Origin of the sequence: Micromonospora sp. NPDC093277 (assembly GCF_044765245.1) — a bacterium.
In the GTDB taxonomy this organism is placed as follows: Bacteria; Actinomycetota; Actinomycetes; order Mycobacteriales; family Micromonosporaceae; genus Micromonospora.
The window spans coordinates 55,022-112,692 of record NZ_JBIWJO010000008.1 but is presented as its reverse complement, the minus strand read 5'-3'; the positions used below and the strand labels follow the sequence as shown (position 1 = coordinate 112,692).

Annotated in this window: 45 protein-coding genes and 1 pseudogene (2 of these 46 running past the window's edge); 24 read left to right on the top strand and 22 right to left on the bottom strand. The window is 72.4% G+C overall.

The window, feature by feature from the left end; all coding sequences use genetic code 11:
* The 4 genes and pseudogenes from ACIRG9_RS19280 to ACIRG9_RS19265 form a co-directional block, all read right to left on the bottom strand.
* Positions 1-284 carry the start of an ABC transporter substrate-binding protein gene (locus ACIRG9_RS19280; RefSeq protein ID WP_402857329.1) on the bottom strand. 661 nt of this gene lie to the left of the window's left edge, so the window shows 284 of its 945 coding nt (coding positions 1-284); the start codon lies at positions 282-284; its stop codon lies beyond the left edge, outside the window.
* Positions 285-554: 270 nt separating this feature from the next.
* A pseudogene (locus ACIRG9_RS19275) lies at positions 555-1,337 on the bottom strand (ABC transporter ATP-binding protein); the annotation flags it as partial.
* Positions 1,334-2,380 (bottom strand): FecCD family ABC transporter permease, encoded by a 1,047-nt coding sequence (locus ACIRG9_RS19270; protein ID WP_402857327.1) that lies wholly within the window; start codon positions 2,378-2,380, stop codon positions 1,334-1,336. The gene ACIRG9_RS19270 and the pseudogene ACIRG9_RS19275, both read right to left, overlap by 4 nt.
* Positions 2,381-2,543: 163 nt before the next feature.
* Positions 2,544-3,590: a FecCD family ABC transporter permease gene (locus tag ACIRG9_RS19265; protein ID WP_402857325.1), complete on the bottom strand. Its 1,047-nt coding sequence runs from the start codon at positions 3,588-3,590 to the stop codon at positions 2,544-2,546.
* 128 nt (positions 3,591-3,718) lie between these two features.
* Between ACIRG9_RS19265 and ACIRG9_RS19260 the strand changes: the two genes are divergently transcribed.
* Positions 3,719-4,651, top strand: a complete 933-nt coding sequence (locus ACIRG9_RS19260) for a MerR family transcriptional regulator (protein ID WP_402857912.1) — start codon at positions 3,719-3,721, stop codon at positions 4,649-4,651.
* A 36-nt stretch (positions 4,652-4,687) separates the two neighbouring features.
* Positions 4,688-5,047, top strand: coding sequence for a YciI family protein (locus ACIRG9_RS19255; protein WP_402857323.1), 360 nt, complete (start codon positions 4,688-4,690; stop codon positions 5,045-5,047).
* 56 nt (positions 5,048-5,103) lie between these two features.
* On the opposite strand, the gene ACIRG9_RS19250 is transcribed toward ACIRG9_RS19255, so the two are convergent.
* The gene (locus ACIRG9_RS19250) at positions 5,104-6,993 is read right to left on the bottom strand and encodes a CocE/NonD family hydrolase (RefSeq protein ID WP_402857321.1); all 1,890 of its coding nucleotides are present in this window, start codon (positions 6,991-6,993) and stop codon (positions 5,104-5,106) included.
* Between the two features lie 220 nt (positions 6,994-7,213).
* A complete protein-coding gene (locus ACIRG9_RS19245; RefSeq protein ID WP_402857319.1) occupies positions 7,214-7,684 on the bottom strand; it encodes a cytidine deaminase family protein in 471 nt (156 codons plus the stop codon).
* 152 nt (positions 7,685-7,836) lie between these two features.
* On the opposite strand from ACIRG9_RS19245, the gene hrpA reads away from it, so the two are divergent.
* Positions 7,837-11,883: an ATP-dependent RNA helicase HrpA gene (gene hrpA / locus ACIRG9_RS19240; protein WP_402857317.1), complete on the top strand. Its 4,047-nt coding sequence runs from the start codon at positions 7,837-7,839 to the stop codon at positions 11,881-11,883.
* On the opposite strand, the gene ACIRG9_RS19235 is transcribed toward hrpA, so the two are convergent.
* Positions 11,884-12,822, bottom strand: a complete 939-nt coding sequence (locus ACIRG9_RS19235) for a LysR family transcriptional regulator (protein WP_402857315.1) — start codon at positions 12,820-12,822, stop codon at positions 11,884-11,886.
* A gap of 29 nt (positions 12,823-12,851) precedes the next feature.
* On the opposite strand from ACIRG9_RS19235, the gene ACIRG9_RS19230 reads away from it, so the two are divergent.
* The 4 genes from ACIRG9_RS19230 (at position 12,852) to ACIRG9_RS19215 (ending at position 17,708) form a co-directional block, all read left to right on the top strand.
* The gene (locus tag ACIRG9_RS19230; protein WP_402857313.1) at positions 12,852-13,583 is read left to right on the top strand and encodes a succinate dehydrogenase cytochrome b subunit; all 732 of its coding nucleotides are present in this window, start codon (positions 12,852-12,854) and stop codon (positions 13,581-13,583) included.
* Between the two features lies 1 nt (position 13,584).
* Complete coding sequence (locus tag ACIRG9_RS19225; protein WP_402857311.1) at positions 13,585-15,522, top strand: fumarate reductase/succinate dehydrogenase flavoprotein subunit; 1,938 nt, start codon at positions 13,585-13,587, stop codon at positions 15,520-15,522.
* The gene (locus ACIRG9_RS19220) at positions 15,519-16,280 is read left to right on the top strand and encodes a succinate dehydrogenase/fumarate reductase iron-sulfur subunit (RefSeq protein WP_402857309.1); all 762 of its coding nucleotides are present in this window, start codon (positions 15,519-15,521) and stop codon (positions 16,278-16,280) included. Before ACIRG9_RS19225 ends, ACIRG9_RS19220 begins: the two co-directional genes overlap by 4 nt.
* 285 nt (positions 16,281-16,565) lie before the next feature.
* Positions 16,566-17,708 carry an MBL fold metallo-hydrolase gene (locus ACIRG9_RS19215; protein ID WP_402857307.1) on the top strand — a complete coding sequence of 381 codons (1,143 nt, stop codon included), beginning with the start codon at positions 16,566-16,568 and terminating at the stop codon, positions 17,706-17,708.
* 1 nt (position 17,709) lies between these two features.
* Here ACIRG9_RS19215 and ACIRG9_RS19210 read toward each other — a convergent pair whose 3' ends face one another.
* Entirely contained in the window at positions 17,710-19,221 is a 1,512-nt protein-coding gene (locus ACIRG9_RS19210; protein WP_402857305.1) for a deoxyguanosinetriphosphate triphosphohydrolase family protein, read from the bottom strand.
* A 151-nt stretch (positions 19,222-19,372) separates the two neighbouring features.
* Here ACIRG9_RS19210 and ACIRG9_RS19205 point away from each other — a divergent pair, with 151 nt between their 5' ends.
* Positions 19,373-21,901: a Tex family protein gene (locus ACIRG9_RS19205; RefSeq protein ID WP_402857304.1), complete on the top strand. Its 2,529-nt coding sequence runs from the start codon at positions 19,373-19,375 to the stop codon at positions 21,899-21,901.
* Between the two features lie 128 nt (positions 21,902-22,029).
* Positions 22,030-22,461, top strand: a complete 432-nt coding sequence (locus tag ACIRG9_RS19200) for a hypothetical protein (protein WP_402857302.1) — start codon at positions 22,030-22,032, stop codon at positions 22,459-22,461.
* Positions 22,462-22,561: 100 nt separating this feature from the next.
* Here ACIRG9_RS19200 and ACIRG9_RS19195 read toward each other — a convergent pair whose 3' ends face one another.
* Both ACIRG9_RS19195 and ACIRG9_RS19190 read right to left on the bottom strand, forming a co-directional pair.
* Positions 22,562-23,263, bottom strand: coding sequence for a hypothetical protein (locus ACIRG9_RS19195; RefSeq protein WP_402857300.1), 702 nt, complete (start codon positions 23,261-23,263; stop codon positions 22,562-22,564).
* Positions 23,191-23,913 carry a hypothetical protein gene (locus tag ACIRG9_RS19190; RefSeq protein WP_402857298.1) on the bottom strand — a complete coding sequence of 241 codons (723 nt, stop codon included), beginning with the start codon at positions 23,911-23,913 and terminating at the stop codon, positions 23,191-23,193. Before ACIRG9_RS19190 ends, ACIRG9_RS19195 begins: the two co-directional genes overlap by 73 nt.
* Positions 23,914-24,039: 126 nt before the next feature.
* On the opposite strand from ACIRG9_RS19190, the gene ACIRG9_RS19185 reads away from it, so the two are divergent.
* Positions 24,040-24,966 (top strand): NAD(+)/NADH kinase, encoded by a 927-nt coding sequence (locus ACIRG9_RS19185; RefSeq protein WP_402857296.1) that lies wholly within the window; start codon positions 24,040-24,042, stop codon positions 24,964-24,966.
* Between the two features lie 5 nt (positions 24,967-24,971).
* Here the strand turns inward: ACIRG9_RS19185 and pgm are convergent, their stop codons facing one another.
* Entirely contained in the window at positions 24,972-26,615 is a 1,644-nt protein-coding gene (pgm, locus tag ACIRG9_RS19180) for a phosphoglucomutase (alpha-D-glucose-1,6-bisphosphate-dependent) (RefSeq protein ID WP_402857294.1), read from the bottom strand.
* 28 nt (positions 26,616-26,643) lie between these two features.
* Positions 26,644-27,876 carry a glucose-1-phosphate adenylyltransferase gene (glgC, locus tag ACIRG9_RS19175; RefSeq protein WP_402857292.1) on the bottom strand — a complete coding sequence of 411 codons (1,233 nt, stop codon included), beginning with the start codon at positions 27,874-27,876 and terminating at the stop codon, positions 26,644-26,646.
* 95 nt (positions 27,877-27,971) lie between these two features.
* On the opposite strand from glgC, the gene glgA reads away from it, so the two are divergent.
* From glgA to ACIRG9_RS19155, 4 genes are all read left to right on the top strand, one after another.
* The gene (gene glgA / locus ACIRG9_RS19170; RefSeq protein WP_402857290.1) at positions 27,972-29,168 is read left to right on the top strand and encodes a glycogen synthase; all 1,197 of its coding nucleotides are present in this window, start codon (positions 27,972-27,974) and stop codon (positions 29,166-29,168) included.
* A gap of 90 nt (positions 29,169-29,258) precedes the next feature.
* Positions 29,259-31,355, top strand: coding sequence for a maltotransferase domain-containing protein (locus ACIRG9_RS19165; RefSeq protein WP_402857288.1), 2,097 nt, complete (start codon positions 29,259-29,261; stop codon positions 31,353-31,355).
* On the top strand, positions 31,343-33,445 hold the full coding sequence (gene glgB, locus ACIRG9_RS19160) for a 1,4-alpha-glucan branching protein GlgB (RefSeq protein ID WP_402857286.1): 2,103 nt from the start codon (positions 31,343-31,345) through the stop codon (positions 33,443-33,445). Before ACIRG9_RS19165 ends, glgB begins: the two co-directional genes overlap by 13 nt.
* A gap of 153 nt (positions 33,446-33,598) precedes the next feature.
* The gene (locus ACIRG9_RS19155; RefSeq protein ID WP_402857284.1) at positions 33,599-34,150 is read left to right on the top strand and encodes a hypothetical protein; all 552 of its coding nucleotides are present in this window, start codon (positions 33,599-33,601) and stop codon (positions 34,148-34,150) included.
* A gap of 21 nt (positions 34,151-34,171) precedes the next feature.
* On the opposite strand, the gene ACIRG9_RS19150 is transcribed toward ACIRG9_RS19155, so the two are convergent.
* On the bottom strand, positions 34,172-35,212 hold the full coding sequence (locus tag ACIRG9_RS19150) for an App1 family protein (RefSeq protein WP_402857282.1): 1,041 nt from the start codon (positions 35,210-35,212) through the stop codon (positions 34,172-34,174).
* A gap of 112 nt (positions 35,213-35,324) precedes the next feature.
* Here ACIRG9_RS19150 and ACIRG9_RS19145 point away from each other — a divergent pair, with 112 nt between their 5' ends.
* The 4 genes from ACIRG9_RS19145 (at position 35,325) to ACIRG9_RS19130 (ending at position 39,591) form a co-directional block, all read left to right on the top strand.
* A complete protein-coding gene (locus ACIRG9_RS19145; RefSeq protein ID WP_402857280.1) occupies positions 35,325-36,941 on the top strand; it encodes an ArnT family glycosyltransferase in 1,617 nt (538 codons plus the stop codon).
* A gap of 22 nt (positions 36,942-36,963) precedes the next feature.
* Entirely contained in the window at positions 36,964-37,761 is a 798-nt protein-coding gene (gene yaaA, locus ACIRG9_RS19140) for a peroxide stress protein YaaA (protein ID WP_402857278.1), read from the top strand.
* 95 nt (positions 37,762-37,856) lie between these two features.
* A complete protein-coding gene (locus ACIRG9_RS19135) occupies positions 37,857-38,528 on the top strand; it encodes a hypothetical protein (protein ID WP_402857276.1) in 672 nt (223 codons plus the stop codon).
* Positions 38,529-38,685: 157 nt separating this feature from the next.
* Positions 38,686-39,591 (top strand): TAXI family TRAP transporter solute-binding subunit, encoded by a 906-nt coding sequence (locus tag ACIRG9_RS19130; RefSeq protein WP_402857909.1) that lies wholly within the window; start codon positions 38,686-38,688, stop codon positions 39,589-39,591.
* Positions 39,592-39,598: 7 nt separating this feature from the next.
* Here the strand turns inward: ACIRG9_RS19130 and ACIRG9_RS19125 are convergent, their stop codons facing one another.
* From ACIRG9_RS19125 to ACIRG9_RS19115, 3 genes are all read right to left on the bottom strand, one after another.
* On the bottom strand, positions 39,599-41,056 hold the full coding sequence (locus ACIRG9_RS19125) for an ATP-binding protein (RefSeq protein WP_402857274.1): 1,458 nt from the start codon (positions 41,054-41,056) through the stop codon (positions 39,599-39,601).
* 10 nt (positions 41,057-41,066) lie between these two features.
* A complete protein-coding gene (locus tag ACIRG9_RS19120) occupies positions 41,067-41,735 on the bottom strand; it encodes a response regulator transcription factor (protein WP_402857272.1) in 669 nt (222 codons plus the stop codon).
* Positions 41,736-41,802: 67 nt separating this feature from the next.
* Positions 41,803-42,114, bottom strand: a complete 312-nt coding sequence (locus ACIRG9_RS19115) for a hypothetical protein (RefSeq protein ID WP_402857270.1) — start codon at positions 42,112-42,114, stop codon at positions 41,803-41,805.
* 98 nt (positions 42,115-42,212) lie between these two features.
* On the opposite strand from ACIRG9_RS19115, the gene ACIRG9_RS19110 reads away from it, so the two are divergent.
* The gene (locus ACIRG9_RS19110; protein WP_402857268.1) at positions 42,213-42,551 is read left to right on the top strand and encodes a DUF952 domain-containing protein; all 339 of its coding nucleotides are present in this window, start codon (positions 42,213-42,215) and stop codon (positions 42,549-42,551) included.
* Positions 42,552-42,620: 69 nt separating this feature from the next.
* Positions 42,621-43,154 carry an acyltransferase gene (locus tag ACIRG9_RS19105; protein ID WP_402857266.1) on the top strand — a complete coding sequence of 178 codons (534 nt, stop codon included), beginning with the start codon at positions 42,621-42,623 and terminating at the stop codon, positions 43,152-43,154.
* Positions 43,155-43,223: 69 nt separating this feature from the next.
* Here the strand turns inward: ACIRG9_RS19105 and ACIRG9_RS19100 are convergent, their stop codons facing one another.
* The 3 genes from ACIRG9_RS19100 to ACIRG9_RS19090 form a co-directional block, all read right to left on the bottom strand.
* A complete protein-coding gene (locus ACIRG9_RS19100) occupies positions 43,224-44,507 on the bottom strand; it encodes a nucleotide sugar dehydrogenase (protein ID WP_402857264.1) in 1,284 nt (427 codons plus the stop codon).
* A 5-nt stretch (positions 44,508-44,512) separates the two neighbouring features.
* Positions 44,513-46,081: a glycosyltransferase family 2 protein gene (locus ACIRG9_RS19095; RefSeq protein ID WP_402857262.1), complete on the bottom strand. Its 1,569-nt coding sequence runs from the start codon at positions 46,079-46,081 to the stop codon at positions 44,513-44,515.
* Positions 46,082-46,458: 377 nt separating this feature from the next.
* Entirely contained in the window at positions 46,459-48,030 is a 1,572-nt protein-coding gene (locus ACIRG9_RS19090) for a glycosyltransferase family 4 protein (protein ID WP_402857260.1), read from the bottom strand.
* Between the two features lie 361 nt (positions 48,031-48,391).
* Between ACIRG9_RS19090 and wecB the strand changes: the two genes are divergently transcribed.
* Complete coding sequence (wecB, locus tag ACIRG9_RS19085; protein WP_402857259.1) at positions 48,392-49,477, top strand: non-hydrolyzing UDP-N-acetylglucosamine 2-epimerase; 1,086 nt, start codon at positions 48,392-48,394, stop codon at positions 49,475-49,477.
* A 41-nt stretch (positions 49,478-49,518) separates the two neighbouring features.
* Entirely contained in the window at positions 49,519-51,177 is a 1,659-nt protein-coding gene (locus ACIRG9_RS19080; protein WP_402857257.1) for a glycosyltransferase, read from the top strand.
* A gap of 94 nt (positions 51,178-51,271) precedes the next feature.
* On the opposite strand, the gene ACIRG9_RS19075 is transcribed toward ACIRG9_RS19080, so the two are convergent.
* Positions 51,272-53,482, bottom strand: a complete 2,211-nt coding sequence (locus ACIRG9_RS19075) for an arabinofuranosyltransferase (RefSeq protein WP_402857255.1) — start codon at positions 53,480-53,482, stop codon at positions 51,272-51,274.
* A gap of 245 nt (positions 53,483-53,727) precedes the next feature.
* On the opposite strand from ACIRG9_RS19075, the gene ACIRG9_RS19070 reads away from it, so the two are divergent.
* Together ACIRG9_RS19070 and ACIRG9_RS19065 are read left to right on the top strand one after the other, a co-directional pair.
* Positions 53,728-54,489 carry a class I SAM-dependent methyltransferase gene (locus ACIRG9_RS19070; RefSeq protein WP_402857253.1) on the top strand — a complete coding sequence of 254 codons (762 nt, stop codon included), beginning with the start codon at positions 53,728-53,730 and terminating at the stop codon, positions 54,487-54,489.
* Between the two features lie 16 nt (positions 54,490-54,505).
* Positions 54,506-55,723, top strand: coding sequence for a glycosyltransferase family 2 protein (locus tag ACIRG9_RS19065; protein WP_402857251.1), 1,218 nt, complete (start codon positions 54,506-54,508; stop codon positions 55,721-55,723).
* A gap of 88 nt (positions 55,724-55,811) precedes the next feature.
* Here ACIRG9_RS19065 and ACIRG9_RS19060 read toward each other — a convergent pair whose 3' ends face one another.
* Positions 55,812-56,399, bottom strand: a complete 588-nt coding sequence (locus ACIRG9_RS19060; protein ID WP_402857249.1) for a hypothetical protein — start codon at positions 56,397-56,399, stop codon at positions 55,812-55,814.
* Positions 56,400-56,467: 68 nt separating this feature from the next.
* A protein-coding gene (locus ACIRG9_RS19055) for a glycosyltransferase (RefSeq protein ID WP_402857247.1) crosses the window boundary here: on the bottom strand, positions 56,468-57,671 show its 3' portion. 206 nt of this gene lie beyond the right edge of the window; only the last 1,204 of its 1,410 coding nucleotides appear in the window; the start codon falls outside the window, past its right edge; it ends in the stop codon at positions 56,468-56,470.

The following is a 57,671-nucleotide window of genomic DNA, read 5'->3' as shown; positions in this document are numbered from 1 at the left end:
CCGGCGAGCTTCTCCGCGCCGAAGTAGGTGGGCCAGCTCTTCGCCTCACCGGCGGTCGCGGCGCCGACCGGCGTGACGCCGAGCGAGAGCGCGGTGTCGATCTTGTCGGTGTCGAGCACCACCACGCGCTTCGGGTCGGCAGGCACCTTGGTGGTGCCCATCGCGTGGGTGATCTCCCGGGTCTCCCCGGTGGCGGTGCCGGGGGCGGGGTCGCTCTCTCCACAGGCGGTGAGACCGACGCCGAGGGTGAGTGCGGTGGTAAGTGCGACGGCGAGACGACGCATCAAGGGTCCTTTCTTGTGGTACGGGTCGACGGGCGCTCAGGCGTCGCCGACGGAGGAGCCGGCCGGGGCCGGAGCAGATGGGACCGACGGAGCAGCCGGGCCCGGAGCAGATGGGACCGACGGAGCAGCCGGGCCCGGAGGAGCCGCCGGGGCGGAGGAACCGGCCGGGGCCGGCACAACAGACGGGGCCGGCACAACAGACGGGGCCGGCACAACAGACGGGGCCAGCGAATCGGCCGCGCCGGGAGAAGCGGCCAGGGTGGCCGAGGTATGGGTGAGGGCGGGCACGATGAGGGGGGCACCGGTGACCGGGCAGGGCACGACCACGCAGTCGAGCCCGAACACCGCCCGGACCAGGTCGGCGGTGAGGATCTCGCGCGGGGGCCCGGCCGCCACCACCGCGCCGTCCCGCATGGCGACCAGGTGATCGGCGTACCGGGCGGCCTGGTTGAGGTCGTGCAGCACGGCGACCACGGTCCGGCCGCGCTCGGCCCGCAGCCGGTGCAGCAGGTCCAGCACCTCGACCTGGTGGGCGAGGTCGAGGAAGGTGGTCGGCTCGTCGAGCAGCAGTGCCTCGGTGTCCTGGGCCAGGGTCATGGCGATCCAGACCCGCTGCCGCTGCCCGCCGGAGAGGGTGTCCACCGCCCGGTCGGCGAGCCCGGCGACGTCGGCGAGGGCCATGGCCTGCTCGACGGCCCGGCTGTCCTCCGTCGACCACTGCCGCCACCAGCGCTGGTACGGCTGCCGGCCCCGGCCGACCAGGTCCGCCACGGTGATCCCCTCGGGCACCAGCGGGCTCTGCGGGAGTACGCCGAGGCGCCCGGCCACCTCGCGGGTGGGCAGGTCGCGGATCGCCGTACCGTCGAGCAGCACGGTGCCGTGGCGCGGGGCGAGCAGCCGGGCCATGGTGCGCAGCAGGGTGGACTTGCCGCAGGCGTTCGGCCCGACGATGACGGTGAACGCGTCGGCGGGCAGGTCGAGGTCCAGCCCGTCCAGCACGGTCCGGCCGTCGTAGCCGACGACCAGGTCGCGGGTGGACAGCTTCGCGGTCACGACCGCCTCCCTCGAGTACGTAGCAGCAGGAACAGCAGGTACGGCCCGCCGATCGCGGCGGTGAGCACCCCGGCGGGGAGTTGGGTGGGGGCGAACAGGCGGCGGCCGGCGAGGTCGGCCAGCACCAGCAGCAGTGCCCCGAGCAGCGCGGCACAGAGCAGTGGTGGCCGTTCCGCCCGGACCAGCCGGCGAGCGACCTGCGGGGCGACCAGGGCGACGAAGTCCACCGCGCCGACCTGGGCGGTGACGGTGGCGGCGACCAGCACGCCGGTGGCGGCCAGCCCGATCCGGCGGGCGACCGGGCGCAGTCCGATGCCCCGGGCGGTGTCGTCGTCCAGCGCGGTGCTGCGCAGCGCCCAACCGGCCCAGGCGAGCACCGGCAGCAGCACGGCGAGGGTGGCGCCGATCCAGGCGGCTTCGGTCCAGCCCTTGCCCGCGAGGGTGCCGATCAGCCAGACCTGGGCGCGCAGCCCGTCGATCGGGTCGGCGGTGAGCATCACCACCTCGGTGAGCGCGCGGAACGCGAACGCCACCGCCACCCCGGCGAGGACGAAGCGTTGCGCCGCCAGCCCGTGCCGGGCACCGAGGGCGAACACCGCGACCGCCGCGACCAGGCCGCCGAGCAGCGCGGCCGGTGCGACCACGATCGCGGCGGCACCGCCGGTGAGGGCCACCGTCGCGGCCAGCCCGGCGCCCTGGGTGACTCCGATGACGTCGGGGCTGGCCAGCGGGTTGCGGGCGACGCTCTGGATCAGGGTGCCGGCCACGCCGAACGCGGCCCCGGCCAGCGCCGCGAGCGCCGCGCGAGGCAGTCGCAGGTGCAGCACCACGAGGTCGTACGGGGTGCCGGCGCCGGAGAGCGAACGCAGCACGTCGACGGGTGCGACGTACGGGGTGCCGAGCGAGAGGCTGAGCACGACGGCGCCGGCCAGCAGCAGGACCAGGGTGGCAGCCACGAGCATCGGGCGGCGGCGGACCTGCACGGTCACCGGCCCGACCCGCAGCAATGACCGCCCGGGCAGGACCAGGGTCGGTGTACTCATCGGGCCACCTCGCGGACGCGGCGGACGGAGCGGGGCGTCATGCGGCCACCGACCCGGGCGCGGCGGACGGAGCGGGGCGTCACGCGGTCACCGACCCGGGCGCGGCGGACGGAGCGGGGCGTCACGCGGTCACCTCCGGGCGCAGGGTGGACGGGGCGGGGCGTCACGCGGTCACCACCCGGGCGCGGCGGACCAGGAAGGCGAGCAGCGGCGCGCCGAGCAGCGCGGTGACGATGCCGGCCGGGATCTCGCCGGGCGGCGCAACCAGCCGGCCGACGATGTCGGCGGTGAGCAGCAGGGCCGGGCCGAGCAGTCCGGCGACCAGCAGGGTCCACCGGTGGTCGGCGCCGACCAGGGCCCGGGCCAGGTGCGGCACCGCCAGCCCGACGAAGGCGATCGGCCCGGCGGCGGCGACCGCGGCACCGGTGAGCAGCACGCCGGCGGCCCCGGCGCCGAGGCGGACCAGGGCGGTCCGGTGTCCCAGGCCGGTGGCGACGTCGTCGCCGAGGGCGAGCGCGTCCAGGCCCCGGGCGACCAGGGCGGCCAGCGCGGCGCCGGCGAGGACGATCGGGAGCACCTGCCCGGCGACGCCGACGTCCCGGCCGGTCAGGCCGCCGACAACCCAGAACCGGTACTCCTCGAAGGTGCGGGCGTCGATGCTGAGCAGCGCGTACACGATGGCACCGAGACTGGCGTCGAGGGCCGCGCCGACCAGCGCGAGGGTGACCGGGCTGGTGCCCTCGCGGGTGCGGTTGGCGATGGCGAAGACCAGCAGGCCGGCGAGGAGCGCGCCGCCGACGCCGAACCAGACGTACCCGGACAGGGTGCTGACGCCGAAGACGGCGATGGCTAGCACCACGCCGACGGACGCGCCGGCGCTGACGCCGAGGATCCGCGGCTCGGCGAGGGGATTGCGGGTGACGGCCTGGAAGAGCACCCCGGCGAGGGCCAGGGCGAGCCCGACGACCAACCCCAGGGCGGTACGCGGCAGCCTCAACTCCCGGACGATCGTGCTGGCGTCGCCGCCGTCCGGGGCGGTGAGCGCGGTCCACACCGCCTCGGCGGGCAGCGACCGGCTGCCGAGTGCCAGGCTGGCGACCAGTGCGACGGTGAGCAGGAGCGCCGCCGCCAGGGTGACCGCGAGGCGGCGGCCGACGCCTCGGCGGGTGGGGGTGCCGGCCCGGGCGGGCCGGACGGCGACGCTGGTCACGGGCAGTCCGTCCTGTTGGCTTAGGTTCGCCTTACCTTAACGGAAGAGGTTAGGTGAGCCTAACTCGGGATCGTCGATCTTCCGGCCGGGTTGCAGCTCCAGTGACGGGAGGCGCGAGGGTGGAGAACATGAACGGCGAGCGGCTCTACTCGATCGGCGACCTGGCCCGGCGGACCGGGATGACGGTCAAGACCATCCGGTTCTACTCCGACCGGGGGATCGTGCCGCCCACCGACCGCAGCCCGACCGGCCACCGCCGCTACGGCCTGGACGCCGTCGCCCGGCTGGACCTCGTACGGACCCTGCGCGACCTCGGGCTGGACCTGGCCACGATCCGCGGCATCGTGGACCGGGAGATCCCCCTGCCCGAGGTCGCCGCGGCGCACGCCGAGGCACTGGCGGCCCAGATCCGCGTACTGCGCCTGCGGCGCGCGGTGCTGGCAGCGGTGGCCCGGCGCGGGTCCACACCCGAGGAGATGAGGCTCGTGCACAGGCTGGCGAAACTCTCCGACGCCGAGCGCCGGCGACTGATCGACGAGTTCCTGGACGCCGCCTTCACCGGCCTGGCAGCCAACCCCGCGTTCGCGGGGATCAGGCGCTCCCTGACCCCGGAACTCCCCGATGACGCTGACGCCGAACAGGTCGAGGCCTGGGTGGAGTTGGCCGAGCTCGCCCAGGACCCGGACTTCCGGGCCAGCCTGCGGCGGCTGGCCGAGCAGCACGCGGCGGACCACGCCGACGCGCCGGCCGTACGCCGGGACGCGGTCGCGCTGGTCCGGGAGCAGGCCGCGCCGGCCCTGGCCACCGGCGTCGACCCGACCTCGCCCCGGGCCGATCCGGTCGTCGCCGCGATCACGGACCGGTACGCACGACTCTGCGGCCGCCCCGACGACACCGCCCTCCGGCGACGGCTGCTGGACCGGCTGGAAGCCGCGAACGACCCCCGTCGCGAGCGCTACCTGTACCTGCTCTCAGTGATCAACGGCTGGTCGGCGGCCGAGAGCCTGGCGCCGGTCCTCGACTGGTCGGTCCGCGCCCTCCGAGCAAGGACCACCGGGTAGCCCCTTTTCATCTGTTTTGCGCCCTACGCTGAGGGCATGCGATTCGACCAGCACACCGTGGTCCTCCTGGTGCGCCCCGACGACCCGCCCGAGCTGCCGCGGGACGCGGTCGACCGGTTGCAGGACGCGCACCTGGCCCACCAGGCGGGGCTGGTGGAGCAGGGGGCGCTCCTGGCCGCAGGCCCGTTCCTCGGCGGCGACGACGAGCGGATCCGCGGCTTCGCGGTGCTCTCGGTGGACCCGCAGATGGCCCGCGAGCTCTACGCCAACGATCCCGCCGTGAGCTCCGGACAGCTGGTCGCCCGGGTGATGAGCTGGCTGGTGCCGGAGGGCGTGCTCCGGTTCGAGTCGGTCCCGGTGCCCACGTCGATGCTGGAGATGGCGTCCGGGGACTGACCGGTGGTGCGCTGGCCAAGAACGTTCAAAGGGTGGACGTTCTTGGCCAGCGTTGACTAGCGAAGCGGGATCCCGGCTTGACGAGCGGCCTGCTGACCGCCGAACACCGGCAGGGAGATGTGGCTGACCTTGGTGTTGACGGTGATGGTCGGCCGCGAGGTGAGCCTGTCGGCCGAGTAGCTGCGGTAGCTACCGACGATGATGACGCCGATCCGGTTGCCGGCGGAGAAGACGTAGTCCTCCGGCAGCAGCGGAATGCTGAGCTCGTACGCCTGGCCCGGCGCCATGGGCTCGTCCACCGCGTTGGTGTTGCGGTTCTGCCCGTCGAAGATCCCCTTGCTCACCCGCCATTGGTTGACGTTGGTCGGCCGGTACGCAACGGGCCGGTAGCAACCGTCGTCAGCCGGGCTCGACTCGCCGTAGCACTCCTCGGGCAGGGTCGTCTGGATGACTCCGTCGCCGGTCCGGCTGTTCTGCGTGCTCGGCCCGTACTCCACGAGGATCGCGCCGAAGTAGGCCTCGTCGAGACTCGACGATGCGGTCAGGCTGATCACGGGGGTGCCGGAGATGCGGAGGTCCTCGTCGAGCGGCGGGGACAGGAAGGCCAGGCGGTTCCCTGACGGCTGGTTCGGGTTGTCGATCATCGCCGCTTCGAGTTGGTTGGGGTCGTCGATGAACGAACGGGTCGTCGGCGCGCCCGTGGCCGGGGTGAGTGCCAGTCCCCCGGCGCTGTCCGAGCCGGGACGCAGCCACATGTTGACGTTCCCGGTGCGGGGAATCGGCCAGTCGGCGTGCTGCTCCCAGACGCCGACGGACGGTTCCACATCCACCTTCGGCTCGTTCGTGATGCCGTTGTCGATCCCGTGGAGCCAGTAGTCGAACCAGCGGTGGAGCGTGTCGACCCACACGTCCCGACGGAAGTCGAAGGGATCGATGTGACCAACGCGGCCGAGCCACAGCTTGCGCGAGACGTCGTACGTCTTCAGCGCCTGCCAGAACTTGCTGAAGTGGTCGGGCCGGACGTTGTCGTCCTGGATGCCGTGGACGAGGAACACGCTGGCCTTGATGTTCGCGGCGTCGTCCAGGTAGTTCCGCTCGTGCCAGAACGGCGTGTAGTTGCCGTGTTCGTCGCCGTCGTCGGCCCCGATCTCATTCCAGACCGGCGCGCACCTGGACTGACGCCGCGGGTCGTCAGCCGTGACGGTCCGGGCGAGCGACTCCAGGTAGTTGTTGCCGCGCGTGACGATGCCGTTGGTACGCGTGTAGTCGTAGTAGTTGTACGGCCCCGAGATGGGGACGACGGTGGACAGGCCACTGACGCCGGATGCCGCTGCCGCCATCGCCAGTGATCCGTCGTACGACTTTCCGATCATCGCGGACTTGCCGTTGTGCCAGTCGACCACTACCGGATTGCCGTGCGAGTCGTGCCCGCCGCGGCGGCCGTTCAGCCAGTCGACGACTGCCGGGCCGGAGGCATTCTCGTTCGCGCCCTGGATCGTCGGGCAGCCGGTGGAACCGGCCGTGCCGGGCATGTCGACGAGTGCGACGGCGTAGCCACGGGGCACGAAGTAGTTGTCGTAGAACAGCGGCCAGCGGTCGAGAAGGCCGTCACCATCGACGTCGGCCTTGAGTTCGGACTCGTTGCCGCGCCCCAAGGTCGTGTAGTACGGGCTGTCGTCGATGATGACGGGCACCTTCAGGCCCTGCTTGGTGGCCGCCGGCCGGATCAGGTCGACGCGGATGACATCCTTGATGCCGTCCCGGTCGCTGTCGAAGTCGGTGTCGACCCAGATCCGTTCGCGGATCGCGTCGGCGTAGCCGAACACCGGCTGGGTGACGCTGTCCTGCACGACGATCGTCGGGGTCTCGGCCCGCTCGGCGGCGATCGCCGGCGCCGTCGCGGTCAGCATCGCCATTGCTGCGCCGACCGAAATGATCGACCTCATAGCTTGCCTCCTCATTCGGCTCACGGGCAGCGTTCACCTGGCGCGCCGACTCGATCACTATGGGCACGCTACGAAAAGGCGGATTGATCGTCATCAAGCAGATGCACGAAGTCCACGGCAGCTCGCATAGACATCTGCCGAGGTGCCGCGCGGGTCATCGCCGATATCGTCGGGCAGGCGGCCGTCGCCGCCTCCTGCCGACGAGTCAAGGATTCAGCGCCTACTGGTCCTCCGCGGCCTGCCGGCTGCCCGGCACCACCGGCAGCGGCCACACCCCGGTCCGCGGTGTGGTCAACACGTCCACCTGGTGGTCCGCCCGGACGTACGTCTCGGGCAGCAGGTCGGCCACCGGGACCGTGCGCAGCGCGTCCATCGGGCCGACGATCACCTTGATCGACGGGAAGTAGTCGAGAAGCACCTGCCGGCAGCGACCGCACGGCGGGATGACGCCCCGGCCCCGGTCGCCCACCGCGACGATGGTCTCCAGCTCGCCGGCGCCCTGGGTGGCGGCGGCACCGATGGCCACCACCTCGGCGCACGGGCCCCCGGTGAAGTGGTAGACGTTCACGCCGGTGAAGACCCGGCCGTCGGTGGTCCGCGCGGCGGCGGCGACGCTGTGGTTGTCGCTGCGGCAGCGCAGCTTGGCGACGGCCGTGGCGGCCTGCACCAGCGCCCGGTCGGTGTCCCGCATGATCATCACGTCCCCGTCGTCGGCCTCGGTCGGCGGCCACTCTAGTGCGGCGTCCGGCGACGTTCACGCGTGTCGGGTGAGTGTCGTGGCCCCGGTGGTCGGCGGTAACCCCGGAGCGCTCTGGCGCGCGGCTGCCTATCCTTGGCGACGACATGCAGAATCCAGCCGTACCCGCCGCCCCCGAGACCGCCCGCGACCTGCACCGCCGCCTCTCCCCCCTGATGTTCCGCGACCAGCGCCGGCTCCAGCGGCGGCTGGAGGGGGCCCGGAAGCTGCGCGACCCGCAGCGGCGCGACGCGGCGCTGGCCGAGATCGCGGCCGAGGTCGCGCGGGCCGAGGCGCGGCTGGCGAGCCGGCAGGCCGCCGTGCCGGTGATCACCTACCCGGCCCAGTTGCCGGTCAGCGAGCGCAAGGACGACATCGCCGCCGCCATCCGCGACCACCAGGTGGTGATCGTGGCCGGCGAGACCGGCTCCGGCAAGACCACCCAGCTGCCCAAGATCTGCCTGGAGCTGGGGCGCGGGATCAACGGGCTGGTCGGGCACACCCAGCCCCGCCGGCTCGCCGCGCGGACGGTAGCCGACCGGATCGCCGAGGAGCTCGGCACCGAGTTGGGCGACGTGGTCGGCTACAAGGTGCGCTTCGCCGACCAGGTCAGCGAGAACAGCCTGGTGAAGCTGATGACCGACGGCATCCTGCTGGCCGAGTTGCAGACCGACCGGATGCTGCGCCAGTACGACACGTTGATCATCGACGAGGCCCACGAGCGCAGCCTCAACATCGACTTCATCCTGGGCTACCTGAAGCAGCTCCTCCCCCGCCGCCCCGACCTCAAGGTGGTCATCACCTCGGCGACCATCGAGACCGACCGGTTCGCCAAGCACTTCGCCGACGCCGAGGGCAACCCCGCGCCCGTCGTCGAGGTGTCCGGCCGGACGTACCCGGTGGAGGTGCGGCACCGGCCGCTGGTCGAGGTCACCGAGGCCGAGGAGGCGGACGAGGCCGACGAGGAGAACGTCCGCGACCAGATCCAGGCCATCGGCGACGCGGTCGAGGAGCTGGCCGCCGAGGGCCCGGGCGACATCCTGGTCTTCCTCAGCGGCGAGCGGGAGATCCGGGACACCGCGGAGGCGCTCGGCAAGCTGGTGCAGAACAAGCGGTCCCTGCTCGGCACCGAGATCCTCCCGCTCTACGCCCGGCTCTCCACCGCCGAGCAGCACCGGGTGTTCGCCCCGCACGCCGGGCGCCGGGTGGTGCTCGCCACCAACGTCGCGGAGACCTCGCTGACCGTCCCCGGCATCAAGTACGTGGTGGACCCGGGCACGGCCCGCATCTCCCGCTACTCCAGCCGGCTCAAGGTGCAGCGGCTGCCGATCGAGCCGGTGTCGCAGGCGTCGGCCAACCAGCGCAAGGGGCGCTGCGGGCGCACCTCGGACGGCATCTGCATCCGCCTCTACGACGAGCCGGACTTCGAGTCCCGCCCCGAGTTCACCGACCCGGAGATCCTGCGCACCAACCTCGCCTCGGTCATTCTCCAGATGACCTCGATCGGGCTCGGCGACATCGCCGCGTTCCCGTTCATCGACCCGCCGGACCGGCGCAACATCACCGACGGCGTGAACCTGCTGCACGAGCTGGGCGCGCTCGACCCGGCCGAGACCGACCCTGCGAAGCGGCTCACCGCGCTGGGCCGGCGGCTGGCCCAGCTCCCGGTCGACCCCCGGCTGGCCCGGATGGTGCTGGAGGGCGAGCGGAACGGCTGCGCCACCGAGGTGGTCGTGATCGCCGCCGCGCTCTCCATCCAGGATCCGCGGGAGCGGCCGGCGGAGAAGCAGGCCCAGGCCGACCAGGCGCACGCCCGGTTCGCCGACAAGGAGTCGGACTTCGTCGCGTACCTCAACCTGTGGCGGTACCTGCGCGAGCAGCAGCGCGCCCTGTCGTCCAGCGCGTTCCGACGGATGTGCAAGGCGGAATACCTGAACTACCTGCGGGTCCGCGAGTGGCAGGACATCGTCAGCCAGCTGCGCCAGGTGCTGCGTACCGCGGAACAGGGCGACGGGCGGCGGGGCCGGCGCGACGCCCCGGCGGCCGACGCCGACGTGGCCGGCGGGCGGCGCGGCGCTGGCGCGGACCTGCCGGAGGAGATCGACACCCCGAAGGTTCACCAGTCCCTGCTGCCCGGCCTGCTCTCCCACATCGGGCTCAAGGACACCCAGAAGAACGAGTACCTGGGGGCGCGTGGGGCGAAGTTCGCCGTCTTCCCCGGGTCGGCGCTGTTCAAGAAGCCGCCGCGTTGGGTGATGGCCGCCGAACTGGTGGAGACCTCCCGGCTCTGGGGCCGGGTCGCCGGCCGGGTCGAGCCCGAGTGGGTCGAACCGCTCGCCCAGCACCTGGTCAAACGCAGCTACAGCGAGCCGCACTGGGAGAAGAAGCAGGCCGCGGTGATGGCGTACGAGAAGGTCACCCTGTACGGCATCCCGATCGTCACCTCCCGCAAGGTCAACTTTGGGCGGATCGATCCGCCGCTCTCCCGCGAGCTGTTCATCCGGCACGCCCTGGTCGAGGGCGACTGGCAGACCCACCACCAGTTCTGGCAGGACAACCAGCGGCTCCTCACCGACGTGGAGGAGTTGGAGAACCGGGCCCGGCGGCGGGACATCCTGGTCGACGACGAGACGATCTTCCACTTCTACGACCAGCGGATCCCCGCCGACGTCGTCTCCGGGCGGCACTTCGACACCTGGTGGAAGAAGGTCCGCCGGGAACAACCGGAGCTGCTCACCTTCACCCGCGACCTGCTGATCAACGCCGGTCGCGGTGGGGTGGACGAGGCCGACTACCCGGACGAGTGGCGGGCCGACGGGGTGACCCTCCCGCTGACCTACACCTTCGACCCGGGCACCTCGACCGACGGCGTCACCGTGGACATCCCGCTGCCGCTGCTCAACCAGGTGCCGGCGGAGAGCTTCGACTGGCAGGTGCCGGGGCTGCGCGAGGAGTTGGTCATCGCGCTGATCCGGTCGCTGCCCAAGGCGCTGCGGCGCAACTTCGTCCCGGTGCCCGACTATGCCCGGGCGGCGCTGGCGGCGATCACCCCCGGCGAGGAGCCGCTGCTCGACGCGCTCACCCGGCAGCTGCGGCGGATGACCGGGGTGACCGTGCCGCCGCAGTCCTGGGAGCTGGACAAGCTGCCGCCGCACCTGCGGGTCACCTTCCGGGTGCTCGGCGAGGACGACAAACCGGTCGCCGAGGGCAAGGACCTGCCGACCCTGCAACGCCAGCTCCGCCAGGAGGTACGCCAGGTCGTCGCCGCCGCCGCGCCGGACGTCGCCCGGACCGGCCTCCGTGAGTGGAGCATCGACGATATTCCTCGCACCATCGAGCAGGTCCGCGCCGGGTACGCGGTGACCGCGTACCCGGCCCTGGTCGACGAGGGCGCCACGGTCGGGGTGAAGGTGTTCGACTCCCCGGCCGAGCAGGAGGCCGCGCACTGGGCCGGCACCCGACGGCTGCTCCGGCTGACCCTGCCGTCCCCGGCGAAGTTCCTCCAGGGGCGGCTCAGCAACGAGGCCAAGCTTGCCCTCAGCCGTAACCCGCACGGCGGGGTGCAGGGGCTGATCGAGGACGCGACCGGCGCGGCGATCGACCGGCTGACGGCCGACGCCGGCGGCCCGGCCTGGGACGCCGAGGGCTTCGCCGCGCTGCGCGACAAGGTACGCGCCGACCTGGTCGACACCGTGGTCGAGGTGATGGGCCGGGTCCGCCAGGTGCTCGCCGCCGCGTACGCCGTGGAGCAGCGGCTCGGCGCGACCCGGAACCTGGCCGTGGTGGCCGCCCTGGCCGACATCCGCAACCAGCTCGGCGGCCTGGTGCACCGGGGCTTCATCACCGACGCCGGGTACGCCCGCCTGCCCGACCTGCTGCGCTACCTCACCGCGATCGAGCGCCGGCTGGACCGGCTGCCCGGCAACCCGCAGCGGGACAAGCAGCAGCAGGACCGGATCGCCGTGGTGCAGCGGGAATACCAGGACATGCTGAACGCCCTGCCGCCCGCGAAGCGGCAGTCGGTGGCGGTCCGGCAGATCCGCTGGATGATCGAGGAGCTGCGGGTGAACGTCTTCGCCCAGGCGCTCGGCACCCCGTACCCGGTCTCGGAGCAGCGCATCTACCGGGCGATGGACGAGGCCGAGGGGCGCTAGTCACGGCAGAGGTTCGACGCCGGGTGGGAGTTCGTTGCCGACGGTGGCGTCGTGGACGTACTCCAGGAGGATGCGGCGCAGCTCGCGGCCGGCGTGGGTGGGCACCACGTCCCGGCGGCGGGCCACCGCGATGGTCCGGCCCACGCCGGGCCGGGCGAGCCGGGTGACCCGGATGCCGGGTCGACGGGCCACCGCGATGCCGGGCACCACGGCGACGCCGAGCCCCGCCTCGACGAAGCTGAGCACGGCGTCCATCTCCCCGCCGTCCACCGAGAGGGTCGGTTCGAACCCGGCCTCCCGGCAGGCCTGGAGGGTGGCGTCGCGCAGGTCGTAGCCCTCGCGGAACATGACCAGGGGCTGCTCGCGCAGGTCGGTGATGCGCACCTCGCCGTCGACGGAGGCGGCCGGCAGCGGGTCCATGGAGGCCACCACCAGGCTCTCCCGCAGGATCGGGTCTGCGCGCAGCCCCGGGTCGGTTCCGGCCGACGGCATGATGATCAGCGCCAGGTCGAGGTCGCCGCGGAGCAGGTCGCGGACCAGGTCCTGGGAGCCGCCCTCCTCGACGCGCAGGTCGACGGTGGGGTGGGCGTCGCGGAACCGGCGCAGCACCTGCGGCGCGAGCGAGGTGGCCAGGCTGGGCGTGGCGCCGAGGCGGACCCGGCCGCGGCGCAGCCCGACCAGCTCCTGCACCTCCCGGGTGGCGGTGTCGACGTCGGCGAGGATTCGCTTGGCCAGCGGCAGCAGCACGTCGCCCGCCGCGGTGAGGGTGATGTTGCCCCTTACCCGCTCGAACAACGGGGCCCCGAGGTCGGCCTCCAGAGCGTGAATTTGCTTACTCAATGACGGCTGGGTAATGCCCACCAGGTCGGCCGCCTGGGTGAAATGTCGTACTTCTGCGACCGCGACGAAGTATCGGAGCTGATGTAGCTGCACCTCCATAGCCTACGGCTATCAAGGCTACGAGGTCGATGCATTGGACGACTGATCGAACGACTCCTAGCGTCGGTCGCGTGGTAATCACGAAAACTCGGTCGCCCATCCGCTCCAACGTCGGCCTCAAGGCTGTCATGGCGGTGACGGGCATCATCCTTGTGCTGTTCCTGATCGCACACATGCTCGGCAACCTGAAGATCTTCACGGGCGCCGAGGCGTTCAACCACTACGCGCACTGGCTGCGCGACCTGGGCACGCCGCTGCTCGCGCCGGGTTGGTACCTGTGGCTCCAGCGGACCGTCCTGGTGGTCGCGGTGCTCGCCCACATCGGGGCCGCCACCCTGCTGGCGGTGCGCTCCCGCGCCGCCCGCCCGGTCAGCTACGCGCACCGCCGGAAGGTCCACGTGAACTACGCGGCCCGGACCATGCGCTGGGGCGGGGTGATCATCCTGCTCTTCGTGATCTACCACATCCTGGACCTGACCACCGGCACGCTGAACCCGGTCGGGGACGCCACCCGGCCGCACAGCAACGTGGTCGCCGACTTCGCGCCCGAGCGCTGGCCCGTGACGCTCTTCTACACGCTGGCCGTCGTCATGCTCGGCTTCCACCTGCGCCACGGCGCGTTCAGCGCCTTCCGCAGCCTCGGTCAGCAGACCGCGAAGGGCGAGCGCCGGGCCCGGATCGCCGCGCTGGTGTTCGCGGTCGCGCTGACCGTCGGCTACCTGGTGGTCCCGTTCGCCGTACTGACCGGATTGGTGGCCTGACATGGATCTCTACACCGAAGGCGACCCGATCGCCGACACCAAGGCTCCGGACGGCCCCGTCGAGACCCGGTGGGAGCGGCGCCGCTTCGAGGCGAAGCTGGTCAACCCGGCCAACCGCCGGAAGCTGACCGTGATCGTGGTGGGCACCGGCCTGGCCGGCGGCTCCGCCGCGGCGACGCTGGCCGAGCAGGGCTACCACGTCAAGTCCTACTGCTACCAGGACAGCCCGCGCCGGGCCCACTCCATCGCCGCCCAGGGCGGAATCAACGCCGCGAAGAACTACCGCAACGACGGCGACTCGGTGCACCGGCTCTTCTACGACACCGTCAAGGGCGGTGACTTCCGGTCCCGGGAGTCGAACGTGCACCGGCTGGCCGAGGTATCGGTCAACATCATCGACCAGTGCGTCGCCCAGGGCGTCCCGTTCGCCCGCGAGTACGGCGGCCTGCTGGACACCCGCTCCTTCGGCGGCGCGCAGGTACAGCGCACCTTCTACGCCCGGGGGCAGACGGGCCAGCAGCTGCTGCTCGGCGCGTACCAGGCGCTGGAACGGCAGATCGGCCTGGGCAACGTGGAGATGAACTCCCGCCACGAGATGCTGGAGCTGGTCGTCGTCGACGGCCGGGCACGCGGCATCGTGGTGCGGGACCTGGTCACCGGTGAGATCACCACCGAGATGGCCGACGCGGTCGTACTCGCCTCCGGCGGCTACGGCAACGTCTTCTACCTCTCCACCAACGCCAAGGGCTGCAACGTCACCGCCTCCTGGCGGGCGCACCGCAAGGGCGCCTACTTCGCCAACCCCTGCTACACCCAGATCCACCCGACCTGCATCCCGGTCTCCGGCGACCACCAGTCGAAGCTGACCCTGATGAGTGAGTCGCTGCGCAACGACGGCCGGGTGTGGGTGCCGAAGGCCAAGGGCGACGACCGCAACCCGAAGGACATCCCCGAGGACGAGCGGGACTACTACCTGGAGCGGATCTACCCCTCCTTCGGCAACCTGGTCCCCCGCGACATCGCCTCCCGCGCCGCGAAGAACGTCTGTGACGAGGGGCGCGGCGTCGGACCGACCGGGCTCGGCGTCTACCTGGACTTCGCCGACGCCATCCAGCGGCTCGGCCGCAAGGCCATCGAGGCGAAGTACGGCAACCTCTTCGAGATGTACGAGCGGATCACCGGCGAGGACCCGTACGAGGTCCCGATGCGGATCTACCCCGCCGTGCACTACACGATGGGTGGCGTCTGGGTCGACTACGACCTCCAGTCGAGCATCCCGGGCCTGTTCGTGATCGGCGAGGCCAACTTCTCCGACCACGGCGCGAACCGCCTCGGCGCCTCCGCGCTGATGCAGGGCCTGGCCGACGGCTACTTCGTGCTGCCGAACACCCTGCCCAACTACCTGGCGAACGTCGGCTCGTTCGGGAAGGTCGACGCCAGCCACCCGGAGGCGGTGGCGGCCCGCGCGGCCGTCGAGGAGCGAATCCAGAAGCTGCTCTCCATCAACGGCGACCGGACGGTGGACTCGTTCCACCGGGAACTGGGCCAGATCATGTGGGAGCACTGCGGCATGGAGCGAAGCGAGGCCGGGCTGCGCAAGGCGATCGAGGAGATCCGCGACCTGCGCGACCAGTTCTGGCAGCGGGTCCGCGTCCCGGGCGACGGCGAGGGGCTCAACCAGTCGCTGGAGAAGGCCGGCCGGGTGGCCGACTTCTTCGAGCTGGCCGAGCTCATGTGCATCGACGCCCTGCACCGCGAGGAGTCCTGCGGCGGCCACTTCCGGGCCGAGCACCAGACCCCCGACGGTGAGGCGCAGCGCGACGACGACCGGTTCGCCTACGTGGCGGCCTGGGAGTACACCGGCACCGGTCAGCCCGTGCTGCACAAGGAAGACCTGCAGTTCGAATACGTCCACCCCACGCAGCGGAGCTACAAGTGAATCTGACCCTGCGCATCTGGCGCCAGCAGGGCCCTGAGGACAAGGGTCGGATGGTGGCCTACCAGGTCGACGACGTGTCCCCGGACATGTCCTTCCTGGAGATGCTCGACGTGCTCAACGAGCGGTTGATCCTCTCCGGCGAGGAGCCGATCGCGTTCGACCACGACTGCCGCGAGGGCATCTGCGGCATGTGCAGCCTCATGATCAACGGTGAGGCGCACGGCCCGCAGCGCGGCACCACCGCGTGCCAGCTGCACATGCGGCAGTTCTCCGACGGCGACACGATCGACATCGAGCCGTGGCGGGCCCGGGCCTTCCCGGTCGTGAAGGACCTGGTGGTCAACCGGAACGCCTTCGACCAGATCATCGCCGCCGGCGGGTACATCTCCGCGCCGACCGGCAGCGCCCCGGAGGCGCACTCCGCCCCGGTGGCCAAGGCCGACGCGGACGCCGCCTTCGAGTCGGCGGCCTGCATCGGCTGCGGCGCCTGCGTGGCGGCCTGCCCGAACGGCTCCGGCATGCTGTTCACCGCCGCCAAGATCACCCAGCTCTCGCTGCTGCCCCAGGGCCAGCCCGAGCGGTACACCCGGGTGATCGGCATGGTGGACGCGCACGACGAGGCGGGCTTCGGCGGCTGCACCAACGTCGGTGAGTGCGCGGCGGCCTGCCCGAAGGGCATCCCGCTGAACAACATCGGCCGGCTCAACCGGGACTACCTCAAGGCGACCGCCCTGCGCGCCGGCACCCCGGGCTCCTGAGCCCCCCGGCGGCTCCGCCCGCCTGCCGACTCACCGACCGCCGCACTCTCACCCGGGTGCGGCGGTCGGTGATCCACTCCAGATGCGGCATGTTGGCGTATCCGACCCACCGGGACACCGCGACTTGCCGCATCTCGTGTCACGCCGTGCCGCGCCGGCCGGGTTGAGCGTGGGGCGAACCGGCGCCGGGTGGCTAACGTGTACTCGGTGGCGGCCTGGGTCGCCTCGACACCACGCCTCGGGTACACACGAAGGTGGCCGGCGGGACACGGCGGAGGGACGGCGATGGGCGCAGCGGAGGAGCAGGCGGTCGAGCGGGCACTGAGCCGCCGGCTGTGGCGGACGGCCGGAGTGGCGGCGCTGGCCGGTCTGGCCTGGGTGGGCCGCGACGTGCCGGCACAGCTCGGCGGGCGGCTCAGCGGCGCACGGGCGGAACGGGCCGCCCGCTCCCCCCGGTTCCGGAACGGCACCTTCCACAACTCGGCGGACACCCGCACGATGGTCGGCGACCCGGGGCGCAACCTGTTCAAGGAGCTGCTCTTCGGCAAGCAGAAGCGGCGGCCCGGCAGCGCCGTCCCGCTGCTGCGCCCGGCCGATCCGCCCCCGGCGGACCCCGCCCGCGAGCTGAACATCGTCTGGTACGGCCACGCCTCGATCCTGATCGAGATCGAGGGGTGCCGGGTGCTGGTGGACCCGGTGTGGAGCGACCGCTGCTCCCCGTCGACCCTGATCGGCCCGCGCCGCATCCACCAACCGCCGGTACGCCTCGACGAGCTGCCCCGCGTCGACGCGATCGTCATCTCGCACGACCACTACGACCACCTCGACATGGCCACCGTACGCGGGCTGCTCGCCCACCAGGCCGCGCCGTTCGTCGTCCCGCTCGGTGTCGGCGCCCACCTCGACCGCTGGGGGGTGCCGGCGGAGCGGATCGTCGAGCTGGACTGGTCGGAGACCCACCGGGTGGGCGGGCTGACCCTCACCGCCACCGCCGCCCAGCACTTCTCCGGCCGCGGGCTGCGCCGCGACGGCACCCTGTGGAGCTCCTGGGTGGTGGCCGGGACGCACCGGAAGGTCTTCTACACCGGCGACTCCGGCTACTTCGACGGCTACGCGCGGATCGGTGCCGAACACGGCCCGTTCGACGTCACGCTGGTGCAGATCGGGGCGTACGACCGGGCCTGGCCGAGCATCCACATGTTCCCGGAGGAGGCGGTCGCCGCCCACCTCGACCTGCGCGGCGACCTGTTCGTCCCGGTGCACTGGGCCACCTTCAACCTGGCCCTGCACGGCTGGTCCGAGCCAATCGACCGGCTCTGGGCCGAGGCCAAGGCGCGCGACGTCCGGCTGGCGGTGCCCCGCCCGGGCGAGCGGGTCGTGGTGGACGACCCGCCGCCGGTCGACGGCTGGTGGCAGTCCATCGCCTGACTCAGAGCACGAAGGCGTCGGTCCACAGGGCGCCGGAACGGCCGGAGAGGGCGTCCAGCATCGCCACCGCCTGGCCGTCGGTGAGCTGGGCGACGAAGTCCACGATCGCCCGGCCCCGAGCCCGTCCGATCCGATCCGGCGTACGTGGGTGCAGCTCCGCCTCGGCCAGCTCGACCAGGTCGTGCAGCCGGCGCGGCAGGCGGGACTCCTCCTCCGGGTCGAGCAGCCACTCCCAGAGCGCCTCCACCAGGGCACCGAGCAGCCGCGCCTGGCCCCGCTGGTGCAGCGCCAGGTCGGGGCGGGCCAGCACGAACCGGTGGTGGACGAACTTGAGCACCTGCACCTCGTGCCACTGTGCCTTGGCCAGCAGCACGTGGCCCGAGCGGACGTCCGGATCCGGGGTGACGGTGATCGCCTCGACGAACCGGGTGGACCAGCGGGCGGAGAAGCGGGCCACGTACTGCTCCGCCTCGATCGAGCCGTCGAACGGCAGCGCCAGCAGGCCGTCCACCAGCTCCTCGCGGACGTGCTCCACGGCGGCGGCGAACGCCTCGTCGTCGGCGATCCAGGCGTCCTTGCGGTGCAGTTGACGGCGTAGCCGCTCGATGGCGGCGCCCGGTCGTCGGCCGGTGGCGGCCAGCGCCGCGCCGGTGATCGAGCGGAAGTGTCCGCTCTCCCGCTGCCAGGCCATCAGTTCCGCGGCCACCGCGCCCTGCTGGAGCACGCCGACCCGATAGAAGTCCTCCACGTCGTGGATCGCGTACGCGATGTCGTCGGCGGTGTCCATCACCGACGCCTCCGGGGTCTGCTGCCAGTCCGGAATCCGCCCGACGAACGGCTCGCGGGCCTGCCGCAGGTCGTCCACCTCCGTCCGGTACGCGCCGAACTTCACCGACCCGATCTCCGCGTCGTCGGGCGGGGCTGCGGCGCCGCGCGGCGCCGGGTCCAGGTGCCGAGGATGCGGGTCCGGGTGGTCCAGGCGGGTCCACGGGTACTTCAGCATCGCCGCCCGGACCGCCGCGGTCAGGTCCAGCCCGGTCGTCGCCGCGCCGCGGATCTCGGTGCTGGTGACGATCCGGTACGACTGGGCGTTGCCCTCGAAACCGTCGGGCAGCCCGAGCCGCTGGCGGGCCAGCCGGTCCAGCACCCGCTCCCCCAGGTGCCCGAAGGGCGGATGACCGAGGTCGTGGGCCAGCGCGGCGGCCTCCACCACGTCCGGGTCGCAGCCGCCCAGCTTGTCCAACAGGTCGCCGTGCGCCGGGTCGGCGGTGAGCCGCTCGGCGATCGCCCGGGCCACCTGGGCGACCTTGAGGCTGTGGGTGAGCCGGTTGTGCACCAGCAGCCCGGACCCGCCCGGGCTGATCACCTGGGTCACGCCGTTCAGCCGGGCGAAGAACGGCGACGCGACGATCCGGTCCCGGTCGGCCCGGAACGGGCTGGCCGCTAGGTCGCCGAGCGCCCGGGCGCTGCCCCCGAAGAGCCGCCGGGCCCGCGGATCCGCAGGTACGTCCATGATCGCCCACCGTAGCGCAGCGGACCGGCCAGCAGCGACGGGTCGCGCGCGCGGCCCCTGCGACGCCGCGCCGGGCCGGGGGTCGCGAGTGCCGTCGGTGGCGAGCGGCACAATGCAGGGCGGAACCCACCCGAGAAGGCGGATCAAGATCGTGACCCAGTCTGTTCATCAGCGGATCGCCGAGGAGCTCGGCGTCGCCGAACGTCAGGTGCGGGCGGCCGTGGAGCTGCTCGACGGCGGCGCCACCGTGCCGTTCATCGCCCGCTACCGCAAGGAGGCCACCGGCCTGCTCGACGACGCGCAGCTGCGCACCCTGGAGGAGCGGCTGCGCTACCTGCGCGAACTGGACGAGCGGCGCGCCGCGGTGCTGGAGTCGATCCGGTCCCAGGGCAAGCTCGACGAGGCTCTCGAAGCGCAGATCATGGCCGCCGACTCAAAGTCCCGGCTGGAGGACATCTACCTGCCGTACAAGCCGAAGCGGCGCACCCGGGCGCAGATCGCCCGCGAGGCCGGGCTGGAGCCGCTGGCGGACGCGCTGCTCGGCGACCCGACACAGGACCCGAAGACGGCCGCCGCCGGCTACGTCGACGCGGACAAGGGCGTCGCCGACCCGGCCGCCGCGCTGGAGGGCGCCCGGGCCATCCTCGTCGAGCGCTTCGCCGAGGACGCCGACCTGATCGGCACGCTCCGGGAGCAGATGTGGTCGCGGGGCCGCCTGGTCTCCCGGGTACGCGACGGCCAGGAGAGCGCCGGCGCCAAGTTCGCCGACTACTTCGACTTCGCCGAGCCGTACCCGAAGCTGCCCTCGCACCGGATCCTCGCCATGTTCCGGGGCGAGAAGGAGGGCATGCTCGACCTGACCATGGACCCGGAGCCGGAGGGCGACTCCGACGCGGCGGTCACCGGCCCGACCCGGTACGAGGCGGCCATCGCCGGCCGGTTCGGCGTCAGCGACCAGGGGCGCCCGGCCGACAGGTGGCTGACCGACACGGTGCGCTGGTCCTGGCGTACCCGGATCCTCATCCACCTCGGCGCGGACCTGCGGATGCGGCTCTGGCAGGCGGCCGAGGAGGAGGCCGTGCGGGTCTTCGCCACCAACCTGCGCGACCTGCTGCTCGCCGCGCCCGCCGGCACCCGGGCCACAATGGGACTGGACCCGGGCCTGCGCACCGGCGTGAAGGTGGCCGTGGTGGACGCCACCGGCAAGGTGGTCGCCACCCACACGATCTACCCGCACGAGCCGCGCCGGCAGTGGGACGCCTCCATCGACGTCCTGGCGAAGCTGGCCGCGGCACACCAGGTCGAGCTGATCGCCATCGGCAACGGCACCGCCAGCCGGGAGACCGACAAGCTCGCCGGCGACCTGATCAAGCGGCACCCGGAGCTGAACCTGACCAAGGTGGTGGTCTCCGAGGCCGGCGCGTCGGTCTACTCCGCCTCCGCGTACGCCTCGCAGGAGCTCCCCGGGCTGGACGTGTCGCTGCGCGGCGCGGTCTCCATCGCCCGCCGCCTCCAGGACCCGCTCGCCGAACTGGTGAAGATCGACCCGCGCTCGATCGGCGTCGGGCAGTACCAGCACGACCTGTCGGAGGTGAAGCTGTCCCGGTCGCTGGACGCGGTGGTCGAGGACTGCGTCAACGCGGTCGGCGTCGACGTCAACACCGCCTCCGCTCCCCTGCTCACCCGGGTCTCCGGGATCGGCGCCGGGCTGGCGGAGAACATCGTGCTGCACCGGGACGCCAACGGGCCGTTCCGGACCCGTGCCGAGCTGAAGAAGGTGGCCCGCCTCGGCCCGAAGGCGTTCGAGCAGTGTGCCGGCTTCCTGCGTATCCCCGGCGGGGCCGACCCGCTGGACTCCTCCAGCGTGCACCCCGAGGCGTACCCGGTGGTGCGGCGGATTCTCGCCCACAGCGGGCAGGACCTGCGGGCGCTGATCGGGCAGAGCAGGATCCTGCGCGGGCTCAGGGCGACCGAATTCGTCGACGAGACCTTCGGCCTGCCCACGGTGACCGACATCCTGGCCGAGCTGGAGAAGCCCGGCCGCGACCCGCGCCCGGAGTTCCGGACGGCGACCTTCGTCGAGGGGGTCGAGAAGATCGGCGACCTGACGCCCGGCATGCTGCTGGAGGGCGTGGTCACCAACGTGGCCGCGTTCGGCGCGTTCGTCGACGTCGGCGTGCACCAGGACGGCCTGGTGCACGTCTCCGCGATGTCCAACACCTTCGTCAAGGACCCGCGGGACGTGGTCAAGTCCGGCGACGTGGTCCGGGTCAAGGTGCTCGACGTCGACGTGCCGCGCAAGCGCATCTCGCTGACCCTGCGGCTGGACGACGAGACGGCCGCCGGCGGTGGCCGCCCGACGGGCGGCGACGGCCGCCGGGACCGGGGCGGGCAGGGCGGCGGCGCACGCGGTGGCGGGCAGGGCGGCGGCGCACGCGGCGGCGGGCAGGGCGGCGGCGCACGCGGCGGCGGGCAGGGCGGCGGCGCACGCGGCGGCGGGCAGGGCGGTGGCGCACGCGGCGGAGAGGGCGGCGGCGCACGCGGCGGCCAGGGCGGCACGCCGCGCGGGGACCGGGGCGGTTCCCGGGGCGGGCAGCAGCAGCGGACGGGCCGTGGCGGGGCTCCCGCGCCGGCCAACAGCGAAATGGCGGAGGCGCTGCGCCGGGCCGGCCTGGCCTGACGAGTACTCCCGCGACGCGGGCGGCCCACCCGGGGCCGCCCGCGTCGGGGGAGCGGGCGGCCGGCGACGCCCGCAGCCCCGCGATCCGGGCGGCAGGACGGCGGGAGGTCCCGCGTACCGTGGCAGAGGTGACGGACGACGGCCGGCAGTGGCAGGAGGAGCGGCACCGCGCGGTGCGGGCGCACGCGGAGGCCGACGCCCGGCAGCGGGCCGCCGAACAGGCCGAGGCGGCGGAGCTGGTGGCCCGGTTCGCCGCCGAGGCGAGCCGGCGCGGACTGCGCACCGACCGGCTCACCGCGGCGTCCTACGACGGGCGCGGCCGGTACCGCACCCGCGTCACCGGCTGGTACGTCGACCGGGCCCGCTCCCGGGCGGTCGACACCGAGGGACGGTTCTATCTGCTGACCGTGCCGGCCAGCCTGCGGTCCCGGCTGTTCGGGGCCGAGCCCGAGCCGTCCCCGCCGCCGCTCGTGGTCGGACGAGGCGGCCGGGACGGGGAGTCGGTGCCGCTGGCGACGCTGCTCGGTACGCGTCTCGAGGCGGGCGACGACTGGCGTTGACCCGCTCCGGCCCCGCTGCCATGGTGACCATCGACGCGGTCCGAGCCGGGTGGTGACGCGACGCGCCGCGGGCCGGACCGGGCGGGTGCCGGTGCGACCGTCATCGTGCCGGCCGGGTCGACACCCCACCCTGATCGAGGCTCCGGTCGCGCCGGTCCGCCTGGACCCGACCCGGCATCCGGGTCGCGAACAGGACGGCGAAGACCGGCAGCGCCGAGACCGTGTACTGGATGAAGGCGATCATCGTGTCCGGATAGCTGCTCGACCAGAGCAACGGGCCGCCCATCGCGAAACACAGCAGGGAGAGCCGGGCCGGGCCGGGCGCCTGCCGCCACCGGAGCAGGACCACCGCGACCAGGGCCCAGCAGACATAGAAGATGACCACGCCGAGCGGCCCGCCGAAGAAGTAGACGTTGCCGAGCGTGAGGAAGTTGTACGACGAGTTGGCGCTGCCGCCCAGGAACTGGTTGATGTCGGAGCCGGTGGTGATCGGTGGACGGTCCGGGTCGAGCTGCCGGGGCAGGAGACCGTAGCGGAGGTAGTCCGCCGGTCCGGGCTGGCGCAGGTCGACCGGCACGTCGATGGCGGCCACCTGGGCCAGTTGCACGTCGACCCGAAGCTGGTCCGCGGCCGAGACCTCCTGGGAGACCGCGACTCCCCGGTCTTCCCGGAGGTCGTCGCGGATTCCGTAGATGGTCGGCCAGGCGAGTAGGAGCACCGCGGCCACGATCACCAACCCGCGCACCCGGAACAGGCCGCAGAGCACGCCGACGCTCGCCACGAAGAAGAGGTAACCGAGCATGGGGCCAGGATCGTGTCGAGCGAGGCGACCACCACCTGTGCCCCGATGAGGGCGAGGATCCAGGCGTACACGCCTCGCCGCCCCGCTCGGCCGCCCAGGAAACTCGCCAACAGCAGGGCGAAGGCCAGGTACTTCCAGCCGGCGACGAGCGAGGTCAGGCTGACCAGCGACGACGAGGCGCCCTCGCCGGCCACCTGGCTCGCGATGGTCCCGCGGCCGGCGTACGCGCCCGCGACATCGGCGGCGATGCTCACCAGCGCCACCAGACGGGCGACCAGATAGATGCGGGGAAACCGGGAGTTGGCCTGCCGCAGCGCCTGGTGCCAGCCGGGCGAGGGACGCCGGGCGAGAAGCGCGAGCGTCTCCAGCCCCAGGGTGCCGGCCAGCGCCAGGCCGAGCAGGCGCACGACGAAACCGGTCGACGGGTTGTCGTTCACCACCGCCAACGGCACGATCAGCACGGCGTACGGCGCCAGCACCACCGCGGTCACCGGATAGCGCAGCAGCACGGCGGTGAAGTGGTGCCGAAGGCGCCGGCCGTCGGGACCGTGCCCGACCGCGACACCCACGGACGAGGCGGGCCGCCGCGGCTCCGAGACCCGCGCACCGGCGGGGCGCGTCACGGCGCCCACCCGGCGGTCCATGTGCATGTGCTCACCTGTACGCAACGAGGGCATCGCAGGCAGGTCACGGACCGTCTGACGAACCAGGCCGGCGCAGCCGCGCGCCTCCTGGTACACCCTCCGTGCGACGCCTCCGTGTGGTGAGCTGTACCGGTGGCGGGGTATGTGTTCGGGCTGGTGCTGCATCCCACCCGGGACGTCTCCGGGGTGGTCGGGATCATCGACGACTGGGCGGGCCGGCACGGCAAGGCGCTGGCCGTCCGTACGGAGGACCGGCACCGGGTCCCGTCATCGGTGGAACCGGTGCCGGAGCAGGAACTGATCAGCAGGACGGACGCGCTGATCAGCATCGGCGGGGACGGCACGATGCTGGGTGCCCTGCGTGCGGCGGTCCGGGACCCGAAGCCGGTGCTCGGCGTGCACCTGGGCCGGCTCGGCTTCCTCGTCGAGGTGGAGCCGCCGGACCTGCCCCGGGCGCTGGACCGGCTGGTCGCCGGGGACTTCACCATCGAATCCCACGCCTGCCTGGCCTGTGACGTGTGCGGGGACGACCTGGTGGCGTTCAACGACATCGCCCTGGTCCGCCAGCCCGGCTCCGGCTTCGTCACCGCCACGCTCGCCGTCGACGGCCAGCGGTACGGCTACTACCGCTGTGACGCGCTGGTGGTGAGCACCCCCACCGGCTCGACGGCGTACAGCTACGCCGCCGGCGGGCCGTTGATCTCTCCGGCGACGCAGGCCGTGGTGGTCACCCCGTCGGCCCCGATGTCCGGGATCTCGCGGTCCGTGGTGCTCTCCCCCGACGAGACCATCCACCTGGAACTGCGTCCCGGCTCCGCCGCGGTCGCCGTGGAGATGGACGGGCTGGTGATCCGGAGCGCGGCGACCGAGGGCACGGTTGACATCAGCTACCGCCGGGACGCCGGACAGGTCGTCCGCTTCGACCCCCGCCGCTACCAGGAACGCAACCAGATCAAACTGAGCCTGCTCGACCTGCCCCTGCTGCCGGATCAGCTCCGCGAACTGCTCCCCGACGAGCTGCGGGAGCAGCTCGACCGACGGGCCCTGCCCCGGTCCTGAGCCGGTCAGGCCTGCTTGAGCACCTCCGTGACCAGGTCCTTCGCCTCCTCCTGGATCCGGGCGAGGTGCTCCGGGCCCTGGAACGACTCGGCGTAGATCTTGTAGACGTCCTCGGTGCCGGACGGCCGGGCGGCGAACCAGCCGGACCCGGTGGTCACCTTGAGCCCGCCGATCGACGCGCCGTTGCCGGGGGCGGTGGTGAGGGTGGCGGTGATCGGCTCGCCGGCCAGCTCGGTCGCCGTCACCTGCTCGGGCGACAGTTTGGCGAGGACAGCCTTCTCCTCCCGGCTGGCCGGGGCGTCGAGCCGGGCGTACGCGGGCGCACCGAAGCGCTCGGCCAGTTCGGCCCAGTGCTGGCTCGGGGTCCGGCCCGTGGTGGCGATGATCTCGGCGGCGAGCAGGCAGAGCAGGATGCCGTCCTTGTCGGTGGTCCAGGTGCTCCCGTCGCGCCGCAGGAAGGACGCGCCGGCGCTCTCCTCGCCGCCGAAGCCGACGGCGCCGTCGAGCAGGCCGGGCACGAACCACTTGAAGCCGACCGGCACCTCCAGCAGCGGTCGGCCCAGGTCGGCGGCGACCCGATCGATCATGGAGGAGGAGACCAGGGTCTTGCCGACCGCCGCGTCCGGACCCCAGTCGGACCGGGTACGGAACAGGTGCCCGATCGCCACGGCGAGGTAGTGGTTGGGGTTCATCAGGCCGCCGTCGGGGGTGACGATGCCGTGCCGGTCGGCGTCGGCGTCGTTGCCGGTGGAGACCTGGTACCGGTCGCGGGCGGCGATCAGCGAGGCCATCGCGTTCGGCGAGGAGCAGTCCATCCGGATCTTGCCGTCGCCGTCCAGGGTCATGAACCGCCAGGTCGGGTCGACCGTCGGGTTGATCACCGTGAGGTCGAGCCGGTGCCGTTCGGCGATCTCGCCCCAGTACGCCACGCTGGCCCCGCCCATCGGGTCGGCACCGATGCGTACCCCGGCGTCCCGGATCGCGGCGATGTCCAGCACCGCCGGCAGGTCGTCGACGTACCGGGCGAGGAAGTCGTACTCCCCGGTGGTGTCGGCGGCGCGGGCCCGCGCGTACGGGATGCGCGTCACCTCCTTGAGGCCGGCGGCGAGGATCGCGTTCGCGCGGTCCTGGATCCACTTCGTGGCGTCGGTGTCGGCCGGCCCGCCGTGGATGGGGTTGTACTTGAAGCCGCCGTCCTCCGGCGGGTTGTGCGACGGGGTGATCACGATGCCGTCGGCGAGGCCGCCGGTCCGCCCGCGGTTGTGGGTGAGGATCGCGTGCGACAGCGCGGGGGTCGGGGTGTAGCCGTCGCGGCTGTCCAGCAGCACGGTCACGCCGTTGGCGGCGAGCACCTCCAGCGCGTCGACCGCCGCCGGGGCGGAGAGCGCGTGGGTGTCCCGGGCCAGGAAGAGCGGCCCGTCCAGGCCCTGCTCCCGCCGGTAGTCGCAGAGCGCCTGGGTGACGGCGAGGATGTGGTCGGAGTTGAAGGCGTTGCGCAGGCTGGACCCGCGATGGCCGGAGGTGCCGAAAGAGACCTGCTGCGCCGGGTCGCTCGGATCCGGGTGCTCGGCGTAGTAGGCGGTGACCAGCCGGGGCACGTCGACCAGGTCGGCGGGCTCGGCCGGCTGGCCGGCACGGGGATGGGCCACTGCGGGATCCTCCTCGAAGTAGTGGCGGTCAGGGCTCTACGCGCTGGCCCTTGCCGACGACCACGATGCCATTGTCGGAGACGGTGTAGCGCTGCCGGTCCTTCTCCAGGTCGACGCCGATCTCGGCGCCCTCCGGGACGTAGACGTTCTTGTCCAGGATGGCCCGGCGGACCACCGCGTGCCGGCCGATCTCGACACCCTCCATGAGCACCGCGCCGTCCACGTGCGCCCAGGAGTGGACCTTCACCTTCGGCGACACGATCGAGTTCTCCACCAGCGAGCCGGAGATCACCGACCCGGGCGAGATCATCGAACCGACCGCCCGGCCGACCCGTTCCCCCCAGGCGTGCACGAACTTGGCCGGCGGGTACGGCGGCTGGTTGCTGTAGATCGGCCAGTCGAAGTTGTAGAGGTTGAAGACCGGGTGGACGTTGATCAGATCCATGTGGGCGTCGAAGAACGAATCGAGCGTCCCCACGTCCCGCCAGTAGCCACGGTCCCGGTCGGTGCTGCCGGGCACCTCGTTGTCCCGGAAGTCGTAGACGTTGGCCTCGCCCCGCTCGACCAGCATCGGGATGATGCTGCCGCCCATGTCGTGCTTGCTGGTCTTGTCCTCGGCGTCGCGCTCGACGACGTCGACCAGGGCCTTCGTGGTGAAGACGTAGTTGCCCATCGAGGCGTAGATCTGGTCCGGCGCGTCGGGCAGCCCCACCGCGTCGGTGGGCTTCTCGCGGAACGCCCGGATCCGCCGGCCGTCCTCGCCGACCTCGATCACCCCGAACTGGTTCGCGGTCGACAGCGGCTGACGGATGCCCGCCACGGTGACGGCGGCACCGGAGGCGATGTGGTCCTCCACCATCTGCCGCGGGTCCATCCGGTAGATGTGGTCGGCGCCGAAGACGATCACGTACTCCGGCTGCTCGTCGTAGATCAGGTTGAAGCTCTGGTAGATCGCGTCGGCCGACCCGGCGAACCACCACGGGCCGCGGCGCTGCTGCGCCGGCACCGGGGTGACGTAGTTGCCGAGCATGGTCGACATGCGCCACGTCGTGGTGATGTGGCGGTCCAGCGAGTGGGACTTGTACTGGGTCAGCACGACGATCCTGAGATAGCCGGCGTTCGCCAGGTTCGAGAGGACGAAGTCGACCATGCGGTACATCCCGCCGAAGGGGACGGCGGGCTTCGCCCGGTCGGTGGTGAGGGGCATCAGGCGCTTGCCCTCTCCGCCGGCCAAGACGATTGCGAGCACCTTGGCAGCCATGCTCCGACGCTAGCCGTCCCGCACCGGCAGCACCACTCGTACGGGCACAGTTCGGTGGCGCGTGCACCGCGGGCGTCTGCACTAGTGTGCCGGTCATGACGGATTCCGCCCGCCTGCGCGTCGACCTGCTCACCCGGGAGTACCCGCCAGAGGTGTACGGCGGGGCCGGGGTGCACGTCGAGTACCTGGCACGCGAGCTGCGCCGTCTCGCCGACGTACGGGTGCACTGCTTCGGCGCGCCGCGCGACGAGCCGGGGGTGACCGCGTACGCCGAGCCGGTCGAGCTGGCCGGCGCGAACCCGGCGTTGCGGACCATGGGCGTCGATCTGGCGATGGCCGCCGACTGCGCCGGCACCGACGTGGTGCACAGCCACACCTGGTACGCCAACCTGGCCGGGCACACCGCGAAGCTGCTGCACGGGGTGCCGCACGTGGTCACCGCGCACAGCCTGGAGCCGCTGCGGCCGTGGAAGGCCGAACAGCTCGGCGGCGGGTACGCGCTCTCCTCATGGTGCGAGCGGACCGCGTACGAGGCCGCCGACGCGATCATCGCGGTGAGCGCGGGGATGCGGCGGGACGTGCTGACCGCGTATCCGGACGTGGACCCGGACCGGGTGCGGGTGGTCCACAACGGCATCGACACCGCCCAGTACGCCCCGGACCACGGCACCGACGTGCTGGACCGGCTCGGCATCGACCCGTCCCGCTCGAGCGTGGTGTACGTCGGGCGGATCACCCGGCAGAAGGGGCTTCCCTACCTGCTGCGGGCGGCCCGGGAGCTGCCCGCCGACACCCAGCTCGTGCTGCTCGCCGGCGCGCCGGACACCCCGGAGATCGCCGCCGAGGTGGAGGGTCTGGTCGCGGAGCTGCTCGCCACCCGGTCGGGCGTGGTCTGGGTGGCCGCGATGCTGCCCAAGCACGAGGTGATCCAGGTGCTCACCCACGCCACCATCTTCGCCTGCCCGTCGGTGTACGAGCCGATGGGCATCGTGAACCTGGAGGCGATGGCCTGCGAGACGGCCGTGGTGGCGACCGCCACCGGCGGCATCCCGGAGGTGGTCGCCGACGGCGAGACCGGGCTGCTGGTGCCGATCGAACAGGCCGCCGACGGCACCGGTACCCCGCTGGACCCGGACCGCTTCGTCGCCGACCTGGCGGACCGGATCAGCGAGCTGCTGGCCGACCCGGCACGGACCGCCGGGTTCGGCCGGGCCGGCCGCCGTCGCGCCGTCGAACACTTCTCCTGGGACACCATCGCCGCCCGCACGCTCGAGGTCTACCGCTCGGTGTAAGGAAGGGCCCCGGTTAACGCCTCGCAGAGAAGGGTTCCCCTCTCACCACCGTAGCGAGCGCGAAGCGATCTCGCGCAGTAGGTTGAGGCGGTGACTGGACGGTTTGCCATCGAGGACGTCACCCCCGTCGTCTCGTGCGGTCGCTACCCGGCCAAGGCGGTCGTCGGCGAGGCCGTACCGGTGTCGGCCCGCGCCTACCGGGAGGGACACGACGCGCTCGGCTGCAACGTGGTCTGGCTGGGCCCGGACGGTGTGGCCCGCCCGTTCACCCGGATGCGGCCGGGCGAACCCGGCCAGGACCGCTGGCACGCCGCCATCCGCCCCGACGCGGTGGGCGAGTGGCGGTTCACCGTCGAGGCGTTCCAGGACCCGTACCTGACCTGGCAGAACGCGGTCACCAAGAAGCTCGCCGCCGGCCAGGGCCCGGCCGAGCTGGCCAACGACCTGGCCGAGGGCGCCCGGGTGCTGGAGGCGGCCCTGGAGCTGGTTCCGGCGGCCGAGCGGGCGGCGGTGCGGGCCGCGGTGGTCGCGTTGCGGGACGACGACCGCGAGCTGCCCCGGCGGGTCGGCCCGGCACTCGACCTGGCCTCGCTGCTCTGGGACCACCCGGTGCGGGAGCTGGTCACCACCGGTGACGAGCACCGGCTCTGGGTGGACCGGCTCCGGGCGCTCTTCTCCGCGTGGTACGAGTTCTTCCCGCGCTCCGAGGGGGCGGTTCCGGCCACCGTGGACGCGCCGGCCCGGTCGGGCACGTTCCGCACCGCCGTCGACCGCCTGCCGGGCGTCGCGGCGATGGGCTTCGACGTGCTCTACCTGCCGCCGATCCACCCGATCGGCCGGATCAACCGCAAGGGCCGCAACAACTCGCTCACCGCCGGTCCGGACGACGTCGGCTCGCCGTGGGCGATCGGCGCCGCCGAGGGCGGCCACGACGCCATCCACCCCGACCTGGGTACGCCAGCGGACTTCCGCGCGTTCGTCGCCGCGGCCGCCGGGCAGGGCCTGGAGGTGGCGATGGACCTGGCGCTGCAGTGCGCCCCGGACCACCCGTGGGTGACCGAGCACCCGGAGTGGTTCACCACCCGGGCCGACGGCAGCATCGCGTACGCGGAGAACCCGCCGAAGAAGTACCAGGACATCTATCCGCTGAACTTCGACAACGACCCGGACGGCATCCGGGCGGAGATCCTGCGGGTGGTGCTGCACTGGGTCGGCGAGGGCATCCGGGTCTTCCGGGTGGACAACCCGCACACCAAGCCGTTCGACTTCTGGCACTGGCTGATCCGGGAGGTCAAGCAGGTCGAGCCGGACGTGCTCTTCCTCGCCGAGGCGTTCACCCGCCCCGCGATCATGCACGGCCTGGGCAAGATCGGCTTCACCCAGTCGTACACCTACTTCACCTGGCGCACGTCGGCGGCGGAGCTGCGGGCGTACTGCGAGGAACTGGTCGCGGCGGCCGACTACATGCGGCCCAACTTCTGGCCCAACACCCCGGACATCCTGCACGAGTCGTTGCAGCACGGCGGTCCGCCGATGTTCAAGATCCGGGCGGTGCTGGCCGCGCTGCTCTCCCCCTCCTGGGGCATGTACGCCGGCTACGAGCTGTTCGAGCACGTCGCCCGCCCCGGCGCCGAGGAGTACCTCGACAACGAGAAGTACGAGGTACGCCCCCGGGACTGGGCCGAGGCCCAGGCGCAGGGCCGCTCACTCGCCCCGTTCATCGCCACCCTCAACCGGGTACGCCGGGACAACCCGGCCCTGCACCGGCTACGCAACCTGCGCTTCCACGACATCGACAACCCGGCGCTGCTCTGCTGGTCCAAGCACGACCCGGACACCGGCAACGCCGTGATCGTGGTCTGCTCGTTCGACTCGCGCGCGGTGCAGTGGGGCAACACCACCCTCGACATGCCCGCGCTCGGCCTCGACTGGCACGAGCGGTTCACCGTGCACGACGAGCTGACCGGTACCAGCTACGACTGGGGGCAGCGCAACGCCGTCCGGCTCGACCCGTACCTGCAACCCGCGCACGTGTTCACCGTGCGGCGGCCCGCCCCGCCGGCCGTACCACCGCCGGTGGCCGCGGCGCCGGCGGACCTGACCGTCGCCGCCGTACCCGCCGATCTTTCCGGCGGCACCGCCCCGACCGCACCGGCCGTGAAGGACGAGGCACGATGGAGCAGCTGATCGCCGGCGAGGCGCACGACCCGCACGCCGTGCTCGGCGCGCACCCCGCCGACGGGCGCACCACCATCCGGACCATGCGCCGGGGCGCGGCCGACGTGGCGGTGCTCGTCGGCGACGAACGACACCCGATGAAGCGGGTGCACGACGTCGGCGTCTTCGAGACCGTGCTGCCCGGCGAGGTGCTCGACTACCGGGTCGAGGTCGACGGCGCGGCGCACGACGACCCGTACCGCCACCCGCCCACCCTCGGCGAACTGGACCTGCACCTGATCGGCGAGGGACGGCACGAGCGGCTCTGGGAGGCGCTCGGCGCCCGGGTCCTCGACGACGGGGTGGCGTTCGCCGTCTGGGCGCCCAACGCCCGCGGGGTGCGGGTGGTCGGCGACTTCACCGGCTGGGGGCCGGACGACGGCTGGCCGATGCGCTCGCTCGGGTCCAGCGGCGTGTGGGAGATCCTCGTGCCGGGAGCGCCGGTCGGCGCCCGCTACAAGTACCGGATCCTCGGCGCCGACGGGCACTGGCGGGACAAGGCCGACCCGCTCGCCGCGCGCACCGAGGTGCCGCCGGCCACCGCCTCGGTGGTGCACCGTTCGGCGTACGAGTGGGGCGACGCCGCCTGGCTGGCGCGGCGGGCGCGGCACCGGCCGCACCAGGAGCCGATGAGTGTGTACGAGGTGCACCTCGGCTCGTGGCGGCCCGGCCTCGGTTACCGCGAGCTGGCCGAGCAGCTCACCGCGTACGTGACCGAGCTGGGCTTCAGCCACGTGGAGTTCCTGCCGGTGATGGAGCACCCGTTCGGCGGCTCGTGGGGCTACCAGGTCACCGGCTACTACGCCCCCACCGCCCGGTTCGGCGACCCGGACGACTTCCGTTACCTGGTCGACCGGCTGCACCAGGCCGGCATCGGGGTGCTCCTCGACTGGGTGCCGGCCCACTTCCCGAAGGACGACTGGGCGCTCGGCCGCTTCGACGGCACCCCGCTGTACGAGCACCCCGACCCGCGTCGCGGCGAGCACCCCGACTGGGGCACGTACGTCTTCGACTTCGGTCGCCGCGAGGTGCGCAACTTCCTGGTCGCCAACGCGCTCTACTGGCTGGCCGAGTTCCACGTCGACGGGCTGCGGGTGGACGCGGTCGCCTCGATGCTCTATCTGGACTACTCCCGCCAGGAGGGGCAGTGGGTGCCCAACGTGCACGGCGGCCGGGAGAACCTGGAGGCCATCGCGTTCCTCCAGGAGGTCAACGCCACCGTCCACCGGCAGCACCCCGGGGTGGTGATGGTCGCCGAGGAGTCCACCGCCTGGCCCGGTGTCACCGGGCCGACCAGTGAGGGCGGGCTCGGCTTCGGCTTCAAGTGGAACATGGGCTGGATGCACGACACCCTGCTCTACACCTCGAAGGACCCGATCTACCGGCAGCACCACCACCATCAGCTCACCTTCTCGCTGGCGTACGCCTGGAGCGAGAACTACGTGCTGCCGATCAGCCACGACGAGGTGGTGCACGGCAAGGGCTCCCTCGTGGGCAAGATGCCCGGCGACACCTGGCAGCGCCTGGCCAACGTGCGGGCGCTGCTGGCGTACATGTGGGCGCACCCCGGCAAGCAGCTGCTCTTCATGGGCTGTGAGCTGGCCGACGACCGCGAGTGGAGCGAGGAACGCGGCCTCGACTGGTATCTGCTGCACGACCCGGCCCGGGCCGGCGTGCAACGCCTGGTCGGTGACCTGAACCGGCTCTACCGGGCCACCCCGGCGCTCTGGGCGCAGGACACCGAGCCGGCCGGCTTCCGCTGGCTCGTCGGCGACGACGCCGCCAACAACACCGTGTCGTTCGTCCGGATCGCCCCCGACGGCCAGACCCTGGTCTGCGCCGCCAACTTCTCCGCCCTGCCGTTGGAGGGCTACCGGATCGGTCTGCCGGCCGGCGGCACCTGGACCGAGGTGCTCAACACCGACGCCCACCACTACGGCGGCTCGGGGGTGGGCAACCTCGGCGCGGTGCACGCGGAGAGCGTGCCCTGGCACGGCATGCCGGCGTCGGCGGCGCTACGGGTTCCGCCGCTCGGCGTCCTCTGGCTCCGCCGCGACTGACCCCTCATTTTGCCCCTCAGGGGCATTTCGCGCCTCGGCCCTCACCGGGAAACGTCTCCCTGCGTAATTGGCAGGCCATCGCCAGCGCATTTGACCGACCACCTTACCATGAAGGTAGTCGATCTGTTGAATCCTGGCCGGACGGGAGGTGCAATGATCAGCAACATTGTCGAGATTGTCAGTCTGATCGCGGCCGCCATCGCCCTGTACTTTGCAGCCACGCAGACGAGGAAGCTGCAGAAGCAGGTGCATATTTCCAACTTGTTCAGCAGGTACGAGGTCCTGAACCACGCGAGTGAGCGCTACGATTCGGCGCTTGCCCTGGTTTTCCAGAGGCCAGAACTCAGACCATACATTTTTGAACAAAAGCCACTTGATCTTCACGATGAGGAACTCGCCCGAGCCCTCACCGTAGCCGACCTGATGGCGGGAGCAGTCGACTACGCCGTACGCGTTGGCCCCCTCTTCCCGGACGATGCACGATCAGACTGGACAGTGGTCGCCAAAGAAATGGCGAAGCAGCCACTATTCCAGACCATCGTCAATGAGCAACCGCACCAATTTCCCGACCTCGTGGAGTACTTTCCGAGGGAGGACGTTCGTCCACCGCACGGCGCCATCGATCGAGTCCGGGCAGCACTCCGCGACGGCCGTGGCGCTCGGCGACAAGGGCAAAGCGGCCGACGAGGTCCTTCGGAAAAATAGCTCAGACCAGGCCGGCGCGGCTCAGACCAGGCCCGCGTCGCGCAGCAGCTTCCACAGGCCGGCGCCGTCCGGGGCGGAGAGCCATTTCTGCCCCACCGGGCCGGCGGACGGGCGGCCGGCCGGGGCGGGCAGGCTGCCGGCGAGCACCGACTGGGTGGGCGAGAGCCTGCGGATCGCCACCCCGGCCACGTTGTCCGGGTGCGCGGCGGCGAACTCGCGGTAGATCTCCTGGTCATGCTGTCCGTCGTCGCCGAGCAGCAGCCAGCGGACGTCCGGGAACTCCCGGGCCAGCCGGGCCAGGGTGGCCCGCTTGTGTTCCTTGCCGCTGCGGAACCACCGGTCGGCCGTCGGCCCCCAGTCGGTGAGCAGCAACGGCCCCGCCGGGTAGAGGTGCCGGGAGAGGAACCGGGTGAGCGTCGGTGCGACGTTCCAGGCGCCGGTCGAAAGGTAGAAGACGGGGGCGCCGGGATGGGCGGTGACCAGCCGCTCGTACAGCACCGCCATGCCGGGCACCGCGGCCCGGGCGTGCTCGTCGAGGACGAAGGTGTTCCAGGCGGCGAGCAGCGGCCGGGGCAGCGCGGTGACCATGACCGTGTCGTCGATGTCGGAGAGGATGCCGAACCGGACTTCCGGGTCTAGGACGCGGACCAGGGCCTCGACCGGCTCGACGTCGGGCACGCTGAGGCGTACCGAGCCCCAGCCGGGGGTGAAGTCGGCCTCGATGACGGTGTCGACGAAGCCGCTGCGGTCCGCGGTCGCCTCCTGGCGTACGTCGCCGGCCTCGATGGTCACCTTGGCGTACTTGGCGGGCAGGGTGGCGAAGCTGCGCCAGCCGCGAACCTTCTCCGGCCGGGCCCGCTGCCGCACGTCGGGGCGGCCGAGCAGCACCCGGCAGAGCACCCGGGCCCAGCCCGGGGCGCCGTAGCCGGCGTACGCGATGATGTTGATCTTCCACCCGGTGCGGCGCAGCCGGCGTTCCACCAGACCGTGCACGGCGTCCTCGATCCGGGCAGCCCGGTGCAGCCGCGGCACGGCGAGTTCTCCGGCAGGTGTCGGTGGCACGGTGCCACCCTGCCACACCCGGCCGCACGCGGCTATGCGAGTCGACCTCGCCGATCCACCCCGGCGCGGGCCGGTCCCGTGACAGACTGCGGTCGCAGGCGACGACGGGGGCGTGGTCGTGGCGACACCAGTGCGGAGATCGGGGCGATGGCGTCCGACGTTCGACCGCCCCGCGCTGGTCGCGCTGCTGCTCGGCGTGGCCGGGGTCGGTTACCGGCTGGTCCTGCTGTTGCTCTCACTGCCCGGTTCGAACAGCGACGAGGCGACGTTCGGCCTCGCCGCCCTACACATCGCCACCAACCACGAGCGGCCGATCTTCCTCTACGGACAGCGCTACATGGGGATGCTGGAGTCCTACCTGGCCGCCCCGCTGGTCGGCTGGGCCGGGCCGAGCTGGCCGGTGCTGCGGCTACCGGTGCTGGCGCTGTACGCGATCTTCCTCTGGTTGACGTACCGGCTGACCCGCCGGCTGTTCTCCCCCTGGCTGGCCGTCTTCGTGGTCGGGCTGCTGGCGCTCGGCTCGGAGCGGGTGATCCGGGACCAGCTCACCGTGGTGGGCGGCCGGCCGGAGGTGAAGCCGGCGGTGCTGGCGATGCTGCTGATCGCGGTGGCCCTCGGCGAGCGCCGGGTGCGGCACCGCTGGCTGGCCACGGGAGTGTTCGGGCTGCTCGCCGGGCTGGCCCTGTGGTCGGACTGGCTGATCGTGCCCTACCTGGTGGTGGCCGGGCTGCTGCTGGTCTGGGCGGCGCCCCGGGACCTGATCGGCTGGCCGGGGGTGCTGCTGGTGGCCGGGTTCCTGGCCGGGGCCGCCCCGATGATCAAGGACAACCTCACCGCCCCGCCCGGGCAGGACTCGCTGTCGGTGTTCCAGCGGATCAGCACCCGGCCGGGTGCGCCCCCCTCCTGGTCGGAGCGGGTGCACGGCGGGCTGCTGGAGGGGGTGCCGCTGGCCGGTGGGCTCTGCCCGGCAAGCGGCTGCACCCACTGGCAGGAGTGGTTCGCGCCGCTCTACCTGGTGCTGCTGGTGGCCGCCGCCGGGCTCGGGCTGGTCGCGTACCGGCGGGCCGCCGACGCCGCCGGCCGGGTCCGGGCGGTCGCGCGGCTCGCCCTGGTCGTCGGCGCGGCGCTGACCCTGCTCGCGTACGTGCACAGCGCGCTCTCCGCGACCGACCCGTTGGGCAATGCCCGTTACCTGTCGGTGCTGCAGATCTCGCTGCCGGTCGTGCTCTGGCCGCTCTGGCTCGCCGCCGCGCGCGCCTGGCCGGCCCCGGCCGGCGTGGCGGCCCGGATCGGGGGCGCGGCGGCGGGAATCGTGCTGGCCGCGATCACCGCCGCGACGGTGGCGGCGACCGTGGCGTTCGTCGCCGACGCGCCGTCGATCCGGGCCGAGGAGCGGCAGGCCCGGGAACTGGCCGACACGGTCCGCCGGGCCGGCCTGCACGAGGTGTACGGGAACTACTGGACCTGCAACCGGATGATCTTCAACACCGGCGAGGCGGTGGTCTGCGGGGTGCTCGACGGCGACCTGACACCGGGACAGAACCGCTATCCGGCGTACTGGAGGCGGGTCGGGCGGGCCGAGCGGCCCGGGTACGTGTTCGAGGCCGGTTCGCCGGCGGAACGGCGGCTGCGCCTGCTGCTCGGCGACCGGGCCGACGCCGCCCTGGTCGCCGAGGTCGGTGACTACCGCGTCTACCGCCCGCCGATCGCCCTGCGGCCGTGGCGCTGAACCCGAGCCGTACGCTGGTTCGATGCTCATCCTGCTGCCGCCGTCCGAGGGAAAGGCCGAGGCCGGCACCGGCCGGCGGCTGGACCTGTCGCGGCTCTCGCTGCCGGAACTGACCCCGGCCCGGGACGAGATGCTGACCGCCCTGGTCGCTCTCTGCGCCGGGCCGGACGAGGCGGCGGCCCGGGCCGCGCTGGGCCTGAGCGAGGGGCAGCGCGGCGAGCTGCGCCGCAACGCCCGGCTGCGCGAGGCGGCCACCGCGCCAGCCGGACGGATCTACACCGGGGTGCTCTACGAGGCGCTCGACCTGGCCTCGCTGCCGCCGGCGGCGGAACGGCTGGCCCGCCGCTGCGTGCTGGTCAGCTCCGGCCTCTGGGGCGCGGTACGCCTCACCGACCGGATCCCGCCCTACCGCTGCCCGGTCGGTGCGCGGCTGCCGGGGATCGGCGCGCTGTCGGCGTACTGGCGCCGGGCGCTGGCACCGGCGATGGTGGCGGCGGCCGGCAACGCTCCGGTGCTGGACCTGCGCTCCGGCGCGTACGCGGCCACCTGGACGCCGCGCGGGGAGGTCGCGCTGCGGACGGTGACGGTCCGCGTGCTGCACGAGCGCGACGTCGACGGGGTGCCGACCCGGTCGGTGGTGAGCCACTTCAACAAGGCCACCAAGGGGCGGCTGGTCCGCGACCTGTTGACCGCCGGGGTCCGGCCACGCTCCGCCGACGCCCTGACCGGGGCGCTGCGGGACCTGAAGTACGCGGTGGAGGAGCAGCCGAGGGCCACCGGGCGGCCACGGCAACTCGACATCGTGGTGACCGACCTGTAGCCGCAATTTTTCCTCAAGGCTCGGGCGCAGCGGTTCCGCCGTGCCGGCGACGGGGGTCACGGTAGGAGAACCCCGACGCGACAAGGAGTCATCCCATGGCCCCCGAGTCCACCACGCTGCTCGACCGGCTCCGCCCGTCGTCGCCGGCACCCGCACCAATGGACTGGCCGACCCTGGCCGACGCGTTCGAGGTCGCCTGCCTGGTGCGGTGCACGCCGCCCCCGGCCACCGACACCCGCCGGCTCGGCAGCGAGACGTACCGGGGCGGCACGGCCGAGTTCAACGGCGAGCACGCCGCGCACCGGATGCGCCAGTTGCTCGGCCGGCTCGGCGTGCCGGTGGAGCACGAGCTGGCCACCGGCGGTCTGCGCCGCCGCTACGAACTGCACCGGCTGTGGGTGCCCCGGGAGCACCGGCCGGCGTACGGGGCCCTGCTGGAGAGCGGCTGGTGGCAGGGCCGCCGGGAGTTGCTCGGCGGCCCGGTGCCCGGCGCCTCCCGGACCCGCCGGATGTGGCGGTCCCGGCTGGCCGCGGCCGCCTGGCGCGCGGCGCTGCTGGCCGGCGGGCGGCATGTCCGCCGGCACTGTCTCGGCGTCCGGCTGGCCGACCGCGACCTGGCCGCGGTGCTGGTACGCGGCGCGGCACTGCTGGAGGTTCCGGCGACGCTCCGGCCGGGTGCCGGCTGCTTCCTGGTGAGCGTCGCCAACGGTCCGCACCGGATGCGGATCGTGGACAGCGCCGCCCTCCCGTCGGTGGCCGCCTGCTGAGCCGTACGGCCGGAGGCGAGCGGCCGAACAGTGGATCCGCAGCGCACGGCTGACCAGCCGGGCTTGCGCGACGGGCGGTGCCCGTCGCACAGTGCAGCCCGTGAGCCGACACTGGACGGTGCGTCGCCGGCGCCGAACCGCCGCGCCGGCAGCCCTGATGATGCTGCTGGTGTCGGCGCTCGCCGGGCTAGCCGCCTGCCGGGACAAGCCGACTGAGCCGGTGCTGATCCGGATCGCCACGGGCAGCCCGACCGCCGTCTACCACGCCTTCGGCCAGTCGCTGGCCGCCATCCTCAACCGGGAGCTGCCCGGGGTGCAGGCCAGCGTGGTGGTCACCGCTGCCTCCGCGCAGAACGTCCGGCTGGTCGGGTCCGGCGAGGCTGAGCTGGGCTTCACCCAGGCCGACGTGCTGCCGCCGCGCAATTCGAAGCCGGGCGCCGTGCTCGCCGTGGCCCGCGTCTACGACGACCTGCTGCACCTGGTCACCACCGCCGGTGGCCCGGTGCGGACGCTCGCCGACCTGCGGGGGCGGCGGGTGTCGGTGGGTGCCGACGGCTCCGGCACGGAGATCACCGCGACCCGGCTGCTGGAGGTGGCCCAACTGGGCGGCGACCAGGTGGACCAGGAGCACCTCGGCCTGGACGGCTCGTTGGCGGCGCTGCGTGCCGGCCGGATCGACGCTTTCTTCTTCTCCGGCGGACTGCCGGTGCGGGGGGTGGCGGAGCTGGCCGACAGCACCGCCATCCGGCTGATCGACCTGGGCGAGTGGACCGAGCCGCTGCGCCACGGATACGGGCAGGTCTACGTGACCCGGGACATCCCCCGTTCGGTGTACGGGACGGACCCGGTCAGCACGGTGGCCAACCCCAACTACCTGATCGTCCGGGCGGACCTGCCGGAGCCACTGGTCCGGGAGGTGACCCGGCTGTTGATGGAACGCCGGGAGGAGCTGGCCGCCACCCATCCGGCGGCCGGCCGGATGAGTCCCCGGTCGGCGATCGCCACCACCCCACTGCCGCTGCATCCCGGCGCGGCCGCCTGGTACCGGTCGGCGAAGCCCTGACCCCCGGTCAGGGCCGGCCCGCGCCGGCGGCGCCCGGCTCGGCGGCGATCGGCTCGACGGCCACCGGCTCGACGGCCACCGGCTCGACGTGCAGGTCGTCGGGCGCCGGGAACCAGACCTCGGCGACCAGGCCCCGGGGCTGACCCTGGCGCATCGTCAACCGGCCGTCGGAGGCGTCGACCAGCACCGCGACGATGGTCAGGCCCAGGCCGGCGCCATCGACGTTCTGCACGTCCGGTGCCCGCCAGAACCGCTCGGTGGCCTGGTCGATCTGGCTGGTCGTCATGCCGGGGCCGGTGTCCCGCACCTGCAGCAGGATGCCGCCGTCGGCGGCACGTACGGTCACCGTCACCTCTCCCCCGGCACCGCTGAACTTGACCGCGTTGTCGATCAACGCGTCGAGCGCCTGGTCGATGGCGGTCGGCACGGTCCGGGCGTACGCGGAAGCGTCGGCGCTGTCGAGCCGTAGGGTGACCGACCGGTGCCGGGCCAGCGGCTGCCAGGCGGCCACCCGCGAGGCGGCCACCTCGGCGGCGTCAACGGCGACCAGCTGGTTCTCCGCACGTTCGGCCCGGGCCAGGGTGAGCAACGCGTCCAGCAGCGTGGCCAGCCGGTCGGTCTCCTCCAGCGCGAGCTTGTGTTCGGCGCGGCCGTCGGTCCCGGTCAGGCTCGGCCCCAACTCCTCCACCCGCAGCCGCAACGCGGTCAGCGGATTGCGCAACTGGTGGCTGGCGTGCGCCACGAACGCCCGCTGCCGGTCCATCACGTCGGAGACCGCGTCGGCCATGTTGTTGAAGCTGGCGGCGAGCCGGCGCAGCTCCGGCGGGCCGAGCCGGGGACGTACCCGGGCGGTGCGGTCGCCCTCGGCGATCTCGTGGGTCACCGCGTCCAGTTCGGTGACCGGTCGCAGCACCCAGCCAGCCAGTCCGAACGCGGTGGAGATGCAGGCCAGCACCGCGAGCAGGCCGATCGCCGCGAGCAGCAGCCACCAGGTGGCGACGGTACGTCGCACCTTGCCCGCCGGGGTGACGGTGACCACCGCCCCGAGCACCTCGCCGCCGTCGTTGATCGGAACCGCCACCACCAGCGGCCCGTCATTCCACGGCCACACCGAGTCCGGCCCGCTGAACTGCTGCCCGGCCAGCGCGAAGTCCAGGGCCGAGGTGCTACCCGCGCCGGGCAGCCAGCTCGCCGAGGCGGCCACCGTGTGCCGGTCCCGGTCGACCACCGCCGCGCCGATGCCGTACAGGTCGTCGTAGGCGGCCAGCTCCCCGTCGAGCGCTCCGGAGCCGCCTCCGCGCAGCGCCGGGTTGGCGAGCGAGGCGAACCGGGTGGCGTCGGCGAGCCGGTCGGTGCGGACCCGGTCGGTCTCCCGGCTGGCCAGGGTGACCGCCAGGGGTGTCTCCAGGGCGAACAGCACCAGCACCATCAGAAGCAGATAGCTGATCACCAGCCGGCGGCGCACACCGGTCTCCTCACTCGCCGCGGAGCCGGTAGCCGACCCCGCGCACGGTCTCCACCAGCGTCGGGTCGCCGAGCTTGCCGCGCAGCGATCCGACGTGCACCTCCATGGTGTGCCGGTCGGCCCAGGTGGTGCCCCAGACGTCCAGCAGGATCCGGTCCCGGGACACTGCCATGCCGGGCTGCCGGGCCAGGGAGAGCAGAATGTCGAACTCCTTGCGGGTCAGCGTCACCGACCGGCCGGCCACGCTGACCGTCCGGCCGCCCACGTCGATGCGGACCTGGCCCGCCTCGATCAGGTTACGCTCCGGCGCGGAGTGCACGGTCCGGCGCAGCACCGCCTCGATCCGGGCCTGGAGCTCCACCATCGAGAACGGCTTCACCACGTAGTCGTCGGCGCCGAGCCGCAGGCCGAGCACCCGGTCGCGTTCCTCCCCGCGGGCGGTCACCGCGATGATGCCGAGGTGGCTGCTTCGCCGGCGCAGTTCCCGGCACAGGTCGGTGCCGTCCCCGTCGGGCAGGGTCAGGTCGAGCAGCACCAGGTCGCAGGGGGCGGCGGAGAGGGCGGCCTCGACGGTGGCGGCATGCTCCACCTCGTAGCCGCGCCGCGTCAGCGCGGACGACAGGGCGGCGGCCACCCGACGATCGTCCTCGACCAGGAGGATCCGCACCCGTGCCCCCATTCCGTTCGACGTACTGCCCTGCGAATGGTGGCAGATGTGCCGGCGGGACGGGAATGCCCGGGTCCGGTCAGAGACCGAAGACCTCGTCGGCCATCGCGTCGCGGACGCCGTCGACGAACCCCCGGAAGCCCGGATCGGCGTGGCTGGCCGGCACGCTCGTCACGTTCTCCCCGGTGGCCTGGGTGACGATGTCGAGCAGCGGCGGGAAGTCCGTCTCCGAGTCGCCGAAGGTGTCGTCGTCCGCCTGACCGAGGTTGATCGCGTGCTGGACGTCCTCGCTGGGGGTGTCCGGGTCGCCCGCCCACTCGGCACTGGCTTGGTAGCACTCGTCGTAGACGGCCCGCTGGCCGTCGGTCCAGTCGTCGTCGTAGCTCTGCATCGGCCATCCTTCCGGGAACTCCACCCGAGCATGCCCGCTCCCGGCGCGCGGGCGCGGGCGTACGCGGGAACCGGCTCGCCACGTCCTAGGCTGCGATGGTGATCTACAAAATTCTCGCCAACGACGAGTGGGAGCAGGCACGGGCGGCGGGGCAGTTCGCCGGCACCGCGATGGACCGGCAGGACGGGTTCGTCCACCTCTCCGCCGCCGACCAGGTGGTGGAGACCGCCCGGCGGGTCTTCTCCGGGGTGACCGGTCTCACCGTGCTCGCGGTGGATCCCGACCGGCTCGGCGACGCCCTGCGTTGGGAGCCGTCCCGGGGCGGGGCCCTCTTCCCGCACCTGTACGCGGCGCTGCCGGTCGACGCGGTGGTGGCGGCGCACCCGCTGCCGGCGGACCGACCCGCCGCCGACGCGGTGGCGGAGCTGCTGGACTGACGGATCGATATGCTGCGTCGACCAGGCACCGACGGCGCGACGACGCGCCCTGCAACGAGGCGAGTTGAGATGACAGACAACATCTTCGTCCACCCGACGGCCGACGTGGAGGAAGGCGCCAGGGTTGGCGACGGCACCAAGGTCTGGCACCTGGCCCACGTCCGGTCCAGCGCACAGGTCGGCGCCGGCTGCGTGATCGGCCGCAACGTGTACGTCGACGCGAACGTCACCGTCGGCGACCGCGTGAAGATCCAGAACAACGTGTCGGTCTACCAGGGCGTCACCATCGAGGACGAGGTCTTCGTCGGCCCGTGCGCGGTCTTCACCAACGACTTCCGGCCGCGCGCCCAGAACCCGGACTGGACGATCACCCCGACCCTGGTCCGGCGGGGCGCCTCGATCGGCGCCAACGCCACCCTGGTGTGCGGCATCGAGGTAGGCGAGTACGCGATGATCGCCGCCGGTTCGGTGGTCACCAAAGATGTCAAGCCGTACCAGCTGGTGGCCGGCAACCCGGCCCGGCCGAAGGGCTGGGTCGACGAGAAGGGCGAGGTCGTCTCCCGGGACGTCGACAACCCGCCCGCGGGCCTGACCCGGGGCTGAGCCGCCCCGCGACGGGAACGGGCCCCCGACCGGTGATCCGGTCGGGGGCCCGTTGACGGTCCAGCGGGTTCAGCCGCCGATGACCACCCGGCGGACGCCCTCCCAGCGGGCCGGGTCGGTCACCCGGCGGCCGTCCACCAGCACGGTCACGCCCGGCAAGTCGGCCGGGGTGAGGGTGCGGTACTCGGCGTGGTCGGCCTGGATGACGGCGGCGGCCACCGGCTCGCCGGCGTACGCGGGCAGGCCGTGCGCGGCCAGCTCCTCGTTGGTGTACATCGGGTCGGAGACGTACGGGACGGCACCCCGCTGACGCAGCGCCTCGACGGTCGGGAAGACCCCCGAGAAGGCGGTCTCCTTCACGCCACCCCGGTACGCGGCGCCGAGCACCAGCACGCCCACGCCGGTCAGGTCGCCGTACGCGGCGGCGAGCAGGTCGACGGCGTACTGCGGCATGGCGGCGTTGGCCTCGCGGGCCGAACGGACCACCGTGGCGGCCGGGTCGTTCCACAGGTACATCCGCGGGTAGATCGGGATGCAGTGCCCACCGACCGCGATGCCGGGCTGGTGGATGTGGCTGTACGGCTGGGTGTTGCAGGCCTCGATGACCTTGGTGACGTCGATGCCGGCGGTGTCGGCGAACCGGGCGAACTGGTTCGCCAGGCCGATGTTCACGTCCCGGTACGTGGTCTCGGCGAGCTTGGCCAGCTCGGAGGCCTCGGCCGAGCCCAGGTCCCAGACGCCGTTCGGGCGGTCGAGGTCGGCCCGCTCGTCGAAGTCCAGCACGGCCTCGTAGAAGCGCACGCCGTGCGCGGCGGACGCCTCGTCGATGCCACCGACCAGCTTCGGGTAGCGACGCAGGTCGGCGAAGACCCGGCCGGTGAGCACCCGCTCCGGGCTGAACACCAGGTGGAAGTCCGTGCCGGCGGTGAGGCCGGAGCCCTCCTCCAGCATCGGCGCCCAGCGGTTACGGGTGGTGCCGACCGGCAGCGTGGTCTCGTAGCTGACCACGGTGCCGGGCTTGAGACCGCGCGCGATGGCCCGGGTGGCGTCGTCCATCCAGCCGAAGTCCGGCACGCCCTCGGCGTCCACGAAGAGGGGCACCACCACGACGACGGCCTCGGACTCGGCGACCGCGGCGGCCGTGTCGGTGGTCGCGCTGAGCAGCCCGGCGGACACCGCCTCCTTGAGCTTGGTGTCCAGATCGGTCTCACCGGGGAACGGCACCGCACCGTCGTTGACCAGCTGCACGACCCGCTCGGAGACGTCCGCTCCGATGACCCGGTGCCCCTTCGACGCGAACTGCACGGCGAGCGGCAGTCCGATCTTGCCCAATGCGACGACGCAGATGTTCATGGCTACTACTTTCCTCCTAGTGGAAGCCTGCGCTGCAGGCGGGCCATCAGCCGGCGCGGCGTCAGGGGGGCTGCGGCGATCACGAGCTGCCCCTTGTGGTTCGTCGTGGTGGTGAGAACGTGCAGGCGAGCGCCGTGACGCACCACGGTCCGCAGCGGCACCGGCCGCCGGGAACCGCGCAGCGCCGCCGCACCGGTGGCGCCGAAGGCACTGACCTGGGCCTGGATGGTCCGCCGCTCACCACCGGGGGCGGCGGCGGCCAGCACCCGGTCCAACGGTATCCGGCCCCGAACGGTCGTACCGGTGGCGTCCGGGTCGACCGCGATCGTGGTGCCCGGGGCGTCCCCGGCAGAGATCACGATGTCGGCGGCGACGGCCGCCAGGTCGGGGCGTGGGCTGCGCGCGGTCACCAGCAACGCCCGCGCCCCGGCCCGACCGCCCTCGAACGCGACCGAGACGGTGTCCAGGCGCGCCAGCCAGTCGGCGACCGTGCCGGTGATCTCGAACCAGGGGTCCGGGATGGCCAGCCGCGGCTCGCGGAAGCCCGGGTAGCCGGCGTACCAGCGCTCCCCGTCCACCACGGCGGGCGGGATGCCCTCTTCGGCGTCCTGGCGGATCACGGCGAGCAGATCATCGAGGTCGCCGTAGCGCGCCGCAGCGAGCCGGACCCGGACCTCGACGGGAAGGCGATCCCGGATGCCGTCGGTGAGATACTGCTCGGCCAGCTCCCGCACACCGAGGCGGACCTGCTCCTGGACGTCCCGCTCCAGCTGTAGGAAGTCGTCCTCCAGGAGCTTCGCGACCTCCCAGGTGAAGTGCCGCAGCAGCACGGCGTCGCGGCGCCTGCCGGGCTCGACGAGCCCGGCGACGAACCGGACGATCTCCTCGGCACAGCGCAGCCGCTCCAGGTGCCGGCTCTTGTAGGTGATGTTGCGGGCGTTGAGCCGGCGCACCGCGTAGTAGTAGTCGTAGTCGGCCAGCACCGAGATCCGCCCGGCCCGGACGCACGCCTCGATGGTGAACGGCTGGTCGCTGCCGACCGGCATGTCCTCCGGGTAGCGCAGGCCGTGGCGCTCGATCAGCTCCCGGCGGAACAGTTTCGTGTTCGACAGCGACCACGGCAGCGCGGAGTCGAACAGGTCCACGTCCGGCTCGGTCGTCGCGAAGACGGCCTGGTGGATGTACCGGCTGTTGACCCCCACGGTGCGACCGAGCACGACGTCGGAGCCGTACCGGTCGGCGGCGGTGACCAGGCGTTCCAGCGCCTCGGGCCCGAGGTAGTCGTCCGCGCCGATGAAGAAGACGTACCGGCCCGTGGCGTGTTCCAGGCCACGGTTGCTCGGTGCCGCCGGGCCGCCGGAGTTCGCCTGGTGGATCACCTTCACCGTGTCCGGATAGCGGCGGGCGAAACGGTCCAGCTCGCGACCGCTTCCGTCGGTGGAGCCGTCATCCACCGCGACGATCTCCAGCCGCTCCCGGCCGATCGTCTGGTCGATCAGGGAGTTCAGGCAGGTGGTCAGATACGGCATGGTGTTGTAGACGGCGACGATCACGGTCACGTCGGGCTGGATCACCAGGCCACTGCCTTCCGGGCCGGCACCGCCACAACGATCCTGTCGTCGATCGGCCAGCCGCCTCGCCCTCGCCCAAGGGTCCGCGTACCTGCGGCTTTGCCGCCAGAAATCATCGCCGTCTCCGTGTCAACCAGCACCGCACCCGCGAACTCGACCGAGTCTACGACAGCCCGAGCCTTGGCCAGCCGCCTGCCGCTGGCGTTCGGAGCCGCATCGCGAGGGCTGCTACCCTGCGTCCGGTTTCCCGCCTGGCGAACCCTACGTCACCGGAGATCAGGTCGGGCAAAGGACAGGCGACTTGGCGGCGGACAGGACTCAGGCATGGACGTGTTGCGTCGGTTCTGCTGTCGGAGCGTCGTCGACAGGGGTGGGGTCCATCAGGTGCCGGCTCCCACCGGCGGTCGCACATCGGCGGGCACGGGATCGGCGGCGCGCGGGGCGGGAACGGCCGACGGCCGGTCCGGCAGCAGCCGGGCGTACACAGCGTCGAGCACCTCGGCCTGGGCCTCCCAGGTCCAGTTCGCCAGCAGGCCGGGGCGGTCGTAGGCGGCCCGGTAGCGGGCCGGGTCGGCGAGGACGGCATGCACCGCCCGCACGTAGTCAGCGACGTCCTCGGCGCGGAACACCTCACCCTGGCCGGTGGACCGCACGGTGCCGGCCATCGTCTTCACGTCGCTGACCACCAGCGGCAGCCGGGCGTGCGAGTACTCGAAGAACTTGGTGATCAGCGCAATCTCGTGGTTCGGCCAGTGGTGGATCGGGATCACCCCGGCGGTCGCCGCCGACAGGAACGGCACCACCTGCCAGTGCGCCACATACGGCAGCGCGTGCACCCGGTCGGCGACCCCGAGCTTCGCGGCGCGGGCCAGGACCCCCCTCACGTACGGGCCGTCCGGCTTGTTGACCACCAGCGCGACGTGCACGCCGGGCAGCTGCGGCAGGGCGTCGACCATGATGTCCAGGCCGCGCTGCCGGGCGGCGGCACCGCTGTAGACCAGCAGCGGCACGTCGGGGCCGATCCCGCAGAGCGCGCGCAGGTCGGGCGCGGGCGCGTCCGGCACCGGTTCGCCGTGGTCGGCGGCCGGGGCGTTGAGCACCACGTCGGGCACCTCGGCCAGCCCGTGCTGGCGCTGGAGCAGCTCGGCGAGGGCGTCCGAGACGGTCATCACCGCGTCGGCGTACGGGGCGTACTCCCGCTCGTGCGCCATGTGTGCGGGCAACCAGCGGGCGTTGTCCTGCCAGGGCTTGAGTCCGGGCAGGAACTCGTGCGCGTCCCAGACCAGCTTGATCTCCCGCCCGGCGGCCGCGGCGCGGACCTTGGCGCGGGCGCCGACCCCGAGCATCCGGAAGTCGTTGGCGTGGATCAGGTCCGGGCGCAGCTCGTCGATCACCGGGCCGTAGGCCAGCTCGTAGTCCCACAGGCCGGGCTCCAGCCGGCGCCACGCGCCGTCGCCCTTGACCTGCTGCCAGAACAGCGTGTACGCCCGGTCCCATGGGTTGCGGAACTTCCGCCCGGTGCGCGCCCGGGTGAGCTGCCAGTAGCGGAACGAGACCCACTTGCGGGTCACCTGCGCGGCCAGTTGCTCGGCGCGCAGTGCCCGCCGGCGCAGGGCCAGGCCGGCGGTGGCGGGGCCGGCGAGCTTGAGCTGGGCGGCCCGCAGCGCGAGGTCGGCCTGCCAGGCCTTGACCGCCTGGGCCCGGTGCGGGGCGATCCCGTTGGGCGGGTATGCCAGCGGCCAGCGCAGCCAGGCGCGGCGGAACTCGTGCCGGCGGCGGGCCAGCGGATCGGGCATCGCCAGCAGCCGCACCTCGGCCCGGCCGAGCTGCCACGACCGCGGCGGGCCGCCGGGCGACCGACCGAGCAGGATCACTTCCCAGCCGGCGTCGGCCGCCGAACGCGCCGCCTTCTGTACGCGGGAGTCGCCGTTGACGCCGTTGTCCACGAGCATGACAACCCGTCCCCGGCCGGGTCGGCTCCCGGCCGCGCCGTCAGAATCCATCCCGCCCGATCTCCGCTCTCCGCGCACGCCTGCCCGTAAACGTCGGCGAGTCTACGTCAACCGGACCGAACGCCCGGCCGCCGTATCGCTCCGCACGTCTGTGCTGGTCGTGGGCCCCGGGGCCGGAAAATCGTGGTGGAGGTCACGCTCGGCCAACGCGCCCCGCGCCGCCTCCGGACCGATTCGCGGGCCGGTGACGTATCGTGTCCAGCGCCGGGCCGTCCGGCGGAGCGCCGGAACAGGCGGCCTTTTCCGGGCGGAACAGTCCGGTCCGTCACCCTTGTCGCCGTACGCGCAGGAGAAGAAGCTCGTGAAGGTTGTCAGTGTCGTCGGTGCCCGCCCGCAACTGGTGAAGCTCGCCCCGATCGCCGCGGCGTTCGCCGGCACCCCGCACCAGCACGTCATCGTGCACACCGGTCAGCACTACGACGCCGACCTCTCCGACGTCTTCTTCTCGGGACTCGGCATCCCCGACCCCGACGTGCACCTGGGCGTCGGCTCGGGCACGCACGGCGTGCAGACCGGACGGATCCTCGCCGCCCTCGACCCAGTCTTCGCCGCCGAGCAGCCCGACTGGGTGCTGGTCTACGGCGACACCAACTCCACGCTCGCCGGCGCGGTGTCCGCGGTGAAGCAGCACATCCCGGTGGCCCACCTGGAGGCCGGCCTGCGCTCGTTCAATCGGCGGATGCCGGAGGAGCACAACCGGGTACTCACCGACCACGCCGCCGACCTGCTGCTGGCACCCACCGAGGAGGCGGTGCGCCACCTCACCACCGAGGGCCTGGCCGAGCGGACCGCCCTCGTCGGCGACGTGATGGTGGACGTCTGCCTGCGCATCCGCGATGCCGTGCGGCGCGGCGAACACCCGGCCCCGGCCCTGCCGGAGGGGATCGACCCGAACGGGCCGTACCTGGTGTCGACGCTGCACCGCCCGGACAACACGGACGACCCGGAGCGCCTCGCCGGCCTCGTCCAGGCGCTGGCCGGGCTCGACCTGCCGGTCGCCCTGCTGGCCCACCCCCGACTGCTCGCCCGCGCCGAGGAGCAGGGGATCAAGCTGGCGCAGGGCGGGATCCGGGTCGGTCGACCGCTGCCGTACGCCGGCCTGGTCGCCGCTGTGCTGGGTTCGCACGGCGTGATCACCGACTCGGGCGGGCTGCAGAAGGAGGCCTACCTGCTGGGCCGGCCGTGCACCACGCTGCGGCCCGAGACCGAGTGGGTGGAGACCATCGAGGGCGGTTGGAACGTCCTCGTGCCGGACCCGGCCGCGCTGGGCGCGCAGTGGGCGACCACCGCCACCCGACCCGCCCCCGGGACCGAGCGCGGCACCCCGTACGGCGACGGCCACGCCGCCGAGCGGGTCGTGCAGGTGCTCGCCGAGCGCGCCGCCTGACCGGCACCGGCCGCCGCGACCAGAGGATCGGGAGGCAGCGCATGGCCAGCGGCTCCTCGTCACCCCGCCGGGTGGCCGGGAACGTGGCCCGGGGCGCCCTGGCCCGGGCCACCTCCCCGCACGTCCTGGGCACCTCGGCGGGCGAGCAGTTCTGGCGCCGGGCACTGACCGCGCCGGGCCTGCCGGACGGTCTGCGGGTCCGCCTCGCGGAGCAGGTGCACGCTGGGCTGATCGGCGCGGGCCGGGCGGCCAGCGCCGCCGACTCCGTCTCCTCGGTGGGTGGCCGGATCGGTTCGCCGACGCTCAACGCCCGGCTGTTGCAGGCGCTCACCCGGGCCGAGCTCGACGCCGGCCTCGCGCCGACCCGACTCGCCGAGGCCTGGCGGGCCGGGTTCGCCGTGGCGGACAGCCTGCACCAGGAGGGGCACAGCGGCCAGACGGCCCGCCAGCTCGCCCGCACGCTGCCCCTCGGCTTCCACCGGGTGCTGCATTTCGACCGGCTCACCTCGCCGCTGGCCGACGACCCGGAGGGCTTCCTGTCGCCGCTGCGGCAGAGCACCACCGCGCACGCGCTCACCGCCGCCGGCCGGCGGACGCCGGCCGCGCCCATGCCGACCGGGCGGCCACTGCGGCTGCTCTTCGCGACCTGCGCCAACGACAACTTCCTGCGGGAGATCCGGGAGCGGTACGCCGGAATGCCCGATGTCGAGGTGCGCTTCCTCGACGTGGCCGCCGATCCGCAGCGGCGGCCGATGAACGGGCAGACCAGCCGGATGATCGAGCAGCTGCTCACCGGCCGGACGGAGTACGGCACCGAGGTCGAACGGTGGCTACGCCCGCACCTGGACTGGGCGGACACCGTCTTCGTGGACTGGTGCGTCTCCACCGCGGTGCTGTTCACCATGGTCGACCCTGGCACCACCCGGATCATCGTCCGGTTGCACAGCTTCGAGCTGTTCAGCATCTGGCCGCACCTGGTCAACTTCGGCCGGGTCGACGACCTGGTCTTCGTCTCGACCCACCTGCGTGACCTGGCCCGCTCGGTGATCCCGGCGCTGTCCGGACCGGCCCCGCCCCGCACCCACGTTCTCACCAACGCGATGGACCTGAGCCGGTTCGTGCGGCCGAAGCCGGCCGACGCGCGGTTCACCCTGGCGCTGGTCGGTGTCGGCGTGGTGGCGAAGGACCCGCGCTGGGCGCTGGACGTGCTGCGCGAGTTGCGGGCCGTCGACCCGCGCTACCGGCTGCGCCTGATCGGCGGGCCGATCAGCCCGTCGGCCAGCCCCGCCGCCGCCCGTTACCGGGAGTCGCTCGATGCCGAGCTCGCCACGCTCGGACCGGCGGTCGAGCAGGTCGGGCACTGCGACGACGTGCCGGCCGCGTTGACCGAGGTGGGCGTCATCCTCAGCAGCTCGGTCCGGGAGAGCTTCCACTGCGCCCTGGTCGAGGGCGCGGCCAGCGGCGCGGTACCGGTGGTCCGGGACTGGCCGTTCTTCGCGCGGGGTGCCCGGGACGTCTTCGACGACGCCTGGGTGGTCGGCTCACCGAAGGAGGCGGCGGAGCACATCCTGCGCGCCACGGCGACCGAGTCGGCGTGGCGCGCGGCCGGGGCGGCTGCCTCCGCGCACGCCCTGGCCACCTGGGACTGGACCGTCACCCGGCGCGGCTTCGACGAGTTGCTTCTGGGCACGGCCCGCTGATCTCGGCCCGCCGGCGTACGCGGGCGATCCGGCGAACGAGACGCCGGTCGCCCGCGCCGCCAGGCAGGCGCGGCGCGGGCGATCCGCGCCGCGTTCAGCTGGTGGGCTTGCGGACCACCACCACCGTGCCGTTGGCCAGGGTGTCGTCCACCTTCCAGTACTTCAGGTCGAACTGCTTGGACGAGAACTTGACCTCGCCGAACATCCAGCCCATCGGCCGGCGGCGCAGCACGAACACGTCGATCCCACCGAACCTGGTGTTCGCGGTGGCCGCGGCGAACTCCTCCGGATCGGTGATGGTGGTGAGCCGGACCAGCTCCGCGTACCGCTCGTCCCAGTGCGTCCAGGTGCCGGAGGCGAGCCGCTCGACCGCGATGTAGCCCGGCCACGGCTGGTAGGAGAACATCCGCTCGTCGTAGCTGAGAGTCACCGGCCGGGCGTTCTCGCCGAGCGTGTCGGCGACCAACTTACGCACCGGCTCGGCGGGGAACCAGTTCACGGTGACCGGGCTGGGCGCCGGGTAGCGCACCTTAGACCCGTCCGGCATCGGCTCGGCGTGGGTGTAGACGGCGAGGTTGTAGTTGAGGTCGGCGTCGGCCGGTCGGCGCACGGTCTTCAGCCCCGGCGGGTTCGGCATCCACGTGCCGATGCCGGCCACCGCCGCCGTCACCATCAGCAACGACACCAACACCACCTCGAGCCGGCGGGTCGAGCCGGCCACCCGCAGCCGCCCGGCGAGCACCGGAATCAGCTCGGCGGCGGAGAGCACCGCGCCGGCGACGAGCAGCAGCCCGATCAGCCGGGTGGTGTAGTGCAGGTACAGCGTGTGCCCGTTCTTGATGAACACGAGCACGAAGACCCAGCGGTAGACGTACGCGCCGACCATCAGCAACAGCATCGGCAGTGCCCACCAGGTCTTGCGCGCGTACCAGACCAGGCCGACCAAACCGAGCAGCTGGAGCAGGTAGAGCGGCGACGCCAGCGGGTTCAGCAGGAACCAGGCGCCCAGCGGGTCCTCGGCGATGGACGGGGAGACGAAGTAGTCGTTGACCCGGTCGCCGCCGATCTCGAGGGTGGCCCGCAGGTACGGCACCAGGTACCAGGACGCCACCAGGAAGGCGACGACCCCGACCCCGAGCAGGTGGGCGAGATACCGCAGTCTGTTGCGGCTGCGCCAGAGCACGAGCCCGACCAACCCGATCAGCCCGACCAGAGCGAACATCAGATAGCCCTGGTAGACCTGGAGAATCAGCCCACCGATGAGGCCGGCACTCCAGAACCTCAGCCCGCCGTCCCGGGGAGACCGGTCGGTGAAGGAGCGCAGCACCCACGGCACGAAGATGGCCAGCGTGATGATCTCGTACGACTTGCGCGGCTGGGTGAACACCCAGGTCGGCAGGACCGCCAGGGCGAGGGCGACCGGCGCCGGGACGACCCCGCGCCACAGCAGGAACCCGACCAGCACGGCCAGCGACAGGGTGGTCGCCTCGGCGTACCCCATCAGCGACCAGGCCGGCTGGTCGAGATAGAGCGCGGCTCGGCTGATCAGGTACGGGAAGAGCGGCGGGTACTCCGACGGAACCGACGAGACGATGCCGTCCACCGGCGTCGAGTGCACGGTGAACTTGGTGGCCATCGCGGCGAGCCGGGCGGAGTCCCCGCGCAGTCCGGAGTCGCCGAACGGCGAGCCGTTGTAGGAGGCGATCAGCGTCGTCCCGACCCAGGCCGCGTACCCGCCCGCGGCCAGCCCGACGACCAGCTTCGACGAGCGCCACAGCGCCAGGGCGAGCACCACCGCTCCACCGACCACGCCGAAGGCCGCCGGCAGCACCGCGGCACGCGCGTTGAACGGGTTCGCGTCGATCAGCTTCACGACGACCGCACCGACCGGGTAGCCCACCACCCAGGCCAGCACCGCCCACAGCGACGCGCTGCTGAGGACGCGCCACACCGGGCCGGTCCAGGCCCGGCGTGCCGTCTCCGGCACGACCCCGCCCGGCTTGCCATCACCCACCGTGACCCCGGCCGCACCTACCGCGACCGGCGCGATCTCATCGGCGGCGCGCTCGCCCGCCTCGGCCGGGGCGACGTCCGCCGCTCCCGATGTCTCGTGCCCGACGGTCGACGTGGTCGGGTCCGACGACTCGTCGGTCGACACCGTGGCGTCGGTGGTGGCGTCCCCGGGTTCCGCGTCGGCCGGCCCCGACGGCGGCTCCGCGACGCCGGTCGGTTCGGGCCCCTTCGAGCTGGTCGGCGATGATCCGCCCTGCTCAGGTGAGGTCTCGGCGTCCACACTGGCCGTCATCTACATCCTTCCCCCGGAAATCGGGGCCAGCCTAACCGAGGAAGCTCGGCTCCTCTGCCCCGCTCGGTACACGCCCGCGCGTCGCCTCCGGTTGCGCGAGGGCCGGCGCGACACCCCGTCCACCGGGCATGCCGCAATCCCGAGGCTGCGGTAGCCTGTCGCCGCATACGCCATGCGTGCGAGGCCGATTTCCCCCAGCACGGCACATTCCATGAATCTCCCTGCCCTGTCAGGAGGCAGTTCCCATGGGCGATCTCGCTACCGTCAGCGAGACGGACAATGAACTCCAGTCGATGACCCTCCAGGAGGTCGCGACCGCCGCCGTCAACTACCACCGATGGCTGACCGACCTGGCCCTGCCCTACCTCGGCGACAACCCGGTCGAGGTGGGCAGCGGCTTCGGTGACTACGCCCAGCACTGGCTGGACGCGGGTGTTCCGGCGATCACCGTCGGTGATATCGAGCCGACCCGCCTGGCTCACCTGCACGAGCGCTTCGACGACGACGAGCGGGTCGAGGTCATGCCGGTGGACTTCTTCTCCCCGCCGCAGCGGGAACACTCCGCGTTGGTCTCGTTCAACGTCATGGAGCACATCGACGACCACGTCGCGGCACTCGCCTCGGCACACCAGCTGCTCCGGCCGGGCGGCGCTGTGATCACCTTCGTGCCGGCCTTCGAGTTCGCGATGGCCAAGTTCGACCGCCAGGTCGGCCATCTGCGCCGGTACACCAAGGCGTCGCTGCGGGCCGCGTACGAGGAGGCCGGGCTCAGCGTCGACCGGCTCCACTACGTGAACGCGCCCGGCCTGTTCGCCTGGCTGCTGGGCGTCCGCATGCTCAGGATGACGCCGGGCGACGGGGCGCTGCTGCGGGTCTGGGACGCCGCCGTCGTGCCCACCGCCCGGGCCCTCGAACGTCTGGTCCGCGCGCCCTTCGGGCAGTCCGTCTTCGCCGTCGGTCACGTCCCCGGCCCGACGGCCACCCCACCACACCCCCGTCAGCCCTGAGGGAGCAATGGTCCCGATGACCATCGACCAGGAAACGCACCTCGACTCCGCGTCGGCCGCCCGAGCGGGCGCCGGCATCGCCGTCGGTCAGATCGAGCTCTCCGTCGTCATGCCCTGCCTCAACGAGGCGGAGACGCTGGCGGTCTGCATCCGCAAGGCGCTGCGCAGCATGGAAGAACTCGGCGTGGTCGGCGAGGTGATCGTCTCGGACAACGGGTCCACCGACGGCTCGCAGGAGATCGCGCTCGCCGAGGGGGCCCGGCTGGTGCACTCCGAGCAGCGCGGGTACGGTGCCGCCCTGCGTACCGGCATCGGCGCCGCCGAGGGTGAGTTCGTCATCATGGCCGACGCGGACGACAGCTACGCGCTGCACAACCTCGGGCCGTTCCTGGAGCGCCTGCGCGCGGGGGCCGATCTGGTGATGGGCAACCGGTTCAAGGGCGGCATCGAACAGGGTGCGATGCCGCCGCTGCACCGGTGGCTGGGCAACCCGGTGCTGTCGTTCCTCGGCCGCACCTTCTTCCGGGTACCCATCGGGGACTTCCACTGCGGAATGCGTGGCTTCCGGCGTGACCGCATCCTGGCGCTGTCGCTGCGTACCTCCGGCATGGAGTTCGCCAGCGAGATGGTGGCCCGGGCCGCGCTCGCCGGGCTGACCATCGAGGAGGTGCCGACCACCCTGGCGCCCGACGGGCGTAGCCGGGCGCCGCACCTGCGCACCTGGCGCGACGGCTGGCGGCACCTGCGGTTCCTGCTCGCGCTGAGCCCGCGCTGGATGCTGCTCTACCCCGGCTTCGCCCTGCTCTTCGGTGGCGGGGCCATGCTGGCCTGGCTGCTCGGCGGCGCCCGCCAGGTGGGCGGCCTCGCCTTCGACCTGCACACCATGCTGGCGGCGGCCACCGCGGTCAGCATCGGCATCCACGCGATCGCCCTCGCCGTGGTGGCGCACGCCCACGCGGTCCACGTCGGGCTACTCAGAGCCGACCGGCGGATCGAGGTACGCATCGCCGACCTGGCGCTACGACGAGGAGTGAGTACAGGTCTCCTGCTGCTGCTCGCCGGCGTGGCCTGCTTCGGCTACGCGCTGTGGAGCTGGGAGCAGGTCAGCTTCGATCAGCTCGACGTGGCCTCGACGATACGGCTGCCGATCGTCGGTGTCGGTCTGATCGTGGTCGGCGTCCAGTCCGTGCTGCTGTCCTTCATCATCGGGCTGACCAGGGTGGGCGAGCTCTGAGCTGAGCCGCGTCACGGGCACGCGAGGCGTCGGTCGACCGACGCCCTGACGGGGGAGACACCGGCGGTGTCTCCCCCGTCGCGCACGTTCAGGCGGGGTCGCGGTCCCGCCTCCAGCTGCTCACGTTGAGGTCCAGCGCGGTGGTGGCGACCAGGTGCGGGTACCGCCGGGCCAGCTGCCAACCGAGCGTCACCGCGTAGACGTCGGCCGTCACGACGCGGTCAACGGTGGACATGTCCACCCCGGCCAGGCGCTGCCGGAACAGCTTGGCCAGCACCGTCGGCCGGACCAGTCGGTACGCCCTGATGTAGATCCGCGTGTGGAAGGCGCCGGCGACCCGCCGGTGCCCCGACTCCAGCGCCTTGGCCGGGGTGTGCAGCGGTCGCAGGGGTTTGACCTGGCTGGTCAGCCGGGTGGTCCGGCGGAGCACCGCCCGTGGCACCTTGTGCACCAGAACCCGCTCGACCCGGCGCAGCGGATGCCGCTGCTCCGCACCGTCGAGGGTGTGGAGGGTCAGCCGGGGATGGTCCCGCACCTCTGCCCAGCTCTCGGCGTCGGACAACTCCCACGCGCCGGTATCCAGGAAGACCAGGTCCACCCAGACGCCCTCGTTGAGCAGACGGCGGACGTAGTTGCGGACGCGCGCGTTCAACCGGTAGACGGTCGAGACGATCATCACCCGAGGATTGTTGTCCGCTCCAGGCACCTGTACCCGCTCCTCCATCACTGGCTGCGACTCGAGATTCACCGCGCCGGCTCCGACCCGTCCACGGCCACCCGCTCGCGGCCCGCGATTGCCCAGAGCCGCTGGTCCAGCGCCTCGAGCAGCTTGTCACGGGTGTAGGCCTGGGCGTAGTCGCTGGCCGCGGCGCGCTGCTCCGGCGTCAGGTCACGGGCCGCCTTGCCGGCCTCGACCATCGAGTTGGCCACCGCCTCCACGTCCAGGCTGTCGGCGTTGAACCAGAGCGGATAACCGTCGAGCACGTCCTTGGCGGCGATACCCGGCGCGTGCACCGAGACGATCGGCCGGCCGGCGGCCATGTACTCGAAGATCTTGCCGGAGGTGACGTACCGGCCGCCGCCGGCGAGGAAGACCAGCACATCGTTCTGCTCGTAGACCGAGGCCACCTCGGTCTTGGAGACCGGGCCGCGGTAGCGGATGCCGATGTCGCCGTCCTCCTCCAGGGGCACCACGGCGCCGTCGGCGCCGAGACCGAGCCCGAGCCGCTGCATCAACTCCCGGCGGCCGGTCTGGAAGAAGCCCAGGTGACCGTGGATGTTGAGCTCGGCGTCGGCCAGCTCGGGGTGCATCCGGGCCCGGGCCCACGACGCGGCCAGTTCCTCGACCGGCTGGGAGTTGGTCAACGTACCCAGGTAGCCGAAGCGCAGCGGCCGGGAGTTGATCTCCTTGTCGACTCCCAGCTCGCCGGCCGGGGGCGTCAGGTCGGCGTCCCAGCCGTTCGGCACGACCAGCATCCGGTCCGCCGCCTCGGGGTAGCGGTCGGCATGCCATTTGCGTAGTGCCTCGTTGACGAAGACCGCGCCGGAGGCCCGGCGCAGCACCCGCTTCTCCCAGCCGAACGCGAGGTGCCCCTCGGGGAAGGCCAGCTCGTCCTTGAACAGGTCGAGGGTCCACGAGTCGCGGTAGTCGACCACGTACGGCACGCCGGTGAGCCGGTTGAAAAGCCAGGCCGCGGCGAACGAGGCGAACGGGTTACCGGTGGCCAGCACGACGTCGAAGCGCTGCTTGGTGTGCAGCCGCAACCCGCGGGCGACCGCGGCCCGCCCCCACGACCAGTAGTGCTCCGGGAACACCCGGCGCTGCCCGAACTGGTACAGCTTGTGCGCCAGCAGCGGCAGCCGCGCCCGGAACCGGCTGTACTTGCGCAGGTCCTTCTCCCAGACGAACTGGTTGAGCGCGGGCCGCTCCACGCGGATCCGCGGGTCG

Bases quoted from the DNA above. Each gene is read 5' to 3' on its own strand.
- ACIRG9_RS19270 (WP_402857327.1), bottom strand. From the start codon at position 2,380: ATGAGTACACCGACCCTGGTCCTGCCCGGGCGGTCATTGCTGCGGGTC.
- ACIRG9_RS19260 (WP_402857912.1), top strand. From the start codon at position 3,719: ATGAACGGCGAGCGGCTCTACTCGATCGGCGACCTGGCCCGGCGGACC.
- ACIRG9_RS19255 (WP_402857323.1), top strand. From the start codon at position 4,688: ATGCGATTCGACCAGCACACCGTGGTCCTCCTGGTGCGCCCCGACGAC.
- ACIRG9_RS19250 (WP_402857321.1), bottom strand. From the start codon at position 6,993: ATGAGGTCGATCATTTCGGTCGGCGCAGCAATGGCGATGCTGACCGCG.
- ACIRG9_RS19245 (WP_402857319.1), bottom strand. From the start codon at position 7,684: ATGCGGGACACCGACCGGGCGCTGGTGCAGGCCGCCACGGCCGTCGCC.
- hrpA (WP_402857317.1), top strand. From the start codon at position 7,837: ATGCAGAATCCAGCCGTACCCGCCGCCCCCGAGACCGCCCGCGACCTG.
- ACIRG9_RS19235 (WP_402857315.1), bottom strand. From the start codon at position 12,822: ATGGAGGTGCAGCTACATCAGCTCCGATACTTCGTCGCGGTCGCAGAA.
- ACIRG9_RS19230 (WP_402857313.1), top strand. From the start codon at position 12,852: ATGCATTGGACGACTGATCGAACGACTCCTAGCGTCGGTCGCGTGGTA.
- ACIRG9_RS19225 (WP_402857311.1), top strand. From the start codon at position 13,585: ATGGATCTCTACACCGAAGGCGACCCGATCGCCGACACCAAGGCTCCG.
- ACIRG9_RS19215 (WP_402857307.1), top strand. From the start codon at position 16,566: ATGGGCGCAGCGGAGGAGCAGGCGGTCGAGCGGGCACTGAGCCGCCGG.
- ACIRG9_RS19210 (WP_402857305.1), bottom strand. From the start codon at position 19,221: ATGGACGTACCTGCGGATCCGCGGGCCCGGCGGCTCTTCGGGGGCAGC.
- ACIRG9_RS19195 (WP_402857300.1), bottom strand. From the start codon at position 23,263: ATGCTCGGTTACCTCTTCTTCGTGGCGAGCGTCGGCGTGCTCTGCGGC.
- ACIRG9_RS19190 (WP_402857298.1), bottom strand. From the start codon at position 23,913: ATGCACATGGACCGCCGGGTGGGCGCCGTGACGCGCCCCGCCGGTGCG.
- glgC (WP_402857292.1), bottom strand. From the start codon at position 27,876: ATGGCTGCCAAGGTGCTCGCAATCGTCTTGGCCGGCGGAGAGGGCAAG.
- glgA (WP_402857290.1), top strand. From the start codon at position 27,972: ATGACGGATTCCGCCCGCCTGCGCGTCGACCTGCTCACCCGGGAGTAC.
- glgB (WP_402857286.1), top strand. From the start codon at position 31,343: ATGGAGCAGCTGATCGCCGGCGAGGCGCACGACCCGCACGCCGTGCTC.
- ACIRG9_RS19155 (WP_402857284.1), top strand. From the start codon at position 33,599: ATGATCAGCAACATTGTCGAGATTGTCAGTCTGATCGCGGCCGCCATC.
- yaaA (WP_402857278.1), top strand. From the start codon at position 36,964: ATGCTCATCCTGCTGCCGCCGTCCGAGGGAAAGGCCGAGGCCGGCACC.
- ACIRG9_RS19135 (WP_402857276.1), top strand. From the start codon at position 37,857: ATGGCCCCCGAGTCCACCACGCTGCTCGACCGGCTCCGCCCGTCGTCG.
- ACIRG9_RS19130 (WP_402857909.1), top strand. From the start codon at position 38,686: ATGATGCTGCTGGTGTCGGCGCTCGCCGGGCTAGCCGCCTGCCGGGAC.
- ACIRG9_RS19120 (WP_402857272.1), bottom strand. From the start codon at position 41,735: ATGGGGGCACGGGTGCGGATCCTCCTGGTCGAGGACGATCGTCGGGTG.
- ACIRG9_RS19115 (WP_402857270.1), bottom strand. From the start codon at position 42,114: ATGCAGAGCTACGACGACGACTGGACCGACGGCCAGCGGGCCGTCTAC.
- ACIRG9_RS19105 (WP_402857266.1), top strand. From the start codon at position 42,621: ATGACAGACAACATCTTCGTCCACCCGACGGCCGACGTGGAGGAAGGC.
- ACIRG9_RS19100 (WP_402857264.1), bottom strand. From the start codon at position 44,507: ATGAACATCTGCGTCGTCGCATTGGGCAAGATCGGACTGCCGCTCGCC.
- ACIRG9_RS19090 (WP_402857260.1), bottom strand. From the start codon at position 48,030: ATGCTCGTGGACAACGGCGTCAACGGCGACTCCCGCGTACAGAAGGCG.
- ACIRG9_RS19080 (WP_402857257.1), top strand. From the start codon at position 49,519: ATGGCCAGCGGCTCCTCGTCACCCCGCCGGGTGGCCGGGAACGTGGCC.
- ACIRG9_RS19075 (WP_402857255.1), bottom strand. From the start codon at position 53,482: ATGACGGCCAGTGTGGACGCCGAGACCTCACCTGAGCAGGGCGGATCA.
- ACIRG9_RS19070 (WP_402857253.1), top strand. From the start codon at position 53,728: ATGGGCGATCTCGCTACCGTCAGCGAGACGGACAATGAACTCCAGTCG.
- ACIRG9_RS19065 (WP_402857251.1), top strand. From the start codon at position 54,506: ATGACCATCGACCAGGAAACGCACCTCGACTCCGCGTCGGCCGCCCGA.
- ACIRG9_RS19060 (WP_402857249.1), bottom strand. From the start codon at position 56,399: ATGATCGTCTCGACCGTCTACCGGTTGAACGCGCGCGTCCGCAACTAC.